We start from the raw sequence: 57,671 nt of genomic DNA on the forward strand, positions 1-57,671 counted from the left end.
CGTGCCGCGAAGTCGTAGGAGTAGTGCACCGCCTGGCCGCCGCTGAAGAACATCGGTCACCCGGCCCGGGTGACCGCCTTCGGCCTCGCTCAGCGTCCGAGGGCGCGGCGGCCGCGGCCCTGGGACAGGACGGGCAGGTTGCGCGAGGGTGCCTGCCCGCGCGTGTCCTCCTCGAGGCGCAGCGCCAGTGCCGGGCAGCGGCGCACCGCGCGCAGTGCCTTCGCCTCCGCGTAGCGCGGCACCTGTGCCTGCGCCACGGTCGGGAAACCGTCCGCGCCCAGTTCGAAGACCTCCGGGAGGATGTCGGCGCACAGACCGTGACCTCGGCACAGCGTCCAGTCGACGTAGATCTTCTGGCGGCTGGAACCGGTCTCCTCGGGCTCTCCGCCGCCCGGGATGCCCGTAGGGGCCCTGCCTCCCTCGAAGAGCGGCAGAACGCCCTCCACGGGCCGTCCGCAGCCGTTTCCGAGGACGTGCGCGGCCAGGTCGTCGGTGAACGCCTTGATGGTCGACTCCAGGAACATCGCGGAGCCGTCGGGGTGCGAACACGCCCCGCGCCGTTTCACGTTCTTCGCGACCTGCTTCAGCGCCTCCAGGGCGGCGGGCCCGCCGCCGCCCAGGATGTCCTCCATGCCGCGCGCGGCGGCGGGCAGTCCGAGGTAGCAGGGGCCGCACTGGCCGGCGCTCTCCTCGGCCAGCCACTGGGCCACCCGCAGCGACTCGCCCAGCGGGCAGGTCTCCTGGCTGATCGGCAGGATCGCGCCCGCGCCCAGCGAACCGCCCACCGCGTCGAGGGAGTTGCGGGAGACGATCGCCTCGTTGACGGTGGCCGCGTCGATCCACTTGCCGTGGTAGCCGCCGGTCAGCACGCCCTGGGGCACCGGCGGGGCGCCGGCCAGCTGCAGGACGTAGCGCAGCGGCACGCCCGTGGGGACCTCGAGCACCATCGGGCGGGCGACCGCGCCGGAGACCGTGAGCATGACGGTGCCCGGCTCGTCGTACAGGCCGGTGTTGCCGTAGCGCTCGGGGCCGATGCGGGCGGCGATGGCCAGCTGCGCGAACGTCTCCGCGTTCGACAGCAGGGTGGGCGCCCCGCCGACGCCGCTCTGCGAGGCGCTGATCTTGCGGCCGGGCGGGATCGCCGGGCCGCCGTCGACCGAGCGGATCAGCGACGCGGCGGCGCCGGTGACCATGCGCACGGGGTTGCGCTGCACCCACGCGCGCAGCGCCGATCTGCGGCTGTTGCTCAGGCCGCGTTCGGCGAGCGCGGCCTCCATGGAACGCTGGGTGGACTCCCGGGTGACCCCGATCACGAGCGTGCGGGCACCGAGGGCCTCGGCGCACAGCAGGGCGCCGTCCAGGATGAGGTGCGGGGCGCGGTTGATGAGCACCGTGTCCTTGCGGCAGGCCGGTTCGTCCTCACTGCCGTTGACGACGACGACCGGCCGCACACCCCGTTTGATGGCCGACTCGGCGACCGAGCGCAGCTTCTTGTGGAAGGGGAAGCCCGCGCCGCCGCGGCCCTTGAGGTTGATGGCCTCGGCGAGTTGGGCGAGTTTCTCACCGCTCAGCGGGTCGAGCGGCCCGTGCACCTTCAGGTGCATGGGCAGATCGAGCCGCTCCACAAGGTCGAAGCCCGACGTGAGCTGCGGAAGTCCGACCACGCGGACTTCGGGTACGTCGGGCAGGGCCTCGTTCACCTATAGCCTCCGGAAGGCGTGTTCCAAGGTTCGCCCGAACCCGGCGTCTCGTACGAGGTGCCGGGGTTTGGTTCTGTGGCGGGACCGCTGTTGAACGTGTCACCCGAGTTGTACGTGCCGTAGAGGTTGTTCGTCTCACCGGTGTCGTACATGTCACTTCCGCCGTATCCACCGGTGCCCGGATTGCCGTAGACCGGGATGGTGTATCCGGTGTCCTGGAGCGGGTCGTACGCCGACGGAGGGGCCTCGCCGACCGGCGGCGGGGACGGGATCGGCCAGCTGCCCGAGGTGCTGGACGGGCCGTCCACGCGCGGCATCGCCTCCGTGGCCTGCAGATCCAGCGGCAGGTCCATGCGTGTGGTCTGGCCGGCCGTGTACGACTGCTGCTGGGGGCCCGGAGTGGACACCGCGCGGTAGGCCGCCGCGAAGCCGGACGCGGGCTCGGGTGCCGGGCTCGCCGGGGTCTGGTACAACGGCGAGGCGGCGGGGGCCGGAGTGCCGGCGGGCGAGGCCTTCGGCTCGCGCCGGCCCTCGAAGCCCTGCAGGCCGGACTCGGCGACCCGGGAGCGGCTCGCCTCCAGGCCCTCGAGCCCCTGCCGCTCCTCGCTGCCGATGAGCGCGACGATCCGGTCGGCGACCTTGCGCTTGAACGGGCGCGGCGCGGCCCGCAGTGCGAGCGCCGCCATGATTCCGACCAGGCACAACTCGTACGAGATCATGAAGAACGGCTTCGCCGGGCGCCCCGCGAACAGACCGTGGATCAGCGCCGCGCACAGGGCCGGGTAGGCCAGCATGTGCATGGCGCGCCAGCGCGCCGCCACCGGGGCCGGGGAGGCGAACTGGTTGCGCAGCGCGCCGGTGACACCCACGAAGATCATGAGCAGGGCGGCCAGCGAGCCGAGGCCGATCAGTCCCCCGCTGCCCGCGACGCCGAGGCTGAAGGGGATCAGCGCGGCGATCAGGACGGTGTGTCCCAGGGCCAGCTTGATCGTGATGTGCACCAGGAGGAACGCGATCGAGGCAACCGCGAGCACCCGGTGGATGGCTTGGGCGACGATCCGCTGACGGGTGTCGAGGATGAGCCGGTCCTGCGTGACCAGACCCCAGATCACCGAGCTGGTGAGGCTGACGAGCGACAGGACGCCCGCACCGAAGTTCAGGAAGTCCTGGAGCCAGCCTCCTCCGTACACCACCACCACGGGTATGAGCAGCAGGACGACAGCCGTCGCCACCCCATAGGCCGACCGGCCCGGTTTGGGGAGTGAGCTGTTACTACGACGAGGGTTCATGGGGGCAACTCCGAGCAGTTTCGGGAAGGCGGTCCCGCTGCCGAACTCTAGGTGGCGCCATACCGATCAGTACGAGGTTTGAGTTATTGCGTTGTTATCAAAGGACAATGCGACCGTGTCGATGTCCCTTAGCGGGTGTTACGCGAAGTAATCCTTGACCTTCGTTCAGTTCTGGTCGGGTTCGTGGCATGTCAACAAGGCATACGGAAGTCCGTCGCTGCTTGCTCAAGGGCTGCGGTACCCTAGCGCCATGCGTGCCGTACGCCTTCTGCTTAGCGGGCCGCGCTGATCAGTACCGACCCCCGGTCGAACCGGGCGGGTCGGCATCGGCGCGGCATCCCCTCCTGTGCGAGGGGTTTTTTCGTTTCTCAAGGACACAGCCGCAGGCAGAGACGATCGATGGAGCTTTGAGGATCATGAGCGAGACGAACCCCGCTGCCCCCGCCGAGGTGGCCGCGCCGCACCGCTACACGGCCGCCCTGGCTGCCGAGATCGAGGCACGCTGGCAGGACTTCTGGGACGTCGACGGCACCTACACGGCGCCGAACCCGAAGGGTGACCTGGCCGGCGACGCCGCGCTGGCCGCCCGGCCCAAGAAGTTCATCATGGACATGTTCCCCTACCCCTCGGGTGCGGGCCTGCACGTCGGCCACCCCCTGGGCTACATCGCCACCGACGTCTACGCCCGGTTCCAGCGCATGACCGGCCACAACGTCCTGCACACCCTGGGCTTCGACGCCTTCGGCCTGCCCGCCGAGCAGTACGCCGTGCAGACCGGCACGCACCCTCGCGTGTCCACCGAAGCCAACATCGAGAACATGAAGGCCCAGCTGCGCCGGCTGGGTCTGGGCCACGACAAGCGCCGCTCGTTCGCCACGATCGACCCGGACTACTACAAGTGGACCCAGTGGATCTTCCTGCAGATCTTCAACTCCTGGTACGACGACGAGGCCCAAAAGGCCCGCCCGATCTCCGAGCTGATCGCCCAGTTCGAGTCCGGTGAGCGCGCCGTACCGGGCGACCACGGGCGCGCGTGGAACCAGCTGACCGCCACCGAGCGCTCCGACGTGCTGGGCGAGTACCGCCTGGCCTACGCCTCCGACGCGCCCGTCAACTGGTGCCCCGGCCTGGGCACCGTGCTGGCGAACGAGGAGGTCACCGCCGACGGCCGCTCCGAGCGCGGCAACTACCCGGTCTTCAAGGCCAAGCTGCGCCAGTGGAACATGCGCATCACCGCCTACGCGGACCGGCTGCTGGAGGACCTGCAGGAGCTGGACTGGCCCGAAGCCATCAAGCTGCAGCAGCGCAACTGGATCGGCCGCAGTGAGGGCGCCCGCGTCGACTTCCCGATCGACGGCGAGCGGATCACGGTCTTCACCACCCGCCCGGACACCCTGTTCGGCGCGACCTACATGGTGCTGGCCCCCGAGCACCCGCTGGTCGACAAGTTCACCCCGGCCGCCTGGCCGGAGGGCACCCACGACGTGTGGACCGGCGGCCACGCCACCCCGGCCGAGGCCGTCGCCGCCTACCGCGCGCAGGCCGCCTCGAAGTCCGACGTCGAGCGGCAGGCCGAGGCCAAGGACAAGACCGGCGTCTTCATCGGCGCGTACGCGACCAACCCGGTCAACGGCGACCGGATCCCGGTCTTCATCGCCGACTACGTCCTGATGGGCTACGGCACCGGCGCGATCATGGCCGTCCCGGCGGGCGACCAGCGCGACTTCGAGTTCGCGCGCGCTTTCGAGCTGCCGATCCACTGCATCGTCGAGCCGACCGACGGCCGGGGCACCGACACCTCGACGTGGGAGGACGCCTTCGGGTCGTACGACGCGAAGATCATCAACTCCGCCAACGACGAGATCTCGCTGGACGGCCTGCCCGTCGCCGAGGCCAAGGCGCGCGTCACCGAGTGGCTGGCGCGCAAGGGCATCGGTGAGGGCACCGTCAACTTCCGCCTGCGCGACTGGCTGTTCAGCCGCCAGCGCTACTGGGGCGAGCCCTTCCCGATCGTCTACGACGAGGACGGCATCGCCCACGCCCTGCCCGAGTCGATGCTGCCGCTGGAGCTGCCGGAGGTCGAGGACTACTCGCCGCGCACCTTCGACCCGGACGACGCCGACACCCAGCCCGAGACGCCGCTGTCGCGCAACGAGGAGTGGGTCAACGTCACCCTGGATCTGGGCGACGGGCCGAAGAGGTACCGGCGCGAGACCAACACCATGCCCAACTGGGCCGGTTCCTGCTGGTACGAGCTGCGCTACCTGGACCCGCACAACAGCGAGAAGCTGGTCGACCCCGAGATCGAGCAGTACTGGATGGGCCCGCGCGAGGGCCGGCCGCACGGCGGTGTCGACCTGTACGTCGGCGGCGCCGAGCACGCCGTGCTGCACCTGCTGTACGCGCGCTTCTGGTCCAAGGTCCTGTACGACCTGGGGCACGTCTCCTCCGCGGAGCCGTTCCACAAGCTGTTCAACCAGGGCATGATCCAGGCCTTCGTCTACCGTGACAGCCGCGGCATCGCCGTTCCGGCCGCCGAGGTGGAGGAGCGCGACGGCGCGTACTACTACGAGGGCGAGCGGGTCACCCGTCTGCTGGGCAAGATGGGCAAGTCCCTGAAGAACGCGGTGACTCCGGACGAGATCGCCGCCGAGTACGGCGCGGACACGCTGCGCCTGTACGAGATGGCGATGGGCCCGCTGGACGTCTCCCGGCCCTGGGACACGCGCGCGGTGGTCGGCCAGTTCCGGCTGCTGCAGCGGCTGTGGCGCAACATCGTCGACGAGAACACCGGCGGGGTCACCGTCACCGACGCCGAGCCCGACGAGGAGACGCTGCGTGCCCTGCACAAGGCGATCGACGGTGTGCGCCAGGACCTGGAGGGCCTGCGCTTCAACACCGCAATTGCCAAGGTCACCGAGCTGAACAACCACCTGACCAAGGCCGGTGGCCCGGTGCCGCGGTCGGTCGCCGAGCCGCTGGTCCTGCTGGTCGCCCCGCTGTCCCCGCACATCGCCGAGGAGCTGTGGCGCAAGCTGGGCCGCACCGACTCGGTCGTCCACCAGGACTTCCCGGTCGCCGACCCGCAGTACGTGGTGGACGAGACCGTGACCTGCGTCGTCCAGATCAAGGGCAAGGTCAAGGCCCGTCTGGAGGTGCCCCCGGCCATCTCCGAGGAGGAGCTGGAGAAGGTGGCGCTGTCCGACGAGAAGGTCGTCGCGGCGCTGGACGGCGCGGGCATCCGCAAGGTGATCGTGCGGGCGCCGAAGCTGGTCAACATCGTTCCGGCCTGAGACGACATCTGAATACCGGAGATCCCGGGGGCCCGGGCGCTGGGGAAACCCGGCGTCGGGGTAGTCCCCTACGGGCAGGTTCGGGGTCTTTCTGGAACTCCGGGCCTGCCCGCTGCGTTTACCGTGGAGAACACAGCGGCTCGTGCCGCATCCGGCGAGGAGGAGCGTCATGGAAGCAGTGATCACCGTGTTCGCCCTGCTCTTCCTGCTCTTCATCGGCCTCGGCGCCTACGCCACGGTCAAGGCGGTCGGCGCCGCCAAGCGCGGAGTGGACCGTACGATCGCGCAGGCCAGACGCACGGTCGAGGACCACACCCTGCGCGCCAAGTCCTTCGCCCAGGTCGGCCCGGCCGGGGAGGTCGCCCAGCTGCGGCTCACGCTGCGCGCCTCGATGCGCGCCACCCAGGAAGCCCTGCACGCCGGTGTGGCCGAGGACGAGTCGCTGAAGGAGTCCCTGGGCCTCTTCGAGCGGCTCAGCGCGCACGGCCGTGGGCTGGACGCGGACCTCAAGCGGCTGGAGTCCGAGCCGGACCGGGCCACGCTCGCCACACGGCTGCCCGAGCTGCGCAGCCGCACCGAGCGCATCACCAAGTCCGCCGACTCCCTGCGCTGGGCCGCCCGCGACCGGGCCCGCCGCTTCTCCGACGACGACCTGGACTCGCTCAGTGCCCAGATCGACGTCGAGGCGGGGGCCCTTCGCCACTGGACGCGGGCCGAGCCCACACCGGCACCCCCGCCGTGGCCCGAGGCCCCGGCAGCCGCCGACGGCCCCGAGGCACAGCAGCAGGCCCGGCAGGAAACACCCGCCTCCCGCACCGCCGATGAGCCGGCGACCCGGGCGATCACCCCGCCGGCGCAGCGCCCTTCCTACCCCTGGCAGAAGAAGCCGCGCCCCGAGAGGACCACATGACCGGTCCGCTTCCGGACCGGCAGACAGGGGCTGGGCTGCCGCGCGAGCGCTACGGCAGGTAACCTCCAGCTCATGTCCCGCCATGTCGCTATCGTCACCGATTCAACGGCCTACCTGCCGCCGCGGACGATGGAGCGTCACGGCATCACAGCGGTGCCCCTGACCGTGGTCCTCGGCGACCAGGCGCTCGAAGAGGGCACCGAGATCTCGACGCGTTCCCTGGCCCAGGCGCTGCAGAAGCGGCGCCCGGTCACGACCTCCCGCCCCAGCCCCCAGATGTTCGCGGAGACCTACCGCAGGGTCGCCGAGTCCGGCGCGAGCGGCATCGTCTCCCTGCACCTGTCCGCCGAGCTGTCCGGCACCTACGACGCGGCGGTCCTCGCGGCGCGTGAGGCACCGGTGCCGGTGCGGGTGGTGGACACCGGGATGGTAGCGATGGCCCTGGGCTTCTGCGCGCTCGCCGCGGCCGAGGCCGCGGAGGCCGGCGGCACGGTGGACGAGGCCGTGACGGCGGCCGAGAAGCGGGCCGCGGGCACCTCCGCCTACTTCTACGTCGACACGCTCGACTATCTGCGCCGCGGCGGACGCATCGGCGCCGCACAGGCACTGCTCGGCTCCGCACTGGCCGTCAAGCCGCTGCTCCAGCTGGACGGCGGCCGCATCGAGCTTCTGGAGAAGGTCCGTACGGCGTCCAAGGCGATCGCCCGGCTCGAGGAGATCGTGGCCGACCGGGCGGGCGGTGCCGAGGTCGACATCGCCGTCCACCATCTCGCCGCCCCCGAGCGGGCCGCAGCCCTCGCCGACCGGCTGCGGGAGCGGGTGCCCGGGCTGGCCGATCTGCATGTCAGCGAGGTCGGGGCGGTGATCGGGGCGCACACCGGGCCCGGGCTGCTGGGAGCGGTCGTCTCGCCGCGCTGACGTACCCGTCTCCCGGGCTGCCGTCACTCGTGTGAGTGGTGCAGTTTTCCACAACTGGGCGGTAATCCCCGGGAATTGACCAAGATCACCGTGAAGCGTTGAGATGTTCCATCCTCGTCGCATGGCACTTCGATCACGTTCACGCACCGCCACCCCGACCAGCGGACCGGGCCGTGGCCCCACCTCCGACGGGCGCATCCGCCGCCCCGCCGACCGTCGCCGCGCCCGTCACCGCGTGCCCGCACCCGCGGAGGAGCTGCGCCGCCGCGCGGAACTCCTCTTCGGCGAACGAGCCGTGCAATGGCGGGAGTCGGGCAACGCACCGCCGGGCGGGCAGCCGCCCGCGCGTACGGCGACGGGGGTGGGGGCGGCCCCCGGGTCGAGGACGGCGACGCGGGTGGTGTCAGGCGTGAGTACGGCAACGGGCGTGGCGCCGGGGGTGAGTACGGCGTTGCCCGAACTCGGTGGGGCCCGCGTGCTGTCCACCGAGCCCGGGGCGGCCGCCGCCCCCGAGGTACAACTGACCGGCTCGGCAGACCGTTCGGAGGCGGCGGAGCCTGTCGTGCCGGGCCTGCGGGAGCGGACCGGGCTCGCTCTGCGGGAGCGGCTGCCGGTGTGGTTGCAGGTGCGGTGCGGGGTCGAGCGGCGGGGAGTGGTCGCGCTGGCCGTGGTGCTCGTGCTGGCCGCCGTGTTCGCCGTCCAGCACTTCTGGTCCGGACGGACGCAGACCGTGAGCGCTCCCCAAGTGGTGCGCGCCGAGGCGCCGTTCGCCAGGAAGGACGAGGGCGCGAAGTCCGGTGGTGTCGTGAGCGCCTCGGCGACGCCGGGCGGGGAGATCGTCGTGGACGTCGGCGGCAAGGTCCGCAGGCCCGGGATCCGGCGGCTTCCGGCGGGCTCGCGGGTGGCCGACGCGCTGCGGGCGGCGGGCGGGGTGCGGCCGGATGCGAGTACCGACGGGCTCAACCGGGCCCGCTTCCTGGTGGACGGTGAGCAGGTCCTGGTCGGCGCGTCCGCGGGGACGGCGGCCGTCCCGTCCGGGCCCGGCGGCGGCGCGGGTTCCGGACCGGCGGGGACGGGACCGGCGGCCCCGGTCTCCCTCAACACGGCGACCGCGGACCAGCTCGACACCCTGCCCGGAGTCGGCCCCGTGCTGGCCCAGCACATCATCGACTACCGGACCCGGCACGGCGGCTTCCGCTCGGTGGACGAGCTGCGCCAGGTCAACGGCATCGGCAACCGCCGCTTCGCCGACCTGCGGACCATGGTGCAGCCATGAGCGGCCCCTCCGAGCAGCAGCCGCCGGCCCCGGCCGACCTCCGCCTGGTGCCCCCGGCACTCGCGGCCTGGGCGACGGCTGCCCTGGTCCTCGATGCGCCGCCGGGCTGGAGCGCCGGCATCGCTCTCGCCTGTCTGCTCGCCGGAGTAGTCCTGCTGTCGGCCCGGAGGTGGGGGAGGCCGGGGCGGCCGTCCGTCCGGTTCGCCCGGGCCCGTGCCCCGGTCGCCGCCGTGCTTCTGTGCGTGGCCGCGGCCGCAGCCTGCGCCGGGCTGCACGGGGCGGATGTGCGGCGTGGGCCGGTGCCCGAGCTGGCGCGGCGGTTCGCGACCGTGACGGCCGAGGTCGAGCTGACCGGCGACCCCTGGCTGAGCAGGCCACGGGTGCGGGGTGATCACGCGGCGCCCGTGGCGGTGCTGGCCCGGGCGGAGGTGCGGCGCGTGGCGGAGGACGACGCGGCCGGGGTGCGGACGCGGACTCCCGTGCTGATGGTCGTCGACACGGACGTGCCCGCGCCACGCGCACCTCCCACGGGGGACGCGACCGGTACGCAGGGCACGCGCGGTGCACGCCCCGGCTGGCTCGGGCTGCTGCCGTCCACCCGGCTGCGGGTGAACGCCCGGCTGGCGCCCGCTCTGGCGGGCGGCGACCGGACAGCGGCCGTGCTGCGGGTGCGGAGCGAGCCCGTGCCGGAGGTCGTCGCGGGGCCGAGCGGGCCGCAGCGGCTGGCGGGCCGGCTCAGGGCCGGGTTGCGGGAGGCGACCGAAGGACTGCCGGCGGATGCCCGGGCGCTGCTTCCCGGGCTGGTCGTCGGCGACACCTCGCGCATCACACCCGAACTGGACGACGCCTTCAAGGAGACGGATCTGGCGCACACGCTCGCCGTCTCGGGCAGCAACCTCACGATCCTGCTCGCGCTGCTCATCGGGCCGCCCGGTCTCGCCCAGCGCGTCGAGCGCCGCGGACTCGCCCCGCGCCTGGGGCTCTCGCTGCGGGCCACCGCCCTGCTCGCGGGAGCGCTCACGATCGGCTTCGTGATCGTGTGCCGGCCCGACCCCAGCGTGCTGCGGGCCGCGGCCTGCGGCGCGGTCGCCCTGCTGGCCCTCGCGACGGGGCGCCGCAGATCCCTGGTCCCGGCGCTGGCCACGGCCGTCCTCCTGCTGGTGCTGTACGACCCCTGGCTGGCCCGCGGCTTCGGCTTCCTGCTCTCCGTGCTGGCCACCGGTGCGCTGCTCGTACTGGCGCCCGGTTGGAGCGAGGCGCTGCAGCGGCGCCGGGTGCCGGCCCGGCTCGCCGAGGGGCTGGCCGCGGCGGCCGCCGCACAGGCCGTGTGCGCGCCGGTCGTGGCGGTGCTGTCGGCCCGGGTGAGCCTGGTGGCGGTGCCCTGCAACCTGCTGGCCGAGGTGGCGGTCGCACCGGCCACCGTGCTGGGGTTCGCCGCGCTCGCCACGGCGCCGGTGGCGATGCCCCTGGCCAAGGTGCTGGCCTGGTGCGCCGGTTGGCCCGCCGGATGGATCGCGGGGGTGGCCCGGACCGGGGCGGCACTGCCCGGCGCGGGAGTGGACTGGCCGGGGAGCTGGCCCGGCGCGCTGCTGCTGGCGACGGTCACCGTGGCGGTCGTCCTGGCCGGCCGGCAACTGCTGCGGCACCCCTGGTGGTGCGGTGCGCTCGGCGCGCTGCTCCTGCTGGTGGTGGTGCGACCGGCGCCGCTGACCCGGGTCATCACGGGCTGGCCGCCGCCGGGCTGGCGGTACGCGATGTGCGACGTCGGGCAGGGCGACGCGACCGTGCTGGCGGCCGGCGAAGGGGCCGGGGTGGTCGTGGACACCGGACCCGACCCCGCGCTGGTCGACCACTGCCTGCGGGAGCTGGGCATCACCCGCATCCCCCTGGTCGTCCTGACCCACTTCCACGCCGACCACGTCGCGGGGCTGCCCGGTGTCCTGCGGGGCCGCTCGGTGGCCGCGATCGAGACCACGGACTTCGAAGAACCGGCGGCGCAGGCCGAGTTCGTGAGAAAGGAGGCGGCCGAACGGCACATCCCGCTCACCCGGGCCGTGGCCGGGGAGGAGCGCCGCAGCGGGCCGCTGGACTGGCGGGTGCTGTGGCCACCCGCCGCCCCGGGCCCGGGGCAGGCCGCGGTACCGGAGCCGGACGGACCGAACGACGCCAGTGTCGCCCTGCTCGTCCGGTCCGGCGGACTGCGGATGCTCCTCCTCGGGGACCTCGAACCCCCCGCCCAGCAGGCCCTGTTGCACTCCCCGGCCGCGGCCCGGCTGGCGGGAGTGGACGTGCTGAAGGTGGCCCACCACGGCTCGGCCTATCAGGACCCGGACCTGATACGGCTGGCGGCCCCGCGGGTGGCGCTCATCTCCTGCGGCGCCGACAACCCCTACGGCCACCCGGCACCGGCGACCGTCGCCGCGCTGCGGGCCGGCGGGGCGGTGGTGCTGCGCACGGACCGGGACGGGGCGCTCGCCGTCGGCGGGGGCGGCGGGACGGACGGGGAGGTGCGGGTGGCGAGAGACTGAGGAGCGGGTGTCCGCCGAGACCGGGCGGACGGACGAGGAGGTGCCGGCGGTGTACCAGGAGCGGTTCGGGATCGGGCAGAGCCGTGTGCCGGCCGGTGCGGAGCCGGAACGACTGATGCGGAAGGGCTGACCTGGCCGTTCGGTGTGTGGCGGGTGCCGGAGAATGGGGCGGTGAGCGATGTGAGACACGTACTGGTGCTGCCCGACCGCGATGCCGCCGAGGAGGCGGTCGAGGCGCTCGGGGAGCGCTTCGAGATCGACGAGGAGCCCCAGCTCGTCCGGGACGCCCTGGCCGGCGAGGACGACGCGGAGGACGCCCAGTGGCTGCTGGTCCTGCACGACGAGGACGGACGCCTGGACCCTGCCGAACTGGACGCCTTCGCGGGGGAGTGGGACGGCTGGCGCGAGGAGCCGTGACCCCGAGGCCGGCTCCGGGTGCGGTCCGGGACCGGTCGGGGTGCGCGGCCGGTTCGTTGTCAGTGCCGCGTGGGATGCTGTAGGCGATGGCCAGGAAGACTGCGAATGACGACCCTCTCGCCCCGGTGACCCTTGCCGTGGGCCAGGAGGACCTCCTGCTCGACCGTGCCGTGCAGGAGGTGGTGGCCGCCGCAAAGGCCGCCGACGCCGACACGGACGTACGGGACCTGACCCCGGACCAGTTGCAGCCCGGCACGCTCGCCGAGCTGACGAGTCCCTCGCTCTTCGCCGAGCGCAAGGTCGTGGTCGTACGCAACGCGCAGGATCTCTCGGCGGACACGATCAAGGACGTGAAGGCGTACCTGGGGGCGCCCGCGGAGGAGATCACCCTCGTGCTGCTGCATGCGGGCGGCGCGAAGGGCAAGGGGCTGCTGGACGCCGCGCGCAAGACCGGGGCGCGGGAGGTGGCCTGTCCGAAGATGACCAAGCCGGCGGACCGGCTCGCGTTCGTGAGGGGGGAGTTCCGGGGGTTCGGGCGGTCGGCCACGCCCGAGGCGTGCCAGGCGCTGGTCGACGCGATCGGCAGTGACCTGCGCGAACTGGCCTCGGCGGTGGCTCAGCTCGTCGCCGACGTCGAGGGGACGATCGACGAGGCCGTCGTCGGGCGGTACTACACCGGGCGGGCCGAGGCGTCCAGCTTCACGGTCGCCGACCGGGCGGTGGAGGGCCGTACGGCGGAGGCGCTGGAGGCGCTGCGGTGGTCGCTGGCCACCGGGGTGGCCCCGGTGATGATCACCAGCGCGCTGGCCCAGGGGGTGCGGGCGATCGGGAAACTGTCGTCGGCGCGCGGCGGCCGGCCCGCCGATCTCGCCCGTGAGCTGGGCATGCCGCCGTGGAAGATCGACCGTGTGCGCCAGCAGATGCGGGGCTGGACGCCGGACGGGGTGGCGGTGGCGCTGCGGGCGGTCGCCGAGGCCGACGCGGGCGTGAAGGGCGGCGGTGACGACCCCGAGTACGCGCTGGAGAAGGCGGTCGTGACGATCGCCCGGGCCGCGCGGTCCCGGGGCCGGGGCTGATCCAGTCGCCCGAGGGCCGGCGGCGAGGAGAATCGTACGTATCAGCCGTACATCGCCGACACACTGGAAGGTGGCGATCGCCATGGCTGAACACCCGCACGCAACCCTCGTCCGAAAGGGCTACGACGCCTTCCTCCGTGTCGACATGGGCACCCTGCGCGGGTTGCTGGCGGCGGACGTGACCCATCACGTGCCCGGCGGCCATCCGCTGTCCGGTGACTTCAAGGGTCAGGACGCGGTCATCGGCATGTACGGCCGGCTCTTCCAGGAGACCGGCGGCAGCCTGCGCGTGGACCTGCGCAGCGTGTTCGTCGACGGCCGGGGCCACGCCGTCGCCCTGCACCATGTCTCCGCGGAGCGCGAGGGCAGGCGCTACCACGAGGACGGATGCCTGGTCCTCCGGATCGTCGGGGACAAGATCACCGACATCGACCAGTGCGTCCCGGACATCGACAAGGACGACACCTTCTGGTCGTGACGCGCTCTGGTCGTGACGCGAGGGCCCGGGGGCGGCCATGCCGAAGGCCCCGCCGCCACCCTGGGGAAGGGAGGGCACCGGGGCCTCGGATCAAGCTGGCGAGCCCGTTCCCGCGTGGCGAACGCAGGCCGCGAACAGGCTCTGGGGTGCCGGACGGGAGCGGATGAGAGAGGGCCCGCTCTGGGTCCTTCCGGCGGTCAGATCAGAAGGGAGTTTCAGCCCTTGAGGGACGCGACCTTGGAAGCAAGCGCCGACTTCTTGTTGGCGGCCTGGTTCTTGTGGATGACGCCCTTCGAGACGGCCTTGTCGAGCGCACGCGCGGCAGCGCGCTGCAGCTCGGTGGCCTTCTCGACGTCACCCGCGGCAGCGGCTTCACGGGCCTTGCGGACCGCGGTCTTCAGGGAGGACTTGACGGCCTTGTTGCGCAGCCGAGCCTTCTCGTTGGTCTTGATCCGCTTGATCTGGGACTTGATGTTCGCCACGAAGGAGCCTTTTCAGGTTCTGGTGCGGGGCCGCTCGGGTCCCGTAACCGGTGATCCAAAAATTTTCTGTCGCGCCTCGCGCTGAGAGGGCATGAGGCACAGCCATCTACAGTACCAGTGGCCCTCCGGGCGGCCCAAAACGGTCCCCGGTCCCCTCGCGTGGGACCATGGAGACTACGTATCGATCCGACCCGAGGCATAAGGCGCCTCAAGAGACAGGACCCTGCGTGCCCGCGACCCCTAACCATGTGCCCGAGCCGAGCCGTACCGCCCCGGCTCTGATCCGCAATTTCTGCATCATCGCGCACATCGACCACGGCAAGTCCACGCTCGCCGACCGGATGCTCCAGCTGACCGGTGTGGTCGAGCAGCGGCAGATGCGTGCTCAGTACCTCGACCGGATGGACATCGAGCGCGAGCGCGGCATCACGATCAAGTCCCAGGCGGTGCGTCTGCCCTGGGCCCCGACCGAGGGCCCCGACCAGGGCACGACGCACATCCTCAACATGATCGACACCCCGGGGCACGTCGACTTCACCTATGAGGTCTCGCGGTCGCTGGCCGCCTGCGAGGGGACCATCCTCCTCGTCGACGCCGCCCAGGGCATCGAGGCGCAGACCCTCGCCAACCTCTACCTGGCGATGGAGAACGACCTCACGATCATCCCCGTGCTGAACAAGATCGACCTGCCGGCCGCGCAGCCGGAGAAGTTCGCCGAGGAGCTGGCGAACCTGGTCGGCTGCGACCCGTCGGACGTGCTGAAGGTCTCCGCCAAGACCGGTCTCGGCGTCGACGCGCTGCTGAACAAGGTCGTCAAGGAGATCCCGGCGCCGGTCGGGGTCGCCGATGCGCCGGCCCGCGCGATGATCTTCGACTCGGTCTACGACTCCTACCGCGGTGTCGTGACCTACGTCCGTGTCATCGACGGCCAGCTCAACAAGCGCGAGCGCATCAGGATGATGTCGACCGGCGCCACCCACGAGCTGCTGGAGATCGGCGTCAGCTCGCCCGAGATGCTCCCGGCGGACGGTCTGGGCGTCGGTGAGGTGGGCTACCTCATCACCGGCGTGAAGGACGTGCGCCAGTCCAAGGTCGGTGACACCGTCACCAGCCAGGCCAAGGGCGCCACCGAGGCGCTCGGCGGCTACAAGGACCCGAAGCCGATGGTCTTCTCGGGTCTGTATCCGCTCGACGGCTCCGACTACCCGGAGCTGCGCGAGGCCCTCGACAAGCTGCAGCTCAACGACGCCGCGCTGGTCTACGAGCCGGAGACCTCCGCGGCCCTCGGCTTCGGCTTCCGGGTCGGCTTCCTCGGCCTGCTGCACCTGGACGTGATCCGGGAGCGGCTGGAGCGCGAGTTCGGCCTCGACCTGATCGCCACCGCGCCCAACGTGGTCTACCGCGTGGTCATGGAGGACCGCAGCGAGCACATCGTCACCAACCCGAGCGAGTTCCCCGAGGGGAAGATCGGCGAGGTGTACGAGCCGGTCGTGCGCGCCACCATCCTGGCGCCCACCGAGTTCATCGGCTCGATCATGGAGCTGTGCCAGACCCGGCGCGGCACCCTGCTCGGCATGGACTACCTCTCCGAGGACCGGGTCGAGATCCGTTACACGCTCCCCCTCGCGGAGATCGTCTTCGACTTCTTCGACCAGCTGAAGTCCAAGACCCGCGGCTACGCGTCCCTCGACTACGAGCCCACCGGCGAGCAGACCTCCAGCCTGGTCAAGGTCGACATCCTGCTGCACGGCGACAAGGTGGACGCCTTCTCGGCGATCACCCACAAGGACGCCGCGTACGCGTACGGGGTGCGGCTCGTCGCCAAGCTGCGCGAGCTCATCCCGCGGCAGGCCTTCGAGGTGCCGATCCAGGCCGCCATCGGCTCCCGGGTCATCGCCCGCGAGACCATCCGAGCCATCCGCAAGGACGTCCTCGCCAAGTGCTACGGCGGTGACATCTCCCGTAAGCGGAAGCTGCTGGAGAAGCAGAAGGAAGGCAAGAAGCGGATGAAGATGGTGGGTTCCGTGGAGGTTCCGCAGGAGGCCTTCATCGCGGTCCTGTCCAGCGATGACAGCGCGGGCTCGGCCAAGGGCAAGAAGTAACCAACGGTAACAGCGGGCTGTGTCCGCAAACCGGGCACAACAGGGGCTCGTCGTGCGAAAGCGCGGCGGGCCCCTACGCGTGCGTAGCGTCGCTCTGCGTGGAAAGTGACAGGCCGATGCCCCTTACGCAGCGGCCGGTCGCCCCTTACTCTGATCCCTGCTCGATAGTTACTCGCGAGTTAAACAAGCCCGAACCCCACCCGTGAGTTGACCCAGCCGCACTTGAGCCAGCCGCACTGTCGCGGGCCCCGGAGGATGTCGTGACCGACACACAGACCCTGATCGAGAACCGTCCGCCGTCCGTCGCGGCCCTCTTCCTGGAGCGCGTGGCGGCCACACCGGACGCCGAGGCCTACCGCTACCCGGTCCCGCCCGCCTCCGGTCAGGGCCCCGACGACTGGAAGTCGCTGAGCTGGGCCGAGGCGGCGCAGCGGGTGTACGCGATCGCGGCCGGCCTCATCGAACTGGGCCTGCAGCCGGAGCAGCGGGTGGCGCTCGCCTCCTCGACCCGCGTCGAGTGGATCCTCGCCGACCTCGGCATCATGTGCGCGGGCGGCGCCACCACGACCGTCTACCCGCAGACCAACGCCGACGAGTCCGCGTTCATCCTCTCCGACTCCGAGAGCCGGGTGCTGATCGCCGAGGACGCGGCCCAGGTCGCCAAGGCGGTGGAGAAGCGCGCCGAGCTGCCCGCGCTGACCAAGGTCGTCGTCATCGACCCGGCCGGCGTAGAGACCGACGACTGGGTGACCACCCTCACCGAGCTGGAGCAGCGCGGCACCGCCTATCTGGAGAAGCACCCCGAGCTGATCAAGGAGCGGGTCGGCGCGCTCACCAAGGACCAGCTCGCCACCCTCATCTACACCTCCGGCACCACCGGCCGCCCCAAGGGCGTGCGCCTGCCGCACGACAACTGGGCGTACATGGCGAAGGCCATCGCCGCGACCGGCCTGATCAGCGGCGAGGACGTGCAGTACCTGTGGCTGCCGCTCGCCCACGTCTTCGGCAAGGTCCTCACCTCCGGCCAGATCGAGGTAGGCCACGTCACCGCCGTCGACGGCCGCGTCGACAAGATCATCGAGAACCTGCCGGTGGTGCAGCCGACGTACATGGCGGCCGTGCCGCGCATCTTCGAGAAGGTCTACAACGGCGTCGCCGCCAAGGCCCGCGAGGGTGGCGGGGCCAAGTACAAGATCTTCCAGTGGGCCGCCGAGGTCGCCCGCGAGTACGCCAAGGTCTCGCAGGACAACTTCCGCCGTACCGGCAGCCACGCCGTGCCGTTCGGCCTCGGCGCCAAGCACAAGGCCGCCGACGCCCTCGTCTACTCCAAGCTGCGGGAGGCCTTCGGCGGCCGGCTGCGCGCCTGTGTCTCGGGCGCCTCCGCGCTTTCCCCCGAGATCGGCTACTTCTTCGCCGGCGCCGGCATCCACATTCTGGAGGGCTACGGCCTCACCGAGACCTCCGCGGCCTCCTTCGTCAACCCGGGCGAGGCCTACCGCACCGGCACCGTCGGCAAGCCGCTGCCCGGCTGCGAGGTGCGCATCGCGGACGACGGCGAGATCCTGCTGCGCGGCCCCGGCATCATGGACGGCTACCACCAGCAGCCCGAGAAGACCGCCGAGGTGCTGGAGAGCGACGGCTGGTTCCACACCGGCGACATCGGCGAGCTGTCGCCCGACGGCTACCTGCGCATCACCGACCGCAAGAAGGACCTCATCAAGACCTCCGGCGGCAAGTACGTCGCCCCGGCCGAGGTCGAGGGCCAGTTCAAGGCGGTGTGCCCGTACGTCTCCAACATCCTGGTGCACGGCGCCGACCGGAACTACTGCACCGCCCTCATCGCCCTCGACGAGATCGCCGTCCTGCAGTGGGCCAAGGAGAACGGCCTGGAGGGCAGGTCGTACGCCGAGATCGTCGCGGCCCCGCAGACGGTCGAGATGGTCGACGGCTACGTCAAGCAGCTCAACGAGGGCCTGCAGCGCTGGCAGACCATCAAGAAGTTCCGGCTGCTGCCGCGCGACCTGGACGTCGAGCACGGCGAGATCACCCCGAGCCTGAAGCTGAAGCGGCCGGTGGTCGAGCGGACGTACAAGGCTCTGATCGACGAGATGTACTCGGGCACCCGCGAGGCGTGAGACAACCGTCCGGCCCCGGAAGGCACTTCGCCTTCCGGGGCCGGCGTGTGCCCGGAACAGGCGGAAAGGGCACGAGTGTCAGACCCGGCCCATAGGATGCACACCATCCCTCCACATGTGGGTTCCGCCAGTTCAGCGAGGTGAGCGTGCCCGTGTCCGCCGCGACGCCCGACGACGTCGTCCGTCACGTCTTCCGCTATCTCGCGGAGGTCGGCGAAAGCCGCACCAGGCCGGTACGCACTCACGACGACGCCCGGCACCAGATGTGGTTCGCCGACCTGCCCGAGCAGTTCGCCTGCTTCCTCACCGAAGCCGTCCCCGGCGACACCCCGTTGTGGCTGCGGGCCGACCGGCCCGTACGGCACGACCCGCCGGCCCCGCCCCTGCCCCTCGCCCACTGGCTGGACGGCCGCGAGCTCCGCGACTCCGAGCGGGAGGAACCGCCCGCACCCCGCGCAGAGGCGGACATCCCGGCCGACGAGGTCTCGGCGGGCGGCAGTTCACGCACCGGACACCTCACGGTCGCCCTCGCCGACCACCCCCGCCGCGACGTCGTGCACGAGCAGTACGCCACCTGGGCGCGCCAGTGGGAGAGGTGGGCGGCGCGCGACCGTGCCACGAAACCGGTCGTCCGTGCCTACGACCGCCTCTACCGCCTGTGCGTGGACGCCTCCGAACTCGGCGAGAGCTTCGAACTCGTCGTCGGCTTCGGCTGTCTGACCTGGTCCGCCCAGAGCGAGCCGATCCGCCGGCACCTCGTCACCTGCCGTGCCGTCATCGCCATCGACCCCGACACCGGGGCCATCACCGTCGGACCCGACCCCGAGTACGGCAGCCCGGTCCTGGAGGAGTCCATGCTCGACGCCGGGCAGAAGGCGCGCGCCGAGATCCGCGCCCTGGTCCGGCAGGAGCTGGAAGCCGCCGGCGACACCACGGACGTGATGCTCGCCGACCAGCTGCACCGCGCGCTCACCACCTGGACCTTCGCCGCCCACGAAGCGGGTAGCTACGACCCCTCACCCGTCCGGCACCGTGCGACGGGAGACCCCGCCGTGCCGGTCGTCAGCTTCGCTCCCGTACTGCTGCTCAGGGAGCGCACCCGGCGCAGCATGCTCGAAGCACTGCGCGGTGTCGCCCTGCGCATCGAACAGGGCGCCGAACCCACCGCGCTGCTCCGCGCCGTCGCCGGAGCCGGCGGCGACCGGCCACTGGGCGACCCCGAGCCCGGCACCCCGGAGGCCAACGGCGCCCGGTCCGAGCTGTACTTCGCCCTGCCCTCCAACGACGAGCAGCGCACCATCGCCGAGCGGCTGCGGGACCGCGACCTGGTCGTGGTGCAGGGACCGCCCGGCACCGGCAAGACCCACACCATCGCCAACCTGGTCACCGACCTGCTCGCCCACGGCAACCGCGTCCTGATCACCAGCCACACGGCCCGCGCCCTGAAGGTCCTGCGGGACAAGCTCCCCGCCAGCATCCGCGAACTGTGCGTCAGCCGCACCGACGACGGAGCCGGACAGCAGGAACTGGAACAGTCGGTCAAGGCCATCCTCGACCGGCAGGGTGACTTCTCCGCGCGCGCCTACCGCCGGCGCATCCAGGAGCACGAGGAGCGCCTCAGGTCCGCGCGCTCCGCACAGGCGCTCGCCCTCAAGTCCCTGCGCGCCCTGCGGGAACAGGAGACCTACCGCCACCCGGCCGGGATCGGCGACTACGAGGGCACCCTGACCCGCATCGCCGAACGCCTCGCCGCCGAGCGCCCGCGCTACGAGTGGCTCGGCGCCGTCCCCGCCGAGACGCCCACGCTCGACCCCCAGGCCCTGACGGACCTGCGTCGCGCTGCCCTCGCCTTCACCGGCCGGCACCGCGCCCTCGCGGCCACGGTCACCGCCGCGCTGCCCGATCCGGGGCGCCTGCCCACCGGACCCGCGTTCGCCGAGGCGGTCGAGACCGTCCGGGAGGCCGAGACCGACCTCGCCGCGCTCCGCCAGGACGGTTCCGCCTCGCGGCTGGACGACGCCGTGTCCACCCTGACCGTCGAGCAGCAGGACCGGCTGGCAGCGGCCCTGGACCAGTTCACGGCGGTCTCCGCCGCGGCGGCCACCCTGCCCGCCGGCTGGGCCGCCGCACTGCACCGCGAGATCAGCGCCGGGCAGGACCTCGGAACCCGCGACCGGCACGCACGCACCGCGGCGGCCCTGACCGCGGTCGAGGCGGCGGCAGCGGCTCTCGGCTCCACCCTGGTCAGCGGCCTGGAGTCGTACGACGTGCCGACGGCGCTGGGGCTGGCCACCTCCCTGCGCGACGGCCTCGCCGCCGGCGAGAAGCTGCGCGGCCCGCTCGGCCTGAAGACCCGGCTGCGCAAGGCGGTCGGCGACTTCCCCGAGACGGCCCGGGTCGAGGGCCGCACCGTCGAGACGGAGGCCGCCGCCCTTGCCGTGGTGCACCGCGTCACCCTGGAACGGCACCTGCGGGACATCGAGCAGGAGTGGGGTGAGGGCGCCGAGGCCTGGCAGAGCGTCAACCGGCGCATGACCCGGCTGCGCCAGGACATCCGTACCCTCACCGCCCTCATCACCCTCGCCGACCTGCGCCAGGACGTGACGCGCGCGGCGGCGCCCTCGACGGGGCTCGCGGGCGTCGACTGGGGAGACGAGGAGCGGGTGCGCACCGTCCGCGCGGCGCTCCGCGCCCGAGCCGCCCGCCGCGCCGCCGACCCCGCCCGCGCGCTCCTCGGCGACGCGCTCGACGTGCTCCGGTCCGCCGCCCACCGGCGGGGTGCGACGGCGCCCGTGGAGCGGGCGCGCGCGGCGGCCGAGGCCCGCGACGCGGCGGCCTACGGTGCCGCGGTCGGCGAGCTGGACGACCTGCGCGAGGCACTGGACCGCAAGAAGGCGTGCGACGACGCCTACCGGGTGGTCGCGGCCGAACTCCCCGACATCGCGGACGTGCTGGAGTCCGCACCGGACGACCCCGCCTGGGACACACGCCTGCCGGAGTTCGAGGCCGCCTGGGCCTGGTCGGCCTGGCACGCCCGGATGACGGACCTGACGGACCCCGAGGCCGAGGCACGGCAGCTGCGCCTGCTCGCCGAGGCGGACGCCGACATCCGCATCGGCCTGGAGCGGCTGGCGGCCGACAAGGCCTGGTTCAACTGCCTGTCCAGGCTCACCGACGACCAGGCCGTGGCCCTCACCTCGTACCAGCAGAACGTCCGCAGGCTCGGCAAGGGCACCGGCAAGTACGCGGCCACCTACCGCCGGCAGGCGCGGGAGAGCCTCCAGGCCAGCCAGGAGGCCGTACCCGCCTGGATCATGCCGCTGCACCAGGTGACCGAGACCGTCCCCATGGACCGCGCCGGCCGCTTCGACGTCGTGATCATCGACGAGGCGAGCCAGTCCGGGCCCGAGGCGCTGCTGCTCGCCTGGCTCGGCGCGAAGGTCGTGGTCGTCGGTGACGACCAGCAGGTCAGCCCGGCCCAGGTCGGCGTCGACCACGACGAGCAGTTCGCCCTCCAACGGCGGCTGCTCGCCGAACTGCCCGCCGCCCGCCGCAACCTGTTCACGCCGACCGCCAGCCTCTTCGACATCGCCTCCGGACTCGCCGGCGGCAGGGGCCGGCTGATGCTCCAGGAGCACTTCCGCTGCATGCCGGAGATCATCGGCTTCTCCAACGAGCTGTGCTACGGCGGCCGGCTCCAGCCCCTGCGGCAGTACGGCGCCGACCGGCTGCCGCCGCTGCGCGCGGTCCACGTGGCCGACGGCTGGGTGGAGGGCGGCGGGCAGAAGCAGGTCAACCGGCCCGAGGCCGAGCGGCTGGTGGACACCGTCGCCCGGTGCATCGCGGACCCCGCCTACGCCGGACGCAGCATGGGTGTGATCACCCTGCTCGGTGCCGGGCAGAAGTTCCTCATCGAGGATCTGCTGGCCGACCGGATCCCGCTCGACGAGCGCCAGCGGCGGCGTCTGCGCGTGGGCAACGCCGAGGAGTTCCAGGGGGACGAGCGCGACGTCGTCTTCATCGGCACGGTCGCCTCGCTCACCGGTCCGGACGGACCGCGCCGCATCGGCCCCTACAGCAGCGCCCTGAACCGGCAGCACCTCAACGTGGCCGCCTCCCGGGCCCGCGACCAGGCGTGGCTCTTCCACAGCGTGACGCTCACGGAGTGGGGCGAGACCGACCTGCGGCGCGCCTACCTGGACTGGTTCTCCCGGCCGGCCGAGGAACAGGACGGCGCGGGGCTCGGCGAGGTCCGTCCGGACGTGCCGCACGAGGCGTTCGACAGCCTCTTCGAGCAGCGGGTGTACCTGGCCCTGCGGGCCCGGGGCCACCGGGTACGGCCCCAGTATCCGGCCGGCCGCTACCGCATCGACCTCGTCGTCGAGGGCGGAACCCGGCGCCTGGCCGTGGAGTGCGACGGCGACGCCTTCCACAACGAGGAGAACGCGGACGCGGACGCGGCGCGCCAGCGTGAACTGGAGCGGGTCGGCTGGACGTTCGTCCGCATCCGCGGCAGCCGCTTCTTCCTCGACCCGGACAAGGCCCTCGAACCCCTGTGGGCCGAGCTGGACCGGCTGGGCATCGAAGGGGCGACGGCCGACGCCGAGAGAAAGCCCCGGCCGGCCGACCAGGCCGCGCCGGTTGCGGCTTCGGCCGCGCCGCCGGCAGCTCCGGCAGCGCCGGCCGCACCTCCGGCCGCAGCTACGGCCGAGCCCCAGCCCCGCACCGTCGTACGGCAGCCCCGCGCATCCGTACCGAAGCCCCGCCCGGCAGATGCGCCAACCACCCCGGCCGCACCGCGAATCACCCCACCCGCACGGCAAGCCGCGCCCGCCGCACCGCAAACCCCTCCCGCCGGCCCCGAGTTGGTCTCCATAGCCCGTCTCCACCGCGACGAGGTCAACGCGGCCCAGCACGCGTTCAGTCTGCGTGCGACCGTGGCCGGTTCCGCTCGCTTTCTCAGCGATACCGGGGTCCCGGGCTTTCCGGGTGCCGATGCCGTGGAAGTCCTGCGCGGTGGGCGGCCCGTCGCACGGATGGCCCATCCCGAGGTGCAGGCGATGATCCGCGCCGCGATCGCGCGCGTCGACGTACCCGTCCTCGGGGACGACGGCCAGGTGGGAGTCGCCCGCTACCACGCGCCCGGCACCCCCGAAGCCGCCCACGGCCGTACGACGGAGCTGCTCCGCGTGGACCGACGGCCGACGGGAGGTGGAACGGCGGCGGACCGGCAGCCCGTGGCCCGGAACGCGCCCAGCCGGACGGCCGCCCAGCACACGCTGCCCGCCCTGCCACGGCAGCCCGTGCGGACCACCGAGCCGGCCGCCTCCGCGCAGGCCGCTCCCACTCGGGCCGCCCCCGCCCCCGAGCGACCGCTGCCGCGCCTGCGCATCGACCGGATCAGCCTGGCCGCCCACCGGCGGGTGCAGCGGGAGCTGGAGCGGGTACAGGACGTGCTCGACCTGCCCTTGCCCGAGGTGGTGGCCGTCGACTCCTCGTCCCGCAAGGCCCAGCTGGCCGCCCACGAGAAGCGGCGCGAGGCGCTGAAGGAACGGCGGAGCTTCCTGCGGGCCCTGCTCGACCAGGTCGTCCCCGACCCGTCCTGCACCGGCGGTGCCGTCGTCGTACCGGGATGCCTGGTCGGCGTCGAGGACCCGGACGAACCTGGGATCACGACGTACGAAATAGCGCTGCTCGCCGGCGACGAGGCGGAGCGGCTCAGCCCCGACTCGGCCCTGGGCAAGGCGCTGCTGTGGCGCGAGGTGGGGGACGAGGTGACCTGGCGGACGGAACGCGGCACGACGCTGCGCGTGCTGATCCGGTACATCGAGGACTGAGCCGAGGCCACGGCAGAACCGAGCCGAGGATGCGCGGATGCTCGAATTCCGCACACTTTCCGACCGCGTTCGAGCACACCCGTAGCACAGTTCTCACGCGCGCCTGTCCACTTCGGTAACTCAGCGCACAGGTGTGGGATCCCTCTGTCACCCTGGCCGCATGGACATGGCGGCCATACCGACACAGCGGGAGAGCGAGAGTGACGACTGTGGGGCACAGGGACTCGCCACCCTGCCCGGTACTCCACTCGCGCCCGGCTCCGCCCGTGCGCTGGTGCGCGCCGCGTTCGCCGAGTGGTCCGGCCGGGGGCTCGTCGATCCGGAGGGGTCCGCACGGCTGGCCGGCGACGCCGTAGCCGTCGTCAGCGAACTCGTCACCAACGCCGTCGTCCACGCGGGCACGGAGGTGGAGGTCGACTGGCGCCTGGAGGATTCCGGCGCGTTCGTGGTGCAGGTGCGCGACCACCACCCGGCGCGCGCGCCGCGCGACCCCGCGCGCGGCGAGGCTCCGTACGACACCCCCGAGCACGGGCGCGGCCTGCGCCTGGTCGCCACCCTCGCCGAGTCCTGGGGTGTCACCTACCGCGCCGGCACCAAGACGGTGTGGGCGCGGCTGTCCGTCGACGGCAAGGGGGACCCGGACGGGCCCGCCCCGGCCCACACCCTGGCGGCCGCCGAGGCCCTCGCCCCGCAGCCGCAGCGCCCCGGAGCCGACCGGGACTGGCTCGGCCGGGGCGCGCTGTCCTTCCTCGCCGAGGCCTCCGACCTGCTCGCCGGGCAGCTGGACGAGAACCTGGTCACGGCCCTCGCCGGCCAGCTGATCGTGCCCCGGCTCGCCGACTGGTGCGCGGTGTGGCTGGAGGACGAGGCGACCGTGCGCGGCGGCGACGGCGGCGCGCCCGCGCGTGTCTGGCACGCCAGCGAGAACCGCATCGATGAGCTGTCCCGCGCCCTGGAGAAGGACCCGCCCTGCCCGCGGGACGGGTTGAGGTCCGGCCCGGAGCCGTACCCCTGGCCCGGCGACGCGCTCGGCCCGCAGGACGCCCACGGCGCGGCGCTGGCGTACCGGCTGATCGCGGGCGGCCGCCCGCTGGGCACGCTGGTCATCGGGCGCTGCGGGCTGCAGCACTTCCCCGACGAGGTCACCGGCCTGGTCGAGGACCTCGGCCGGCGGGTCGCCCTGGCCATCGGCGCCGCCCGCCAGTACGCCCGGCAGGCCACCATCAGCGCCGTCCTGCAGCGCGGCCTGCTGCCCGGCGCGGTCGCCGAGATCCCCGGCGTGAGCAGCGCGCTCGTCTACGAGCCCTGCGACAAGGGCGGCCCCAGCGGGGACTTCTACGACCTGTTCCCGGCGGGCGACGGCCGCTGGTGCTTCGCCGTCGGCGACGTACAGGGCAAGGGCCCCGAGGCGGCGGTCGTGATCGGACTCGCCCGCCCCTGGCTGCGGCTGCTCGCCCGCGAGGGCTACCGGGTCGCCGATGTCCTCGACCGCCTCAACCAGCTCCTCCTGGACGATGCCACCGAAGCCGCCGACGCGGCCGCCCGCGCGCTGGTCGCCGGCGGCGCGCGCCCCGCGGCCCCCGGGGACGGCCCGCAGACCCGCTTCCTGTCCCTCCTGTACGGCGAGCTGACCCCGCACGACGGCGGCGTCCGCTGCACCCTCGCCTCCGCCGGACACCCCCTGCCACTGCTGCTGCGCCCCGACGGCGAGGTGCGCACCGCCGCCCGCCCGCAGACCCTGCTGGGCGTCGTGGAGGACGAGACCTACACCAGCGAGACCATCGAGCTGGGGCCCGGCGACAGCCTGCTGTGCGTCACCGACGGGGTGACCGAGCGCCGCTCCGGCTCCCGCCAGTTCGACGACGGCGACGGGCTCGCGCGGGCCCTGTCCGGCTGTGCGGGTCTGAGCGCCGACTTGATCGCGGAGAGGATACGCCGTCTGGTGCACGACTTCGGCGGCGGTCTGCCGGAGGACGACCTGGCCCTGCTGGTGCTCCAGGCGGAGTGACCGGCGTCGTACGGGACAATGGGGGACATGCCTTCCGCACTCCCCGACGGCGAGCCGGTCCCCGACGACGGCGCGCTGCCCGCCTCCGCGCTCGCCGGCGCCGCCGACCGACCCCTCGGGTTCTACCTGCACGTCCCGTACTGCGCGACCCGCTGCGGCTACTGCGACTTCAACACGTACACCGCGACCGAGCTGCGCGGCACCGGCGGCGTGCTCGCCTCCCGGGACAACTACGCGGACACGCTGATCGACGAGATCCGACTGGCGCGGAAGGTCCTGGGTGACGACCCGCGCCAGGTGCGTACGGTGTTCGTCGGGGGCGGTACTCCGACGCTGCTGGCCGCCGACGATCTCGTACGGATGCTGGGGGCGATCCGGGACGAGTTCGGTCTGGCGCCGGACGCGGAGATCACGACGGAGGCGAACCCGGAGTCGGTCGACCCCGCGTACCTCACGACACTCCGGGAGGGCGGCTTCAACCGGATCTCCTTCGGCATGCAGAGCGCGAAGCAGCACGTGCTGCGCGTGCTCGACCGCACGCACACCCCGGGCCGTCCCGAGGCATGCGTGGCGGAGGCGCGGGCCGCGGGCTTCGAGCACGTCAACCTGGACCTGATCTACGGCACGCCGGGGGAGTCGGACGACGACTGGCGGGCCTCGCTGGAAGCGGCGCTGGGGGCGGGGCCCGACCACATCAGCGCGTACGCGCTGATCGTCGAGGAGGGCACCCAGCTGGCGAGAAGGATCCGCCGGGGCGAGGTCCCGATGACGGACGACGACGTCCACGCCGATCGCTATCTGATCGCCGAGGAGATGCTGTCCGCGGCCGGCTTCGACTGGTACGAGGTCTCCAACTGGGCCACCTCGGAGGCGGCCCGCTGCCTGCACAACGAGCTGTACTGGCGGGGTGCGGACTGGTGGGGCGCCGGGCCGGGGGCGCATTCGCACGCGGGCGGGGTGCGGTGGTGGAACGTCAAGCATCCGGGGGCGTACGCGGCGGCCCTCGCCTCCGGCCGTTCACCGGGGGCGGGGCGGGAACTGCTGTCTGAGGAGGACCGGCGGGTGGAGCGCATCCTGCTGGAGCTAAGGCTGCGGGAGGGGGCGCCGCTGTCCCTGCTGAAGGAAGAGGGGCTCGCGGCGTCCCGGCGGGCCCTGGCGGACGGACTGCTCCAGGAGGGGCCGTACGACGAGGGGCGGGCCGTGCTGACGTTGCGAGGGCGGTTGTTGGCGGATGCGGTGGTGCGGGACTTGGTGGACTGATCACTCCGGCGGGGGAATCGGTGTGCGAGTCGGGTTTGGCTGCCGCGCTGGTTCGTAGGGTGCGGCTGTGAATGATCTCGACATGATCAAGTTCTTCGAGGAGCTGGAACCCCCCGAAGGCATCAGGGCGGAGCTGCTGCGGAGGACCATCGTGATGACGCCGAGTCCGGATCCGGTGCACGCACTGTGCCATGACGGGGCCGATGAACCGATGCCGTTGGAACCTCTCGGCATCGAACTGGACACCAGCGAATTCGCCACGTACGAGAAGGTCAGGCCTCACCGCTACCCGTGACGAAGTCGATCAGCTCCTCCACTCGCCCCAGCAACTCGGGCTCCAGGTCCTTGTAAGACCCCACACGCTGCAGAATCGCCTGCCACACCGCGCCGGTGTTCTCCGACGGCCACCCCAGAGCCCGGCACACCCCCGTCTTCCAGTCCTCCCCGCGCGGCACCCGGGGCCAGCCGGGAATCCCCAGGGACGACGGCTTCACGGCCTCCCAGACGTCGATGTACGGGTGACCGACCACCAGCGCGTGCTCGCTCGTCACCGACTCGGCGATGCGCCACTCCTTCGTGCCCGGGACGAGGTGGTCCACGAGTACGCCCAGGCGGGCATCCGGACCCGGCGCGAACTCGGCCACGATCGCCGGCAGGTCGTCCACGCCCTCCAGGTACTCCACGACCACGCCCTCGACGCGCAGGTCGTCACCCCACACCTTCTCGACCAGTTCGGCGTCGTGCCGGCCCTCGACGTAGATGCGGCCGGCCCGGGCCACGCGCGCGCGTGCGCCGGGGACGGCCACCGAACCGGACGCCGTACGGGTGGGCCGTACCGGACCCGACGCGGGCCGCACCAGGGTGACCACCCTGCCCTCCAGCAGGAAGCCGCGCGGTTCCAGCGGGAACACCCGGTGCTTGCCGAAGCGGTCCTCCAGCGTCACCGTGCCCGCCTCACAGCGGATCACCGCGCCGCAGAAACCGGTGCCGGGCTCCTCGACCACCAGACCGGGCTCCGCCGGGACCTCCGGCACGGGCTCGGGCTTCTTCCACGGCGGGGTCAGGTCCGGCGAGTACGTGCGAGGGCGTGGGCTCGAAGGGCCCTCGTTGGAAGGGCGGTGGTGGGAGACGGGTGGGCGCATTCGGATGACGATAGGAGAAGCCGCCGACCAGCACTCACGACACGCCGAAACGCGCCGCCAGCTCGTCGCGTTGGCGTCGTACGAACGCCGCGTCGACCACCGCTCCGTGACCGGGCACGTACAGCGCGTCCTCGCCGCCGAGGGCGAGCAGCCGGTCGAGGGCGTCGGGCCAGCGGGACGGTACGGCGTCCGGGCCCGCCTGGGGTTCACCGGACTCCTCCACCAGGTCGCCGCAGAAGACGATCTCCGCGGCGCCGGAGACCGAGCCGGGGACGAAGACCGCGAGATCGTGGGCCGTGTGGCCGGGGCCCACGTTGGCCAGCAGCGCCTGCCGGCCGTCGCCGAGGTCCAGCGTCCACTCGCCCGAGACCAGGTGGCGGGGAGGGGCGAGGGCGGCGACGGCCTCGTCCGCGTCCGCGGCCGGCAGGCCGTGCCGGACCGCGTCCCGGCGCAGCTCTTCGCGTTCGTACGCGAACACCGCGTCGATGCCCACCGCCGCGTACGTCCGGGCCCCGGCGAAGGCGGCCGCGCCGAAGACGTGGTCGAAGTGGGGATGGGTGAGCGCGAGATGGGTCACACCGTGCCCCGCCAGCCGCTCCGCCGACGCCCGTAGCCGCTCGCCCTCGGCCGTGCTCGACCCGGCGTCCACCACCAGCGCCGTACCCGCCCCGAGAACCAGGCCCACGGTGCAGTCCCAGCCGGGCAGCCGGCACCGTCCGACCCCGGGCGCCAGCCGCTCCCACCCCAGCTCTTCCCAAGTCACCGTCATACCGCGACGCTAGCGGTATCAACCTGGTACGGCGGGACCGACCTTGCCCAGTGAGTACCCCACGCCCGTACACTGGGCTGGGGAAGGCTGGCACTCGGACACGCAGAGTGCCAGGCGGCCGACCGGAAGAGCCGAGGGGACGACATGCTGGAGGTGCGCGCGAATGCTGAGTGAACGCAGGCTTCAGGTGCTGCGCGCCATCGTCCAGGACTATGTGGGCACCGAGGAGCCGGTGGGCTCGAAAGCGCTCACCGAGCGGCACAACCTCGGCGTCTCACCGGCGACCGTGCGCAACGACATGGCGGCCCTGGAGGACGAGGGGTTCATCGCCCAGCCGCACACCAGTGCCGGGCGTATCCCCACCGACAAGGGCTACCGGCTGTTCGTGGACAAGCTCGCGGGCGTCAAGCCGATGTCCGCGCCCGAGCGCCGGGCGATCCAGAACTTCCTCGAGGGCGCCGTCGACCTCGACGACGTCGTGGCGCGCACGGTACGGCTGCTCGCGCAGCTGACCCGGCAGGTCGCCGTCGTGCAGTACCCGTCCCTGACCCGGTCCACCGTGCGGCACGTGGAGCTGCTCTCGCTCGCCCCCGCGCGGGTGATGCTCGTGCTGATCACGGACACCGGCCGGGTCGAGCAGCGGATGGTCGACTGCCCGGCGCCCTTCGGTGAGGCGTCCCTGGCGGACCTCAGGGCCCGGCTGAACAGCCGGGTCGCGGGCCGCAGGTTCACCGACGTGCCGCGTCTGGTCGAGGACCTGCCCGAGGCCTTCGACGTCGAGGACCGCGGTACGGTCTCCGCCGTGCTCTCCACCCTGCTGGAGACACTGGTCGAGGAGAACGAGGAGCGGCTGATGATCGGCGGCACCGCCAATCTCGCCCGCTTCGGACATGACTTCCCCCTCGTGATCCGGCCCGTCCTGGAGGCCCTTGAGGAGCAGGTCGTGCTCCTCAAGCTCCTCGGCGAGGCGAAGGATTCGGGCATGACCGTGCGCATCGGGCACGAGAACGCCCACGAGGGACTCAACTCCACCTCCGTCGTGTCGGTCGGCTACGGTTCGGGCGGCGAGGCGGTTGCCAAGCTAGGCGTGGTCGGACCGACCCGCATGGACTACCCGGGAACGATGGGAGCGGTACGCGCAGTGGCACGGTACGTCGGACAGATCCTGGCGGAGTCGTAAGTGGCCACGGACTACTACGCCGTTCTCGGCGTGCGCCGCGACGCGTCGCAGGATGAGATCAAGAAGGCGTTCCGTCGGCTCGCGCGCGAGCTGCACCCGGACGTCAACCCGGATCCGAAGACCCAGGAGCGGTTCAAGGAGATCAACGCCGCTTACGAGGTGCTGTCGGACCCGCAGAAGAAGCAGGTCTACGACCTCGGCGGCGACCCGCTCTCCCAGTCGGGCGGCGCCGGTGCGGGCGGCTTCGGGGCAGGTGGCTTCGGCAACTTCTCCGACATCATGGACGCGTTCTTCGGTACGGCGTCGCAGCGCGGCCCGCGCTCGCGCACCCGGCGCGGCCAGGACGCGATGATCCGCATCGAGGTCGAGCTGGACGAGGCGGCCTTCGGGACGACCAAGGACATCCAGGTCGACACCGCGATCGTCTGCAACACCTGTAACGGTGAGGGTGCCGCTCCCGGCACGTCCGCCCAGACGTGTGACATGTGCCGCGGCCGTGGTGAGGTCTCCCAGGTGACCCGGTCCTTCCTGGGCCAGGTCATGACCTCCCGCCCCTGCCCCCAGTGCCAGGGCTTCGGCACGGTCGTGCCGACCCCGTGCCCGGAGTGCGCGGGCGACGGCCGGGTCCGCTCCCGGCGCACGCTCACCGTCAAGATCCCGGCCGGTGTCGACAACGGCACCCGCATCCAGCTGGCCGGCGAGGGCGAGGTCGGCCCCGGTGGCGGTCCGGCCGGTGACCTGTACGTCGAGATCCACGAGCTGCCGCACCAGACCTTCCAGCGGCGCGGCGACGACCTGCACTGCACGGTCACGATCCCGATGACGGCGGCGGCCCTCGGCACCAAGGTGCCGCTGGAGACCCTGGACGGCATGGAGGAGGTCGACATCCGGCCCGGCACCCAGTCCGGCCAGTCGATCCCGCTGCACAACCGGGGCGTCACGCACCTGCGCGGCGGCGGCCGGGGCGACCTGATCGTCCACGTCGAGGTCACGACCCCGACCAAGCTCGACCCCGAGCAGGAGCGACTGCTGCGCGAGCTGGCGAAGCTGCGCGGCGAGGAGCGTCCGCAGGGGCAGTTCCAGCCGGGTCAGCAGGGGCTCTTCTCGCGGTTGAAGGACGCTTTCAATGGGCGCTGACGCCGGCTGATGCGGCGGCCGGGGGTCCGGGGGTTGGCTCCCGGGCAGGCACGGTCAGCCGGGTCAGCAGGGCCTGTTCTCCCGCCTGAAGGACGCTTTCAACGGGCGCTGAGCCATCGTCTGCGGGGTGCTCCAGCACCCCGCATGCCGGTGTCCTATGCCGTGGGAAGCCCGGATTCGGACTTGTTCGAAGGACGTGACAACATGCCGTCATGTCCTCCGCACTGACCGATCTCTTCCCCCACCCGATCGTGCAGGCCCCCATGGCGGGCGGTGTCTCCGTCCCGCAGCTCGCCGCCGCCGTGTCCGAGGCGGGCGGTCTCGGGTTCCTCGCCGCCGGATACAAGACCGCCGACGGCATGTACCAGGAGATCAAGCAGCTGCGGGGGATCACGAGCCGCCCCTTCGGCGTGAACCTCTTCATGCCCCAGCCCGAGTATGCAGAGTCGGGCGCCGTCGAGATCTACGCCCACCAGCTGGCCGGTGAGGCCGCCTGGTACGAGACCGAGCTGGGCGACCCCGACAGCGGCCGGGACGACGGCTACGACGCCAAGCTCGCCGTCCTCCTCGACAACCCGGTGCCGGTGGTCTCCTTCCACTTCGGCGTCCCGAGCCGGGACGTCCTCGACTCCCTGCGCCGTGCCGGCACCTTCACCCTGGTCACCGCCACCACCGCCGAGGAGGCTCTCGCGGTCGAGCGGGCCGGCGCGGACGCGGTGATCGCGCAGGGCGTGGAGGCCGGCGGCCACCAGGGCACCCACCGGGACGTCCCGGAGAACGACGGCTCCGGCATCGGACTGCTCTCGCTGATCGCCCAGATCCGGGAGGCCGTGAGCATCCCGGTCGTCGCCGCCGGCGGCCTCATGCGCGGCAGCCAGATCGCCGCCGTCCTCGCGGCGGGCGCGAGCGCGGCCCAGCTGGGCACGGCGTTCCTCGCCACCCCCGAGTCCGGCGCCAGCGCCCTGCACAAGCAGGCGCTGACCAACCCCCTGTTCGCCCGCACCGAGTTGACCCGCGCCTTCTCCGGCCGCCCGGCGCGCGGCCTGGTCAACCGCTTCCTGCGCGAACACGGCCCGTACGCCCCCGCCGCCTACCCCGAGATCCACCACCTGACCTCACCGCTGCGCAAGGCCGCCGCCAAGGCCGGGGACGCGCAGGGCATGGCGCTGTGGGCGGGCCAGGGCCACCGGATGGCCCGCGAGCTGCCGGCCGGGGAGCTGGTGCAGGTTCTCGTCGGCGAGATGGATGCGGCGAGGACAGCGCTGTCGGACGGAGGTGACGGGCGATGACGGCTCCGGTCTTCGTCGTCGACTCCCTGGAGGGCGTGGGCCCCGGATCGATCATCGACGTGACGGGCCCCGAGGGGCGGCACGCGGTCTCCGTACGGCGGTTGCAGTCCGGTGAGGACGTGGTGATCACCGACGGGAAGGGCCGGGGGGCGGCCGGGGTCGTCCTCAGCGCGTCGGGGAAGGACCACCTGGTCGTCGAGCCCTTCGAGTTCCCGGTGGAACCCGAGCCGAGCCCCCGTATCACCGTCGTCCAGGCTCTCCCCAAGGGCGACCGCGGTGAACTGGCCGTGGAGACGATGACCGAGACCGGCGTCGACGCGATCGTGCCCTGGTCGGCTGCCCGCTGCATCACCCAGTGGAAGGGCGACCGGGGCCTCAAGGCGCTCGCCAAGTGGCGGGCCACCGCGCGCGAGGCCGGCAAGCAGTCCCGTCGCCTGCGCTTCCCGGAGGTGGCGGACGCGGCGACGAGCAAGCAGGTTGCCGCACTTCTCGCCAAAGCCGACTTCGCCGCCGTCCTGCACGAGGACCGCGACTACGGCAGCGAGCCGCTCGCGACCGCCGAACTCCCCGCCACGGGCGAGATCGTGCTGGTCGTCGGGCCCGAAGGCGGTGTCTCCCCCGAAGAGCTGGCACTCTTCGAGGATGTGGGCGCGAAGGCCTACCGGCTCGGGCGCAGCGTGCTGCGCACGTCGACCGCGGGCACCGCGGCCACCGCGCTGCTCATGGGCCGCACCGGCCGCTGGTCCTGACCCGAACCTGGGGGAACACGATGGAACTCGCACAGGTGCGGCTCCTCGTCACCGACTTCGCCGCCTGCTACCACTTCTACGCCGAAGTCCTCGGCCTCAAGCCGCAGTCCGGCGCCGCCGAGGGCCCGTACGAGAAGTTCAGCCCCCACGCCGGCTCCGCCGGGATCGCCCTGCAGGACCGCGCCATGATGGCCGAGATCCTGAACGAACTGGGTGACCCGGCCAACGGCCACCGCTCCCTGGTCGTCCTGCGTGTCGACGACCTCGACGCCTACTGCGAGCAGATCACCTCCCGCGGCGCCACCCTGCTCCACGGCCCGGCCCCCATGACCGACCGCATGCGCGTGGCCCACCTCAAGGACCCCGAGGGCAACCTGGTGGAACTCCAGGAGTGGCTGCTGCTGCGCGGCTGAGATCATCCGATGGTGACCGCTCCGAACTGACGAGTGACCGTATGTGGCCTTCCCCCGTGCGCGGGCCGGTGGCACGCTGCCCTGCATGGGGGTGTTGAGGCGGATTCGGTGTCGGGTGCGGCCCGTGCGTGTGCTGAGTGCGGCCGGGCTCGTCGTGGTGGCTGTGGGGGCGGTCGTGGGGTGCCAGCCGGGGGGTCTCGGTTCGGCCGCGGTGGCGTACACCACCGACACGACCGCCACCGCCGAGCTGAAAAGGCAGCATGTGAAGGTGAGTTGGCTCACCTGCACCGGGAACTACGGCAGCTCGGGCGGCCGCACGCCCGGGAGGGCGCCCTCGCCGACGGAGACCACCGTCGTCTCCGTCGACTGTCAGGGGCAGACCGACGACTTGCGGAAGATCACCGTCGTCGGGGTGGTGACCAAGGCCGTCGACGGCGCCTGTGTGCGCGGGGATCTGACGGCCCGGGTCGAGGGCAAGCAGGTGTTCCACGTCGGCGGGCTCGGCAACTGCAACGCCAAGCCAGGGCCGACGTACGCTCCGCCCGTCACCTACCGGCCCTCCGGCGGGCAGCCGACCGTCACCGTGACCGTGACCCGGACGATCTGGTGCAAGGGCGACCCGACCTGCTGGCCCGCGCAGGGCAAGTGATCGAAACCGGGGGCGCGCGCGGCGGTCGCTGCGTAAAGTGACGGGGTGACTAAGGGCGCTTCGACGGGATCCTCCGGCTACCTCCGATTCCCCCACCTCCACGGCGACTTGGTGACCTTCATCGCCGAGGACGACGTGTGGCTCGCACCCCTGGACGGCGGGCGGGCCTGGCGGGTCAGTGCCGACAACGTGCCGGTGACCCACCCCCGCGTCTCGCCCGACGGTACGACCGTCGCCTGGACCTCCACGCGCAACGGCGCCCCCGAGGTGCACATCGCCCCGGTCGCCGGAGGGCCCGCCAAGCGGCTGACGTACTGGGGGAGTTCGAAGACCCAGGTGCGCGGCTGGACCCCGGACGGCCAGGTCCTCGCGGTCAGCACCCAGGGCCAGGCGAGCCTGCGCCGCAGCTGGGCGCGGGCGATCCCGCTGGACGGCGGACCCGCCACCACGCTGCCCTACGGGCCGGTCGGCGACGTCGTGTACGGCCCGCACACCGTGCTGCTGTCCGCCCCGATGGGCCGCGAGGCCGCCTGGTGGAAGCGCTACCGGGGCGGCACGGCAGGCAAGTTGTGGATCGACCGTGCCGCCGAAGGTGAAGAAGGTACCGGCGAGTTCGTGCGGCTGCACGAGGAGCTGGACGGGAACATCGAGTACCCGCTGTGGGCGGGGGACCGGATCGCGTTCCTGTCCGATCACGAGGGCACCGGAGCCCTCTACTCCTCCCTTGCCGACGGGTCCGACCTGCGGCGTCACACTCCCCTCGACGGCTTCTACGCCCGGCACGCCGCCTCGGACGGCCGCCGGGTCGTCTACTGCAGCGCAGGCGAACTCTGGCTCCTCGACGACCTCGACGGCGCAGAACCGCGCCGCCTGGACGTCCGGCTCGGCGGCGCGCGCGTCGACCTGCAGCCCCACCCGGTGAACGCCTCCCGCTGGTTCGGCCACGCCGCCCCCGACCACACCGCGCGCGGCAGCGCGGTCGCCGTGCGCGGCGCGGTCCACTGGGTCACCCACCGCTCCGGCCCGGCCCGCGCGCTGGCCGCACAGCCCGGCGTACGGGCCCGGCTGCCGCGCACCTTCCGCGCGGACGGCGAGGAATGGGTGGTGTGGGTGACGGACGCCGAGGGCGAGGACGCCCTGGAGTTCGCGCCCGCCACCGGCGTCGCACCCGGCGCCGTCCCGCGCCGGATCGCCGCCGGACAGCTCGGCCGCGTCCTGGAGCTGGCCATGGCCCCCGACGGCAGCCGAGCCGCCGTCGCCTCGCACGACGGCCGGCTGCTGCTGGTCGAACGCGAGACCGGCGAGGTCCGCGAGGTGGACCGCAGCGAGGACGGGGACGTCAGCGGCCTCGCCTTCTCGCCCGACTCCGGCTGGCTCGCCTGGTCCCACCCCGGCCCGCATCCGCTCTGCCAGCTCCGCATCGCCCACACCACGGACCTGTCGGTCACCGAGGCGACCCCGCTGCGCTTCCAGGACTACGCGCCCGCCTTCACCCTGGACGGCAAGCACCTCGCCTTCCTCTCCAGCCGCTCCTTCGACCCGGTCTACGACGAGCACGTCTTCGACCTGGCCTTCGTCGAGGGCGTCCGCCCGTACCTGATCACCCTCGCCGCGACCACGCCGTCCCCGTTCGGGCCGCACCGGCACGGCCGGCCCTTCGGGACCCCGGACAAGGAGGAGACCCCTGACGCCGAGGGCACCCCGGCGACCCGGATCGACCTCGACGGCCTCGCCGACCGCATCGTGCCCTTCCCGGTCGAGGCCGGCCGCTACGCCAACCTGCGGGCCGCCAAGGACGGCGTGCTGTGGCTGCGCTACCCGGTGCGCGGCGTCCTCGGCGCCTCCCGGGCCACTCCCGACGACCCGGACCCCAAGACCGAGCTGGAGCGCTACGACCTCGCCCAGCAGCGCCTGGAGCACCTCGCCGCCGACGCCGACTACTTCGAGGTCAGCGGCGACGGCAAGCGGGTGCTGCTGTGGACCGACACCCGCCTCAAGGTCGTACCGGCCGACCGGCGCGGCTCCGACGACGAGGACAGCGACTCGAACATCACCGTCGACCTGAGCCGGATCCGGCAGACCGTCGACCCGGCCGCCGAATGGCGGCAGATGTACGACGAGACGGGCCGCATCATGCGGGACAACTTCTGGCGGCCGGACATGAGCGGCGTCGACTGGAACGGCGTCCTCGACCGCTACCGCCCCCTCCTCGGCCGCCTCGCCACCCACGACGACCTGGTGGACCTCCTGTGGGAGGTGCAGGGCGAACTCGGCACCTCGCACGCCTACGTCACCCCGCACGGCGGCTTCGGCAACGGCGCCCGGCAGGGCCTGCTCGGCGCCGACATCTCCCGCCACGCGGACGGCAGTTGGCGCATCGACCGCATCCTGCCCGCGGAGACCTCCGACCCGCAGGCCCGCTCCCCGCTCGCCGCGCCCGGTGTCGCCGTGCGCCCCGGGGACGCGATCGTCGCGGTCGCCGGACAGCCGGTCGACCCGGTCACCGGCCCCGGCCCGCTGCTGATCGGTACGGCAGGCAAGCCGGTCGAGCTGACCATCTCGCCCGTCGGCGGGGGCGACCCCCGGCACGCGGTCGTGGTCCCCCTCGCGGACGAGGAGCCCCTGCGCTACCACGCGTGGGTCGCCGACCGCCGCGCCTACGTCCACGAGACGTCCGGTGGCCGCCTCGGCTACCTCCACGTGCCGGACATGCAGGCCCCCGGCTGGGCCCAGATCCACCGCGACCTGCGCGTCGAGGTGGCCCGCGAGGGCCTGGTCGTGGACGTCCGGGAGAACCGCGGCGGCCACACCTCCCAGCTCGTCGTGGAGAAGCTGGCCCGGCGGATCGTCGGCTGGGCGCTGCCGCGCGGCATGCGGCCGTACAGCTACCCGCACGACGCGCCGCGCGGCCCCGTCGTCGCCGTCGCCAACGAGTTCTCCGGCTCCGACGGTGACATCGTCAACGCGGCGATCAAGGCCCTCGGCATCGGCCCCGTCGTCGGCACCCGCACCTGGGGCGGCGTCATCGGCATCGACAGCCGCTACCACCTCGTCGACGACACCCTGATCACCCAGCCGAAGTACGCGTTCTGGCTGGAGGGATACGAGTGGGGCGTGGAGAACCACGGGGTGGACCCCGACGTGGAGGTCCTGCAACGCCCGCAGGACTGGGCGGCGGGGCGGGATCCCCAACTGGACGAAGCAATCAGGCTGGCACTGGAGGCACTGCAGGAGCAGCCCGCGAAAACTCCGCCGGGCTTGCCAACCTAAAGGGGCGCGGGGCTGCATCGACATGCGGCTCCGCCGCGTGGGCGCGACCAGCCCCCACCGAGCCCGCGGCCGAACGACTACCATGCCCCCGTACTGATCACCGGCGAAAGCGAGCGCAGCGCAATGGCGGGAGAACCGCAGGACGACTGCCTGTTCTGCAGGATCGTCGCAGGGCACATCCCGGCGACGATCGTCCGTGAGACGGAGACGACCGTCGCCTTCCGGGACATCAACCCCCAGGCGCCCACGCACGTCCTGGTGATCCCCAGGGTGCACTACAAGAACGCGGCCGAACTCGCCGCCGCGGAACCGGCCGTCGCCGCCGACATACTGCGCGAGGCCCAGGCCGTCGCCGACGAGGACGAGTTGGAGAGCTACCGCGTCGTCTTCAACACCGGCAGCGGCGCCGGTCAGACCGTCTGGCACGCCCACGCGCACATCCTCGGCGGCCGTGGCATGGCCTGGCCCCCTGGATAAGTCGCCATGTCCGTACGTGAATTGGTGGTCCTCGGCACCGCCAGCCAGGTCCCGACCCGGCACCGCAACCACAACGGCTACCTGCTGCGCTGGGACGGCGAGGGCATCCTGTTCGACCCCGGCGAGGGCACACAGCGGCAGATGCTGCGTGCCGGGGTCGCCGCCCACGACCTGAACCGGATCTGCGTCACGCACTTCCACGGCGACCACTCCCTCGGCCTCGCCGGGGTGATCCAGCGGATCAACCTCGACCAGGTTCCGCACGAGGTCACCGCGCACTACCCGCGCTCCGGGCAGCGCTTCTTCGACCGGCTGCGGTACGCGACCGCCTACCGCGAGACCGTCCGCCTCACCGAGGCACCGGTCGCCGCCGACGGCACTCTCGCCGAGACGCCGTCGTACACGCTCGAGGCCCGCAAGCTGTCCCACCCCGTCGAGTCCTACGGCTACCGGCTGATCGAACCCGACGGCCGCCGCATGCTGCCCGACCGGCTCGCCGCGCACGGGATCAAGGGGCCGGACGTCGGCCGGATCCAGCGCGAGGGCCGGCTCGGGGACGTGACCCTGGACGAGGTCAGCGAGGTACGGCGCGGGCAGCGGTTCGCGTTCGTCATGGACACCCGGCTGTGCGACGGGGTGCACGCGCTCGCCGAGGGCGCTGACCTGCTGGTCATCGAGTCCACGTTCCTCGACGAGGACCTCGCACTCGCCGAGGACCACGGTCATCTCACGGCCGGCCAGGCGGCGGCAGTGGCACGGGAAGCGGGGGTACGGCACCTCGTCCTCACCCACTTCAGCCAGCGCTACTCCGAGCCCGACGAGTTCGAGCGGCAGGCACGGGCCGCCGGGTTCGGGGGGGAGCTGACCGTGGCGCACGACCTCCTCCGAGTGCCGGTTCCGAAGCGCGGACAAAGCACGCTTACGATGCTTTGATGCCCCTCCCCAAAGCAGAACTGCACCTCCACGTCGAAGGCACCCTGGAGCCCGAGCTGGCGTTCGAGCTGGCGGCCCGCAACGGCGTCGAGCTGCCCTACGCCGACACCGACGAGCTGCGCAAGGCGTACCAGTTCGAGGACCTCCAGTCCTTCCTGAACCTGTACTACGAGCTGATGGCCGTCCTGCGCACCGAGCAGGACTTCGCCGACCTGGCCGACGCCTACCTCGCCCGGGCCGCCGCGCAGGGCGTGCGGCACGCGGAGATCTTCTTCGATCCGCAGGCCCACCTGGCCCGGGGCGTGACCATGGGCACGGTCGTGGAGGGGCTGTGGCGGGCGCTCGGCCGCAGCGAGGAGAACCACGGCGTCTCCACGAAGCTCATCATGTGCTTCCTGCGCGACGAGTCCGCCGAATCGGCCCTTGAGACCCTGGAGGCGGCCAGGCCCTACCTGGACCGGATCACCGGCGTCGGCCTCGACTCGGCCGAGGTCGGGCACCCGCCGGTGAAGTTCCGGGAGGTGTACGAGGTCGCCGCCGCGCTCGGGCTGCGCCGGGTGGCGCACGCCGGTGAGGAGGGTCCGCCCGCGTACATCACCGAGGCGCTGGACGTCCTCGGCGTCGAGCGGATCGACCACGGCCTGCGCTGCATGGAGGACCCGGAGCTGGTCGAGCGGCTGGTCCGGGAGCGCATCCCGCTGACCCTGTGCCCGCTGTCCAACGTCCGGCTGCGGGCGGTGGACGTCCTCGCGGACCATCCCCTTCCGGCCATGCTCGACGCGGGTCTGCTGTGCACGGTCAACTCCGACGACCCGGCCTACTTCGGCGGGTACGTCGCCGACAACTACCACGCGGTGCGCGACGCCCTCGGGCTGCCCAAGGAGCAGATGCGCGAGCTGGCCCGCAACTCCTTCCTCGCGTCCTTCCTGGAGGACGACGAGGAGCGGCGGGCCCGTTACCTCGCCGAGGTCGAGGCGTACGAGTTCGGGTAGGCGGTGTCGTACGCGGGCTGGGCAGCCACGGCCGGGGTGTCCACCTGGATCTCCACCACGGAGACCGTCCGCCTGCCCGCCCGCAGTGCCACCACCGTCATCGGTACCGCCACCGCCAGCAGCCCGAGGGCCAGCACCTCGCCCATGACCGGGAAGCCGGCCCACGCCGCCAGCATGCTCCCGGCCAGCGGGCCCGCCGCCGCGCCCAGGGACGCCGCCGAGCCGACGAACACCGCCCAGCGGCCGCGCGGGTCGAGGGAGGCGGCGAGACCGATGACGTACGACAGCACGACCGGGTAGACCAGGTTCCAGGCGATCTCGCCGCCGGCGAAGGACGTCAGGTCGGTCGCCGAGGCGCTGAGCGCGATGCAGCCCGCGATGAGCGCCGTACCCACGCCGATCGGGACCGCCCGGCCCAGCCGCGGCCCGAGCGCCCCCGCGCCCACGACCCCGACCAGGCCGGCGCCGAGCGCGACCGCGAACACCGCGCCGACGGTGACCTCGGTGAGGTGCGCCTGGTCGAGGCCGATACGGCCGCTGACGCCCCACAGGGAGTTCTGCGCCAGGGACCAGCAGGGCATGGTGGCGGCCAGCAGCAGACCGGCGCGCAGGTGGGGGAGCCGGCCGCGCTCGACGTGGGTGCGGGCCGGGGCCGTACGACCGGACAGGCGGCCGGTGAGCGGCCAGACCGCGAGGGCGGTCAGCGCGATCGCCGCGAGGGGCTGCCCGTGGCCGGGGCCGAGGTGCGGGATCGTCAGGTAGAGGGCGCCCGCGAGGGCGGAGACACCGAGCAGACCGAACGTGGTGACCCGGTGCGGGTCACGCTGTCCAGCGATGCCACTGGCGGCGACCGCCGTGACGGTACCGGACCCGAACCCGCCGACCAGCGCGCCCGCGACGACGGCCGGTACGACCCCGGTGAGCGCGGCCCCGCCGTAGCCGAGGAAGGCGAGCGCGAGCCCGAGCCGGGCGAGGGTGCGGGCGCCGATCCGCTCGACCCGGGAGGCCAGCAGGAAGCCCGCCGCGGCCGAACTCAGCAGCAGCGCACTGCCGATGGCACCGGCCTGGGTGACGGAGAGCGGAAGCCCGGTGTCGAGCCGGCCGACGGTGGTCGGCAGCAGGTACGGGGCGAGATACCCGGCCGTGAAAAGGGCGACGAGGGGCCAGGGCAGGGAGCGGGGGGCGGACACGGGCGTTCCAGGGCGGACGAGAGCAGCGGCTCGGAAAAGAGGGGGGATGGGCGACGACCGTCGACGGACAGGAACGCGCGAGCAAGTTGTATCAATTACGCGGTTCGGGAAGAAGGTCGGCTGACGTGATCCGGGTCACTTCTGTGTTTGTGATCAGCGGGCCGGGGTACGAGAGCGCCCCCTGTCGGCGAGTTGGCTCGCGCCCCGCCGGATGCGCTATGGTTGATCACGTCGCGGTCGCCGGAACTCCCGGTGCCGGACAGTGCGTTGGTGGTCCAAGGAAAGACGCCCCGCTTCCTGCGGGGAAATGCAGGTGCAAGGCCTGCCCGGCGCTCCAGTAGAGCCCCATCCCGCTGTGTGCGGGATGGGGCTCTTTTGCTGTGCCCTCATTGACTCCCGTGCGTCCATGTATCTAGCCTCTGTTCTCATACGTGGACAACATTCATAAGAGGAGATGGTCAGGTGGGTGGCGACCCGGCTCCGCAGGACGTGGCGCGGCGGTTGCGGGAGGGCATGGCGCACGGCGTGCTGTCCTTCCCGCTCACCGCCTTCCACGACGACGGCTCCCTGGACCCGGACGGTCTGCGCGCCCATGTCGCCGCGCGGCTGGCCGCCGGGCCCGGGGCCCTCTTCCCGGCCTGCGGCACCGGCGAGTTCTTCTCGCTGGACGAGGAGGAATACCGGCAGGTCGTCACCATCGCCGTGGAGGAGGCGGCCATGGGGCTCCCCCCACGCGAGGGTGTTCGAGCGCGGGGGAGGGTGCCGGTGGTGGCCGGGACCGGATACGGCTGGGCGCAGGCCGCCCGGTTCGCGCGGATCGCCGAGGAGGCCGGCGCCGACGCCCTGCTCGTGCTGCCGCACTACCTGGTCGCCGCCCCGCAGGAGGGCCTGGCCGCCCAGCTGGAGCAGCTTGCCGCCCGCACCCGGCTGCCGATCGTCGCCTACCAGCGCGGCCAGGTCGCCTACAGCGTGGCCTCCCTGCGGCGCATCGCGCTCATTCCGAACGTCATCGGCCTCAAGGACGGCCACAGCGACCTCGACCGCCTCCAGCGGCTCACCCTCGCCGCCCCCGGCGACTTCCTGTTCTTCAACGGCGCCGCCACCGCCGAGATCCAGGCCCGGGCCTACGCCACCGTCGGGGTCCCCGCCTACTCCTCCGCCGTGCACGCCTTCGCGCCCGAGATCGCGGGCGCCTTCTTCACCGCGCTGCAGAGCGGCGACCACGGCACGACCGAGAAGCTGCTGCGCGACTTCTACGTCCCCTTCGTCGAACTCCGCGACCGCGCACCCGGATACGCGGTGTCCCTGGTGAAGGCGGCGGCCCGGCTGCGCGGAGAACGCGTCGGCCCCGTCCGCGCCCCGCTCACCGACCCCTCGCCCGCCGACCTCGCCGACCTGAAGGCCCTGCTCACCGCCGGACTCGACCTCGTAGGAGCCTCCCTGTGACCCGTGACCTGACCATCACCGAGGTACGTCTGACGCCGATCCTGGTCGCCGACGCGCCGCTGCTCAACACCCAGGGCGTGCACCAGCCGTACACCCCCCGGCTGATCGTGGAGGTCGTCACGGCCGACGGGATCACCGGGCTCGGCGAGACCTACGGCGACACCAAGTACCTGGAGCCGGCCCGCTCCCTCGCCGAGCACCTCACCGGACGCTCGGTCATGGATGTGAACAGACTGTTCTCTCTGGACCTCGCCGTGGACGAGGACCGGACCAGGGGCGCCGTGGACGCCGGCGGTCTGCGGGGAGTGCAGAGCGCCGACAAACTGCGGCTGTCCGTGCTCTCCGCCTTCGAGGTGGCCTGCCTGGACGCCCAGGGCCGGGCGCTCGGGCTGCCCGTGCACGCACTGCTCGGCGGCAGGGTGCGGGACGCGGTCGAGTACAGCGCCTACCTCTTCTACAAGTGGGCCGGCCATCCGGAGGGTGTCGTGGCCGAGCCGGACGACTGGGGTGCCGCCCTGGACCCGGCCCAAGTCGTCGCCCAGGCACGGAAGTTCAAGGAGCGGTACGGGTTCACCTCCTTCAAGCTCAAGGGCGGTGTCTTCCCGCCCGAGGAGGAGATCGCGGCCGTACGCGCCCTCGCCGAGGCCTTTCCCGGGCATCCGCTGCGGCTCGACCCCAACGGGGCCTGGTCCGTCGAGACCTCGCTGAACGTGGCCAAGGAACTCGGGGACGTCCTGGAGTACCTGGAGGACCCGACCCTGGGCACCCCCGCGATGGCCGAGGTGTCCGCCGGGACGCGCGTCCCGCTCGCCACCAACATGTGCGTGACCACCTTCGGTGAGATCAAGGAGGCGTTCACCAAGGACGCCGTCCAGGTGGTGCTCTCCGACCACCACTACTGGGGCGGACTGCGCAACACCCAGCACCTCGCCGCGATCTGCGACGTCTTCGGCGTCGGGGTGTCCATGCACTCCAACACCCACCTCGGCATCAGCCTCGCCGCCATGACCCAGGTGGCGTCCACCGTGCCGAACCTCCGGCACGCCTGCGACTCCCACTACCCGTGGCAGTCCGAGGACGTCCTCACCGAGCGGCCCGCCTTCACCGACGGCAGGGTCGCGGTGTCCGACGCACCCGGCCTCGGCGTCGAACTGGACCGGGACGAGCTGGCCCGGCTGCACCGGCGGTGGGCCGAGGACGACGGCACGATGCGCGAGCGGGACGACGCGGCGGCGATGCGGGTCGCCGAGCCGCAATGGCGGACGCCGGTGATGCCTCGCTGGTAGCCCCGCCCCGGGTGGGATCTGGTGCACACTGGCCAGATCCGCATCACCTCAGGGAGCACACCGTGACCCCGTCCCACACGATGGCCGGAGAGGAACCGGAGCACCTCACCCGTGCAGCGCCCTGCCGGGCCCAGGTCGACCCGCTGGCGGTCCTGCGCGCACCGGACGATCCGCCCTGGGACGTCTGCCTCACGGGCACGGTCTTCCTCGACATCATCTTCACCGGCCTGGACTCGGCGCCCGTGCGCGGCACCGAGTCCTGGGCCCGGGGGATGGGCTCCAGCCCGGGCGGGATCGCCAACATGGCCGCCGCGCTCGCCCGCCTCGGTCTGCGGACGTCCCTCGCGGCGGCCTTCGGGGACGACCACTACGGCGAGTACTGCTGGGACGCGCTGGAACAGGGCGAGGGCATCGACCTCACCTTCTCGCGGACCGTGCCCGGCTGGCACTCGCCGGTGACCGTCTCCATGGCCTACGAGGGCGAGCGGACCATGGTGTCCCACGGCCACGAGCCGCCGCCGGAGGAGCCGGCGCCGGACTTCCCGCCCCGTGCGCGTGCGGCCGTCGCCTCCCTCACTCCCGGCACGCGCGCCCCCTGGATCGCCCAGGCCGCCCGTGCGGGCACCCGGGTCTTCGCGGACGTCGGCTGGGACGACACCGGGGCCTGGAACCTGGCGGGCCTCGCCGACCTCGAACACTGCGAGGCGTTCCTGCCCAACGCGCTGGAGGCCATGCGGTACACCGGCGTGGACTGCCCGCGGGCGGCGGCGCGGGCGCTGACCGAGTACGTGCCGCTGGCGGTGGTGACGCTCGGGGCGGAGGGGGCGTACGCGGTGGACCGGCGTACGGGGGAGACGGCCGAGGTGCCCGCGATCGCGGTGGAGGCGCTGGATCCGACCGGGGCGGGGGACGTGTTCGTGGCCGGGTTCGTGACCGGCACGCTGGCGGGGTGGCCGCTCGCCGATCGTCTTGCCTTCGCGGGGCTTACCGCGGCTCTGTCCGTGCAGGAGTTCGGGGGCTCGCTGTCGGCGCCGGGGTGGTCGGAGATCGGGGCGTGGTGGCGGAAGGTGCAGTCCCTTCCCGGGCAGGACCGGGTGGCGCTGCAGAGGTTCGCGTTCCTCGACGGGCTGGTGCCGCAGGAGCTGGACCGGGTGTGGCCGTTGCGGCGGGCCGTGCCGACCATCGGGTTCGGCCGGTCCGGCTGACGTACCCGGGGCCCCGCCCCCTGGACCCCGGCCCGTGCCCACCCACCGCCCGACTCGGTCCGTTGCGCAGTGGCCCGCTGAAAAGCCCTACGGCCTTGTCAGTCCACCGTCGTACCCTGGAATCGCGAGGCCGCCCTCAGCTATGCGGCCGTGACGAGGAGGAACCGCAGGCCTACAGCGCCGGCCCATGACTCAGACACCCACAGCTCACACCCCCGCGCAGGAGCAGGCACGAGCGCAGCTCACCGTCCCCGCCCAGCACCCCATGGTGACCGTGCTGGGTTCCGGCGACTCCCTTCTGCGCGTGATCGAGAAGGCCTTCCCGGCAGCCGACATCCATGTCCGGGGCAATGAGATCAGCGCGGTCGGCGACCCTGCGGACGTCGCCCTCATTTCGCGCGTGTTCGACGAGATGATGCTGGTGCTCCGCACCGGACAGCCGATGACGGAGGACGCAGTGGAACGCTCGATCGCCATGCTCAAGGCGAGCGAGGACGGGACGAGCGACGGACCGGAGACCCCGGCCCAGGTACTGACGCAGAACATCCTGTCCTCCCGCGGCCGCACCATCCGCCCCAAGACGCTCAACCAGAAGCGGTACGTCGACGCGATCGACAAGCACACGATCGTCTTCGGCATCGGCCCCGCCGGTACCGGCAAGACCTACCTGGCCATGGCCAAGGCCGTGCAGGCCCTGCAGTCCAAGCAGGTCAACCGGATCATCCTGACCCGTCCCGCGGTCGAGGCCGGCGAGCGCCTCGGCTTCCTGCCGGGCACGCTCTACGAGAAGATCGACCCCTACCTGCGCCCGCTGTACGACGCGCTGCACGACATGCTCGACCCGGACTCGATCCCGCGCCTGATGGCCGCGGGCACGATCGAGGTCGCGCCGCTCGCCTACATGCGCGGCCGTACACTCAACGACGCCTTCATCATTCTCGACGAGGCCCAGAACACGAGCCCCGAACAGATGAAGATGTTCCTCACCCGCCTCGGCTTCGACTCGAAGATCGTGATCACCGGTGACGTGACGCAGGTCGACCTGCCGAACGGCACGAAGAGCGGTCTGCGGCAGGTGAGGGAGATCCTGGAGGGCGTGGAAGACGTCCACTTCTCCATCCTGTCGTCCCACGATGTCGTACGGCACAAGCTGGTGGGCCGTATCGTCGACGCGTACGAGAAGTACGACAGCAAGCACGGCACCGAGAACGGCGCCCACAAGGGCGGCCACGGCAGGCCCGGTGCCAAGGGCTCCAAGGGGAAGTAGACCAGCACGACCATGTCGATCGACGTCAACAACGAGTCCGGCACCGAGGTAGACGAGCAGGCGATCCTCGACATCGCCCGCTACGCGCTCGCGCGGATGCGCATCCACCCGCTCTCCGAGCTCTCGGTGATCGTCGTGGACGCCGACGCCATGGAGCAGTTGCACATCCAGTGGATGGACCTGCCGGGTCCGACCGATGTCATGTCGTTCCCGATGGACGAGCTGCGGCCGCCGTCCAAGGACGACGAAGAGCCGCCGCAGGGCCTGCTCGGTGACATCGTGCTGTGCCCGGAGGTCGCCACCAAGCAGGGTGCGGAAGCGCCGACGCAGCACTCCATGGACGAGGAGCTCCAGTTGCTCACCGTCCACGGAGTGCTGCACCTGCTCGGGTACGACCACGAGGAGCCCGACGAGAAGGCCGAGATGTTCGGGCTCCAGGCCGCCATCGTGGACGGATGGCGGGCCGAGCGGGGGCTGACCGGCCCGTCGCCGGCGCCGACCGTCTCGTAGCCCAAGGGCCGGTCCTCGTATGAGTCCGCAGATCGTGATCGGCGCGATCGCCCTGGTCGTCGTCGCCTGGCTGGCCGCGTGCGCGGAGGCGGGCATCGCGCGCGTCTCCAGCTTCCGCGCCGAGGAGGCCGTGCGCAACGGCCGGCGCGGCAGCGCCAAGCTGGCCCAGGTCGCCGCCGACCCCACCCGCTATCTGAACGTGGCCCTGCTGGTCCGCGTCGCCTGCGAGATGGCGGCCGCGGCCCTGGTGACGTACGCCTGCCTGCAGGAGTTCGCGGCCACCTGGCAGGCCCTGCTGGTCGCCATCGGCGTGATGGTCCTGGTGTCGTACGTGGCCGTCGGCGTCTCCCCGCGCACCATCGGCCGCCAGCACCCGCTGAACACGGCGACGGCGGCGGCGTACGTGCTGCTGCCCCTCGCCCGGATCATGGGTCCGATCCCGTCGCTCCTCATCCTCATCGGCAACGCGCTCACCCCCGGCAAGGGCTTCCGCCGCGGCCCGTTCGCCTCCGAGGCGGAGCTGCGCGCCCTGGTCGACCTCGCCGAGAAGGAGTCGCTGATCGAGGACGAGGAGCGCCGCATGGTGCACTCGGTCTTCGAACTGGGCGACACCCTGGTACGGGAGGTCATGGTCCCGCGCACCGACCTGGTCGTGATCGAGCGCTACAAGACCATCCGGCAGGCCCTCACCCTCGCCCTGCGCTCCGGCTTCTCGCGGATCCCGGTCACCGGTGAGAGCGAGGACGACGTCGTCGGGATCGTGTATCTGAAGGACCTGGTCCGCAAGACGCACATCAGCCGCGACGCCGAGAACGACCTGGTGTCCACGGCCATGCGCCCGGCGGTCTTCGTCCCCGACACCAAGAACGCCGGTGACCTGCTGCGCGAGATGCAGAAGGACCGCAACCACGTCGCCGTCGTCATCGACGAGTACGGCGGCACCGCCGGGATCGTCACCATCGAGGACATCCTCGAGGAGATCGTCGGCGAGATCACCGACGAGTACGACCGTGAGCTCCCGCCCGTGGAGGACCTCGGCGACGACCGCTACCGGGTCACCGCGCGCCTCGACATCACCGACCTCGGCGAGCTGTACGGCCTGGAGGAGTACGACGACGAGGACGTGGAGACGGTCGGCGGACTGCTCGCCAAGGCGCTCGGCCGCGTGCCCATCGCCGGCGCCTCGGCCCAGGTCGAACTGCCCGACGAGCGCAGGCTGCAGCTGACGGCGGAGGCCGCGGCCGGCCGCCGGAACAAGATCGTCACGGTTCTGGTGGAGCCGGCCGGCGGGCGGGCCCGGGAGGAGAAGCCCGAGTGACACCCAAGGAGCTGCGCGCCTTCTGCCTGTCCTTCAACGCGGCGGTGGAGGACTTCCCGTTCAGCCCGGACGTCTCGGTCTTCAAGGTCCTGGGCAAGATGTTCGCGCTGAGCTGGCTGGACGCGCGGCCCCTGACGGTCAACCTCAAGTGCGACCCGGAGGACGCGGTCCGGCTGCGCAGTGAGCACGAGGGGCTGATCATCCCCGGCTACCACATGAACAAACGGCACTGGAACACCGTCACCGTGGACGGCGAACTCCCGGACCGCCTGGTCCGCGAGCTGATCGAGGACTCGTACGACCTCGTCGTCGCGGGCCTGCCGAGGGCGGAGCGGCTGCGCTTGGACCGGCCGTAAATGCGTTTGCCGGGCCCCTCTGACCGCGTGTCAGAATCCGGCATGTCTTCTGTGCGATATCCGCGCCCGCTGCGCCCCGGTGACCGCGTCGGTGTGACCTCCCCCTCCAGTGGGGTGCCCGAGAAGATGCGCGGGCGGCTCGACGTGGCGATACGCGACCTGGAGACGCGCGGGTACGAGGTGGTCGTCGGCCGGTGCATGGACGGCTCGGGACACATCAGCGCCCCCGCCGCCGAACGCGCCGCCGAACTGACCGAGATGCTGACCGACCCGACGATCCGGGCGGTGGTGCCGCCGTGGGGCGGTGAGACGGCGATCGATCTGCTGTCGCTGCTCGACTTCGAGCGGATCGGGCGGGCCGAGCCGACGTGGGTGGTCGGCTGGTCCGACATGTCGACCCTGATCACGCCCCTGACCCTGCTCACCGGGGTCGCGACCGTGCACGGCAACAACCTGATGGACACGCCGTACCGGACGCCCGAGGGCCTGCTGTCCTGGCTCGACATCGTGGCGGCGCCGCAGGGCGAGCCGCTCTCCCAGACCCCGCCCGGCCGCCACCGGTCCGGCGGCTGGGACGACTACGTCCAGTACCCCGGGATCCGTGACCTCACCCTGGACGCCGAGGGCACCTGGACACGGCTCGACGGCACCGGTGAGGTGGACGTCGAAGGCCGGCTGATCGGCGGCTGCATCGAGACCGTCGCCAACCTCGCCGGCACGCCGTACCTGAACAACTCCTCCTTCGCCGGCGACGAGGGGCTGCTCGTCTACGTCGAGGCCTGTGAGGACAACGCGTTCACCATCTGCCGCAACCTGCACGGCATGCGCCTCGCCGGCTTCTTCGACCGCGCGGCCGCCGTCCTCGTGGGCCGCACCCACGCCCCCGACGGCCACACCCTCACCCAGCACGAGGCCGTCCTCGACGCCCTCGGCTCCCTGGGCGTACCGATCGTCGCGGACGTCGAGTGCGGCCACGTGGCGCCCTACCTCCCGCTGGTGAACGGCGCCCGTGCCCGTGTGGTGCACACGGCCGCCCGGAGCGAGATCGTTCAGACCCTGGACTGACCTCGGCGCAGGTCCGGGCCGGTCCGTATGCTCGGGGCATGACCGACAGCAACGCGCTTGACCCCGAGGACCGCAAGATCGTCACCCTGGCCCGTTCCGCCCGGGCCCGCAACGGTGTGCCCGAGGGGGCGGCCGTACGGGACGAGACCGGGCGCACGTACGTCGCCGGGTCGGTGCAGCTCGCCTCGCTGAAGCTGAGCGCCCTGCAGACCGCCGTCGCCATGGCCGTGGCCTCCGGGGCGAAGTCGCTGGAGGCGGCGGCCGTGGTGAGCGAGGCGGAGGGGGTCGGCGCCGAGGACCGGGCCGCTGTGGCCGACCTGGGCGGAGCCGAGACGCCGGTGCTGCTCGCCGGGCCGGACGGGGCCGTGAAGCTGACGGTCCTGGCGGGCACCGCGGAGTAGTCCGGATTTCATCCTTGCCGTCGCCTGCCTCTCGCGCATCAATGGAGCCGTAAGTTCCGACGATCCGTCAGATCCGCACCGCCGCCGCAGTGTGCCCGCATCCACCTGCTCAGGCCTGCTCGTTCGTCGGCGCACCTTCCGACCATCCCCACATGGCATCCCCACAGGGAAGGGAAGCGGATCCTCATGAGAGGCAAGCGCACGGCAACAGGTGCGGCGCTGGTCGCCGGGGCCCTCGCGGTCACCGGACTCGCCTTCGCGCCCACCGCGGCCGCCGTCACTCCCCAGACGGCGACCATCAACGCGAGCTGCGGCATCTTCGGCGGTGGCGCGGCCACGCTCACCGCCACCCAGAGCGGCACCTCGGCCACCATCACCCTCACCTCCACCGCGGTCAAGGCACCGGTCGCGGTGGCGAAGGACTCCATCACCTCCAAGCTCACCCTGGTCAAGGCGGGCGGCGGCACCACGGTCTTCACCGGCACGAAGAACCCGGCCATGGCCGCCGGCGACCCGGTCACCGCCGGGCCGCTCACCGGCACCGTGGCCTCCGGTGACAGCCTGGAGGCGTACGGCGGTTCGCTGCAGATGACGATCTTCGGGGTCAACGTCACCTGTACGGCCACCGGCAAGCAGTCGCCCGGCCCGTTCGTCTTCGACTGAGCGATCTGTTCCGGTTCTTCTCGGATGCCGCAGAAACTGATGATCCGTCAGATTTCTGCGGCATCTCCATTGACTTCTCACGCGAGCTCCACATCAATGCCCCCTGTCGGCGCAGATGAGCCGCTGCGCCCGCAACCCTCAGGAGGGGCCCCATGGGTTCGACACCCCGAAGATCCCGACGGTGGCGCTGGGCGTCACTGTTCGGGGCGACCGCCCTCGCGGTCACCGCGGGCGGCGCGCTGGCCTGTCCGGCCGGTGCCGCCGGTACGAACGTGGACTTCGCCACGCACTGCATCCCGCCCGCCGTCGCGGGCATTCCGCCGATCGACGGCACCACCACCGCGAGCGTGTCGGTGGACAACGCCAGCCCGAAGGTCGGCGACAAGGTCACCGTGACCTACACCGTGGTCACGGCCGCCGCCAGCAACCCCACCGACCTGGCCCTGCCGGCCGACATCATGACCCCGACCGGCAAGGTCACCCTCGGCGGCGCCCAGACCGGTGACGTCACCGTCGCCGGACCGAAGAAGAACCCGCCGGTGCCGGGGAAGGCCGCGTTCCCGTCCTTCTCCATGACCGGGACGTTCACCGTCACCAAGGCCGGCCAGATCACCCTCTCGCCGGGCGACTACAACATCCACACCAGCTACATCCTCGAACTGGACACCCCCTGCACGGTCACCAACCCGCCCGCCCCGGTGTCGCAGACCGTCACGGCGACCGACGGGACCCCGGCCAACACCCGTGCCATCTCGCTGGGTTCGGCCTCCGGTGACCCGGGTGCCAGTGTGACCGTCAACGGCAGCAACTTCACGCCGGGCGCCACCGTCACCCTGGCCGGGCGGGCCGGGGGCACCCAGACCGCGGACACCGCCACCGTGACCGCGGGCGCCCAGGGTTCCTTCAGCGGTTCGCTGGTCGTCAACGACAAGACGACGACCGGGATCGTGGCCTACGAGGGCGGCTCCTGGAACGCGGACAAGGGCGCGGGCCCCGCGGCCTACGTCGTCAACGACAACACGCCCGTCCCGGCCGGCAGTCAGAAGCTGACCACCACCGTCAAGGCGGGCACCCTGTCCATGTCCCAGGCCGGGGACGCCGTCGCGCTGTCGTCGGTCGACTTCGGCAAGGGCGGGGCCTCCAGCGGAGCCCTGCAGACGGTGACCGTCAAGGACTTCCGGGGCGGGCCCGCGGGCTGGTCCCTGACCGGCAAGGTCACCGACTTCACCGGTCCCGGCGCCAAGATCGACGCGAGCAGACTGAGCTGGACCCCCGCCTGTGTGACCAAGGCGAGCAGCCCCAGCACCTGCAAGGCCGGTTCGACGGGTTCGGTGGGCACCTCGGGAGCGACCCTCGCGTCGACCCCGGACGCCACGCTCACCGGCGGCGAGTTCACCGTCGATGCCGGACTCTCCCTGGACGTACCGGCGTTCACGCCTCCGGGCTCGTACTCCGGCGTGCTCACACTGACGCTCACCTGAGCGTGCGGGCGTCCGCACCCGCCCGTCCCCCTGTCTCTCGTCCGTGGGGGTCCGCACCCATGCGCAAGCCGTACGTCCTCCTCCTGAGCCTCGTCTGCCTCGCCCTGGGGGTGTCGACCGCACCGGCCCACGCCGCCGACAACGGCAGCTGGTCCGTCTACCCGGTCGCCTCCGAGGTCGCCGCGCGCCCCTACTTCTACCTCTCGGCCGACCCCGGGCAGACCCTCACCGACAAGGTCGCCGTAGCCAACAAGACCGGCAGGCCGCTCACCTTCCGGCTCTACGCGGCCGACGCCTACAACACCGCCCGCGACGGCGGATTCGCCGTACGGACCCTGAAGGAGCGGATGCGTGGAGTGGGCGCCTGGGCGCGGCCCGCCACGTCACGCGTCACCGTTCCCGGCCACAAGACCGTCACCGTGTCCTTCACCCTGCACGTGCCCCAGGGCGCCGAACCGGGCGACCACCCGGGCGCGATCGTCGCGCTCGACGAGCGGATCGACCCTGGCAGCGGCAAGCTCGCGCTGGGCGTGCAGCGGGCCGTCGGCGCCCGGGTCTATCTCCGGGTCAGCGGGCCCACGCTGCCCGCGATCTCCGTCGAGCAGGTGCACATCAGTCATCACCAGCCGTTCGTCCCCGGCTTCGGTGACAGCACGGCCACCATCGGCTACACCCTGCGCAACACCGGGAACGTCACCCTCGACCCCAAGGTGGAGCTGAGGGCGCGCGGGCTGTTCGGCCGTACGCTGCTCGACCGCGACCTGACCGGGGTGCCGTCCGAGCTGCTGCCGGGGCAGCGGGTGCGGCTCACCGAGACCTGGCGCGGCGCACCGCAGCTCGACTGGGGAGACATCACCCTGACCGCGAGCGCGCAGGACACCCGTCAGTCGGCGAGCGCCTCTTTCCTCGCGCTGCCGTGGCTGCTCGCCGGGCTCGTGTTCGTGGCCGGAGTGGTGACCGGAGTGCTGCTGGTCAGAGCGCGTCGGGGCCGCGCTCGCCGGTCCGCACCCGTACGACGGTCTCCACGGGCACTGCCCACACCTTCCCGTCCCCGATCTTCCCCGTCTGCGCGGCGCTGACGATCGCGTCGATCACGTCCTCGGCGACCGCGTCCTCGACCACGACCTCGATCCGGACCTTCGGCACCAGGTCGACCCGGTACTCGGCCCCCCGGTACACCTCGGTGTGGCCGCGCTGACGGCCGTAGCCGCTCGCCTCGGTCACGGTCAGACCGTGCACACCCAGCTCCTGCAGGGCGGTCTTGACCGCGTCCAGGCGGTACGGCTTGACGATCGCGGTGATGAGCTTCATGCCTGGCTCTTGACCTTCTGGGCGGTGGGGACGACGGAGGAGGAGACCGGGGCGCCATGGCCCAGGACCCCGTGATCGTAAGCCGTCTCGGCGTGCACCGTAAGGTCCAGGCCGGTGTGCTCCTGCTCCTCGCTCGCCCGGAAGCCCATCGCCCGGTCGATCAGCTTGCCGAGGCCGTACGTCACCGCGAAGGCGTACCCCGCGACGACCACGACGGCCAGCAGCTGCTTGCCGAGCGGGGCGAGCCCGCCGCCGTAGAACAGGCCCTCGACGCCGCCGGTCATCGCCTTCTCGGCGAACAGGCCGATCAGGAGTGTGCCGATGACACCGCCGACCAGGTGAACGCCGACGACGTCCAGCGAGTCGTCATAGTTCAGCTTGAACTTCCAGCTCACCGCGTAGGAGCAGACGACACCGGCGGCGAGGCCGACGACGAGGGCGCCGAGCAGGGAGACCGTGCCGCAGGAGGGCGTGATCGCGACCAGGCCGGCCACCGCGCCGGAGGCGGCGCCCAGGGTGGTCGGGTGGCCGTCGCGCCGCTGCTCGACGAAGAGCCAGCCGAGCAGGCCGGTGCAGCCGGCGGCCAGGGTGTTGAGGAAGGCGGCCGCTGCCAGTCCGTTCGCGCCGAGCGCGGAGCCCGCGTTGAAGCCGAACCAGCCGAACCAGAGCAGACCGGCGCCGAGGACCACCATGGGCAGGTTGTGCGGACGCATCGCGTCCTTCTTGAAGCCCAGGCGGGGGCCGAGGACCAGGCACAGGGCGAGGCCGGAGGCGCCGGAGGTGATCTCGACGGGCAGACCGCCCGCGAAGTCCAGGGCGCCGAGCTTGTCCAGGATCCAGCCGCCCGGGCCCCACACCCAGTGGGTGACCGGAACGTATACGAGGAGCGCCCACACCGGGACGAAGACCAGCCAGGCCGAGAACTTCGTACGGTCCGCGACCGCGCCGCTGACCAGCGCCGCCGTGATGATCGCGAAGGTGAGCTGGAAGGTGGCGAAGAGGAGGGTGGGGACCGAGCCGTGGACGCTGTCCGGGCCGAGGCCGCTCATGCCGGCGTGTTCAAGCCCGCCGATCAGCCCGCCGCCGATGTCGTCGCCGAAGGCCAGCGAGTAACCGACCGCCAGCCACACCACCGTCACCAGAGCGATCGAGACGAAGCTCATCATCAGCATGTTGAGGACGCTCTTCGTGCGGACCATGCCGCCGTAGAACAGGGCCAGTCCCGGAGTCATCAGCAGGACGAGGGCGGTGGCTGCCAGCAGCCATGCGGTGTCGCCGGTGTTCACGTGCGCGGCGGCGAGGGTCACGGTCGTCTCCAACGGTGGGCGGGCTCGTCAGAGTCCCCGGTGAGCGTTTCCGGTTGCGTACGGGTGTGTTTCCGTGACGTTTCGTTGCGTGGGGGTTTCCGAAAGCTCACGTGGGGAGGGGGTGCGCCCCAGTGGTACGGCGCGGCTTCGTGGATCAGGGAGAATGGTCGCCATGAGCGTTCGTACCCAGTCATCCGAGCAGCCGGCCGAGATCGCCCACCGCGCCGGCTTCGCCTGCTTCGTGGGCCGTCCCAACGCGGGCAAGTCCACCCTCACGAACGCTCTGGTCGGGCAGAAGGTCGCGATCACCGCGAACCAGCCGCAGACCACGCGGCACACGGTGCGCGGCATCGTGCACCGGCCCGACGCCCAGCTGATCCTGGTGGACACCCCGGGCCTCCACAAGCCGCGCACACTGCTCGGCGAGCGGCTCAACGACGTCGTGCGGACGACGTGGGCGGAGGTCGACGTGATCGGCTTCTGTCTTCCCGCGAACGAGAAGATCGGCCCTGGTGACCGCTTCATCGCCAAGGAGCTGGCCGGGATCCGGAAGACCCCGAAGGTCGCCATCGTCACCAAGACCGATCTGGTCGACTCCAAGACCCTCGCCGAGCAGCTGATCGCCATCGACCAGCTGGGCAAGGACCTGGGCTTCGAGTGGGCGGAGATCGTGCCGGTGTCGGCGGTCGGCGACAAGCAGGTGGGCCTGCTGGCCGACCTGATCGTTCCGCTGCTGCCGGAGGGCCCGGCGCTCTACCCCGAGGGCGACCTCACGGACGAGCCCGAGCAGGTCATGATCGCGGAACTGATCCGCGAGGCGGCCCTGGAGGGCGTCCGTGACGAGCTGCCGCACTCCATCGCCGTCGTCGTGGAGGAGATGCTCCCGCGCGAGGACCGTCCCGCGGACCGTCCCCTCCTGGACATCCACGCCAACGTCTACATCGAGCGCCCCAGCCAGAAGGGCATCATCATCGGCCCCAAGGGCAAGCGCCTGAAGGAGGTCGGCATCAAGTCCCGCAAGCACATCGAGGCTCTGCTGGGCACGCCGGTCTTCCTGGACCTGCACGTGAAGGTGGCCAAGGACTGGCAGCGGGACCCGAAGCAGCTGCGGCGGCTGGGCTTCTGATTTCCTGCCCACCCGCCCGCAACAGCGGGAGCCGAAGCAGTGGGCTGTTGGCGAGGTGCCGGTCAGTGGATCTGGATCGCGTCGGCCAGCCTCGCTGCCGCGTCACTCACGGCGGTCACTGAGCCGGCCGTTGCCGTGATACCGCTCAGGAATCCGAGGATGCGCCCGCCGTCGACCCGTCCACGTCCTAGTTCGGCGGTCAGCTGAGCGGCCTCATCCTCGTCCTGCACCGAAACGGTCGGCACGGCGGCCATGAGTTCCTGCAAAAGAGCTCGGATTTCCGCGGAGTTCGAGTGCACGTTGTTGGTGATGGTGCCGTGAGGTCCGATGTGATGGCCCGTGCCGTGCACCGATCCGATGGTGAAGTTTATTCCCCCGGGGTCCTGCCCTTTCGGAGAGTCAGGCCTCGCTGGGGCCTCGCTCGCGTTCTCCGGATCCGGATCCGGCGCCTGCCGATTTCGCCTGGACATTACTGACCTTTCCCTGAGGGCCGATATGGTGGCCGGTGCCGTCGACGCGATGAATCTGGAACGTGTTGTTGTTGATGATCTGTTCCTTGCGTGCCCTGAACTCCGACGTGTCGACGCCCTGTTTGGTGAGGAAGTCGCCAAGGCAGTCGATTACGCTCCGCTGCATGCGCTGGAGGCAGTCCTGGGCGTCCAGCATTTCGAAATAGTCCGAGATGTAAAGCCGTGACGTCCGTTCCCGGAAGCTCGACTCGGCGCCGAAGTCGTAGGCTCGTTCTCCTAAGGCAGCACTCCGCTCGGCCTCCTCCCTTTCCTTTCTGGCCTCCTCGTTCTTCTGCTCCTCCTCCGATTTCTCGCCGGCCTCCCCTTCCTGCTTCTCCTGTTTCGTCGGCGCTTCCCAGGAGCCGGAGAGGAGGTAACGCCACAGCAGCCGCCGGGTGATCTCCTCGCAGGCGCCGGCGACGGTCTGACCGACCACAGGGTCGAGTTGGGCGTCGAAGAAGTCGTCGAAAGGATCACTCAGCCGCCTGAACCGTACGTCCAGGCCGGGCAGTGCGTGAGTG

Annotated in this window: 48 protein-coding genes (1 of these 48 running past the window's edge); 38 read left to right on the top strand and 10 right to left on the bottom strand. The window is 71.9% G+C overall.

The genetic code is table 11. The features are described 5' to 3' along the window. Positions 1-89: 89 nt before the first annotated feature. Positions 90-1,700: an NADH-ubiquinone oxidoreductase-F iron-sulfur binding region domain-containing protein gene (locus tag ACWC5O_RS37695; RefSeq protein WP_450591234.1), complete on the bottom strand. Its 1,611-nt coding sequence runs from the start codon at positions 1,698-1,700 to the stop codon at positions 90-92. Continuing rightward, on the bottom strand, positions 1,697-2,989 hold the full coding sequence (locus ACWC5O_RS37700) for a cytochrome b/b6 domain-containing protein (protein WP_450591235.1): 1,293 nt from the start codon (positions 2,987-2,989) through the stop codon (positions 1,697-1,699). Before ACWC5O_RS37700 ends, ACWC5O_RS37695 begins: the two co-directional genes overlap by 4 nt. A gap of 416 nt (positions 2,990-3,405) precedes the next feature. Between ACWC5O_RS37700 and leuS the strand changes: the two genes are divergently transcribed. The 9 genes from leuS (at position 3,406) to ACWC5O_RS37745 (ending at position 13,885) form a co-directional block, all read left to right on the top strand. Beyond that, positions 3,406-6,282 carry a leucine--tRNA ligase gene (leuS, locus tag ACWC5O_RS37705; RefSeq protein ID WP_450591237.1) on the top strand — a complete coding sequence of 959 codons (2,877 nt, stop codon included), beginning with the start codon at positions 3,406-3,408 and terminating at the stop codon, positions 6,280-6,282. Between the two features lie 169 nt (positions 6,283-6,451). Next, entirely contained in the window at positions 6,452-7,192 is a 741-nt protein-coding gene (locus ACWC5O_RS37710; protein WP_450591239.1) for a hypothetical protein, read from the top strand. A 72-nt stretch (positions 7,193-7,264) separates the two neighbouring features. Then, positions 7,265-8,110 (top strand): DegV family protein, encoded by an 846-nt coding sequence (locus ACWC5O_RS37715; RefSeq protein WP_450591241.1) that lies wholly within the window; start codon positions 7,265-7,267, stop codon positions 8,108-8,110. A 121-nt stretch (positions 8,111-8,231) separates the two neighbouring features. After that, positions 8,232-9,386: a helix-hairpin-helix domain-containing protein gene (locus tag ACWC5O_RS37720; protein WP_450591242.1), complete on the top strand. Its 1,155-nt coding sequence runs from the start codon at positions 8,232-8,234 to the stop codon at positions 9,384-9,386. Further along, complete coding sequence (locus ACWC5O_RS37725; protein WP_450591244.1) at positions 9,383-11,914, top strand: ComEC/Rec2 family competence protein; 2,532 nt, start codon at positions 9,383-9,385, stop codon at positions 11,912-11,914. The genes ACWC5O_RS37720 and ACWC5O_RS37725 overlap by 4 nt, the downstream gene beginning before the upstream one ends. A gap of 7 nt (positions 11,915-11,921) precedes the next feature. Further along, positions 11,922-12,044 (top strand): hypothetical protein, encoded by a 123-nt coding sequence (locus tag ACWC5O_RS37730; RefSeq protein WP_450591246.1) that lies wholly within the window; start codon positions 11,922-11,924, stop codon positions 12,042-12,044. 41 nt (positions 12,045-12,085) lie between these two features. Further along, on the top strand, positions 12,086-12,331 hold the full coding sequence (locus ACWC5O_RS37735; protein WP_450591247.1) for a hypothetical protein: 246 nt from the start codon (positions 12,086-12,088) through the stop codon (positions 12,329-12,331). A gap of 86 nt (positions 12,332-12,417) precedes the next feature. After that, the gene (gene holA, locus ACWC5O_RS37740; RefSeq protein ID WP_450591249.1) at positions 12,418-13,407 is read left to right on the top strand and encodes a DNA polymerase III subunit delta; all 990 of its coding nucleotides are present in this window, start codon (positions 12,418-12,420) and stop codon (positions 13,405-13,407) included. 82 nt (positions 13,408-13,489) lie between these two features. Beyond that, positions 13,490-13,885 carry a nuclear transport factor 2 family protein gene (locus ACWC5O_RS37745; protein WP_450591250.1) on the top strand — a complete coding sequence of 132 codons (396 nt, stop codon included), beginning with the start codon at positions 13,490-13,492 and terminating at the stop codon, positions 13,883-13,885. Between the two features lie 215 nt (positions 13,886-14,100). Here ACWC5O_RS37745 and rpsT read toward each other — a convergent pair whose 3' ends face one another. After that, positions 14,101-14,367 carry a 30S ribosomal protein S20 gene (rpsT, locus tag ACWC5O_RS37750; protein ID WP_089106790.1) on the bottom strand — a complete coding sequence of 89 codons (267 nt, stop codon included), beginning with the start codon at positions 14,365-14,367 and terminating at the stop codon, positions 14,101-14,103. Positions 14,368-14,594: 227 nt separating this feature from the next. On the opposite strand from rpsT, the gene lepA reads away from it, so the two are divergent. The 6 genes from lepA to ACWC5O_RS37780 all read left to right on the top strand — a co-directional run bounded on the left by lepA (position 14,595) and on the right by ACWC5O_RS37780 (position 28,004). Further along, positions 14,595-16,469, top strand: a complete 1,875-nt coding sequence (lepA, locus tag ACWC5O_RS37755; RefSeq protein WP_450591252.1) for a translation elongation factor 4 — start codon at positions 14,595-14,597, stop codon at positions 16,467-16,469. Positions 16,470-16,729: 260 nt separating this feature from the next. Next, positions 16,730-18,604 (top strand): AMP-dependent synthetase/ligase, encoded by a 1,875-nt coding sequence (locus tag ACWC5O_RS37760; RefSeq protein ID WP_450591254.1) that lies wholly within the window; start codon positions 16,730-16,732, stop codon positions 18,602-18,604. Between the two features lie 146 nt (positions 18,605-18,750). Beyond that, positions 18,751-24,441 carry an AAA domain-containing protein gene (locus ACWC5O_RS37765; protein WP_450591255.1) on the top strand — a complete coding sequence of 1,897 codons (5,691 nt, stop codon included), beginning with the start codon at positions 18,751-18,753 and terminating at the stop codon, positions 24,439-24,441. Between the two features lie 166 nt (positions 24,442-24,607). Beyond that, the gene (locus ACWC5O_RS37770; RefSeq protein WP_450591279.1) at positions 24,608-26,449 is read left to right on the top strand and encodes a SpoIIE family protein phosphatase; all 1,842 of its coding nucleotides are present in this window, start codon (positions 24,608-24,610) and stop codon (positions 26,447-26,449) included. 27 nt (positions 26,450-26,476) lie between these two features. Beyond that, positions 26,477-27,709 (top strand): radical SAM family heme chaperone HemW, encoded by a 1,233-nt coding sequence (gene hemW / locus ACWC5O_RS37775; protein WP_450591257.1) that lies wholly within the window; start codon positions 26,477-26,479, stop codon positions 27,707-27,709. A 67-nt stretch (positions 27,710-27,776) separates the two neighbouring features. Then, complete coding sequence (locus ACWC5O_RS37780; RefSeq protein WP_450591259.1) at positions 27,777-28,004, top strand: hypothetical protein; 228 nt, start codon at positions 27,777-27,779, stop codon at positions 28,002-28,004. On the opposite strand, the gene ACWC5O_RS37785 is transcribed toward ACWC5O_RS37780, so the two are convergent. Further along, positions 27,982-28,851 (bottom strand): DUF3097 domain-containing protein, encoded by an 870-nt coding sequence (locus ACWC5O_RS37785; protein WP_450591261.1) that lies wholly within the window; start codon positions 28,849-28,851, stop codon positions 27,982-27,984. The two genes, ACWC5O_RS37780 and ACWC5O_RS37785, sit on opposite strands and share 23 nt — an antisense overlap. 34 nt (positions 28,852-28,885) lie before the next feature. Next, the gene (locus ACWC5O_RS37790) at positions 28,886-29,620 is read right to left on the bottom strand and encodes an MBL fold metallo-hydrolase (RefSeq protein ID WP_450591263.1); all 735 of its coding nucleotides are present in this window, start codon (positions 29,618-29,620) and stop codon (positions 28,886-28,888) included. A 163-nt stretch (positions 29,621-29,783) separates the two neighbouring features. Here ACWC5O_RS37790 and hrcA point away from each other — a divergent pair, with 163 nt between their 5' ends. From hrcA to ACWC5O_RS37840, 10 genes are all read left to right on the top strand, one after another. Further along, complete coding sequence (hrcA, locus tag ACWC5O_RS37795) at positions 29,784-30,800, top strand: heat-inducible transcriptional repressor HrcA (RefSeq protein ID WP_450591265.1); 1,017 nt, start codon at positions 29,784-29,786, stop codon at positions 30,798-30,800. Continuing rightward, entirely contained in the window at positions 30,801-31,937 is a 1,137-nt protein-coding gene (gene dnaJ / locus ACWC5O_RS37800) for a molecular chaperone DnaJ (RefSeq protein ID WP_450591266.1), read from the top strand. Between the two features lie 212 nt (positions 31,938-32,149). Continuing rightward, the gene (locus ACWC5O_RS37805; protein WP_450591267.1) at positions 32,150-33,226 is read left to right on the top strand and encodes a nitronate monooxygenase; all 1,077 of its coding nucleotides are present in this window, start codon (positions 32,150-32,152) and stop codon (positions 33,224-33,226) included. Continuing rightward, the gene (locus ACWC5O_RS37810) at positions 33,223-33,975 is read left to right on the top strand and encodes a 16S rRNA (uracil(1498)-N(3))-methyltransferase (protein ID WP_450591268.1); all 753 of its coding nucleotides are present in this window, start codon (positions 33,223-33,225) and stop codon (positions 33,973-33,975) included. Before ACWC5O_RS37805 ends, ACWC5O_RS37810 begins: the two co-directional genes overlap by 4 nt. Before the next feature lie 20 nt (positions 33,976-33,995). Next, positions 33,996-34,388: a VOC family protein gene (locus tag ACWC5O_RS37815; RefSeq protein ID WP_450591269.1), complete on the top strand. Its 393-nt coding sequence runs from the start codon at positions 33,996-33,998 to the stop codon at positions 34,386-34,388. An 85-nt stretch (positions 34,389-34,473) separates the two neighbouring features. After that, positions 34,474-35,037 carry a hypothetical protein gene (locus tag ACWC5O_RS37820; protein ID WP_450591270.1) on the top strand — a complete coding sequence of 188 codons (564 nt, stop codon included), beginning with the start codon at positions 34,474-34,476 and terminating at the stop codon, positions 35,035-35,037. 108 nt (positions 35,038-35,145) lie between these two features. Next, entirely contained in the window at positions 35,146-38,307 is a 3,162-nt protein-coding gene (locus ACWC5O_RS37825; RefSeq protein ID WP_450591280.1) for a S41 family peptidase, read from the top strand. 123 nt (positions 38,308-38,430) lie between these two features. Next, complete coding sequence (locus tag ACWC5O_RS37830; RefSeq protein WP_450591271.1) at positions 38,431-38,784, top strand: histidine triad nucleotide-binding protein; 354 nt, start codon at positions 38,431-38,433, stop codon at positions 38,782-38,784. Positions 38,785-38,790: 6 nt separating this feature from the next. After that, entirely contained in the window at positions 38,791-39,717 is a 927-nt protein-coding gene (locus tag ACWC5O_RS37835) for a ribonuclease Z (protein ID WP_450591272.1), read from the top strand. Beyond that, positions 39,717-40,709 (top strand): adenosine deaminase, encoded by a 993-nt coding sequence (locus ACWC5O_RS37840; RefSeq protein WP_450591273.1) that lies wholly within the window; start codon positions 39,717-39,719, stop codon positions 40,707-40,709. Before ACWC5O_RS37835 ends, ACWC5O_RS37840 begins: the two co-directional genes overlap by 1 nt. Here ACWC5O_RS37840 and ACWC5O_RS37845 read toward each other — a convergent pair. Further along, entirely contained in the window at positions 40,673-41,899 is a 1,227-nt protein-coding gene (locus tag ACWC5O_RS37845; protein ID WP_450591275.1) for an MFS transporter, read from the bottom strand. The genes ACWC5O_RS37840 and ACWC5O_RS37845 overlap by 37 nt on opposite strands. A 513-nt stretch (positions 41,900-42,412) precedes the next feature. On the opposite strand from ACWC5O_RS37845, the gene ACWC5O_RS37850 reads away from it, so the two are divergent. The 12 genes from ACWC5O_RS37850 (at position 42,413) to ACWC5O_RS37905 (ending at position 53,976) form a co-directional block, all read left to right on the top strand. Further along, on the top strand, positions 42,413-43,345 hold the full coding sequence (locus tag ACWC5O_RS37850) for a 5-dehydro-4-deoxyglucarate dehydratase (protein WP_450591281.1): 933 nt from the start codon (positions 42,413-42,415) through the stop codon (positions 43,343-43,345). Continuing rightward, positions 43,342-44,631, top strand: a complete 1,290-nt coding sequence (locus ACWC5O_RS37855) for a glucarate dehydratase family protein (protein ID WP_450781175.1) — start codon at positions 43,342-43,344, stop codon at positions 44,629-44,631. Before ACWC5O_RS37850 ends, ACWC5O_RS37855 begins: the two co-directional genes overlap by 4 nt. An 80-nt stretch (positions 44,632-44,711) precedes the next feature. Next, the gene (locus ACWC5O_RS37860; RefSeq protein ID WP_450589886.1) at positions 44,712-45,836 is read left to right on the top strand and encodes a carbohydrate kinase family protein; all 1,125 of its coding nucleotides are present in this window, start codon (positions 44,712-44,714) and stop codon (positions 45,834-45,836) included. A 187-nt stretch (positions 45,837-46,023) separates the two neighbouring features. Continuing rightward, a complete protein-coding gene (locus ACWC5O_RS37865) occupies positions 46,024-47,103 on the top strand; it encodes a PhoH family protein (RefSeq protein ID WP_450589785.1) in 1,080 nt (359 codons plus the stop codon). 12 nt (positions 47,104-47,115) lie between these two features. After that, positions 47,116-47,613 (top strand): rRNA maturation RNase YbeY, encoded by a 498-nt coding sequence (ybeY, locus tag ACWC5O_RS37870; protein ID WP_094221115.1) that lies wholly within the window; start codon positions 47,116-47,118, stop codon positions 47,611-47,613. Between the two features lie 19 nt (positions 47,614-47,632). Beyond that, positions 47,633-48,931, top strand: a complete 1,299-nt coding sequence (locus ACWC5O_RS37875) for a hemolysin family protein (RefSeq protein ID WP_450589786.1) — start codon at positions 47,633-47,635, stop codon at positions 48,929-48,931. After that, entirely contained in the window at positions 48,928-49,287 is a 360-nt protein-coding gene (locus tag ACWC5O_RS37880; protein WP_450589787.1) for an MmcQ/YjbR family DNA-binding protein, read from the top strand. Before ACWC5O_RS37875 ends, ACWC5O_RS37880 begins: the two co-directional genes overlap by 4 nt. A gap of 126 nt (positions 49,288-49,413) precedes the next feature. Then, positions 49,414-50,352: a S66 family peptidase gene (locus tag ACWC5O_RS37885; protein WP_450589887.1), complete on the top strand. Its 939-nt coding sequence runs from the start codon at positions 49,414-49,416 to the stop codon at positions 50,350-50,352. Between the two features lie 38 nt (positions 50,353-50,390). Next, entirely contained in the window at positions 50,391-50,753 is a 363-nt protein-coding gene (locus ACWC5O_RS37890; RefSeq protein WP_450589788.1) for a cytidine deaminase, read from the top strand. A 186-nt stretch (positions 50,754-50,939) separates the two neighbouring features. After that, on the top strand, positions 50,940-51,416 hold the full coding sequence (locus tag ACWC5O_RS37895; protein ID WP_450589789.1) for a hypothetical protein: 477 nt from the start codon (positions 50,940-50,942) through the stop codon (positions 51,414-51,416). A gap of 152 nt (positions 51,417-51,568) precedes the next feature. Beyond that, positions 51,569-52,897 carry a beta-xylosidase gene (locus tag ACWC5O_RS37900; RefSeq protein ID WP_450589790.1) on the top strand — a complete coding sequence of 443 codons (1,329 nt, stop codon included), beginning with the start codon at positions 51,569-51,571 and terminating at the stop codon, positions 52,895-52,897. Positions 52,898-52,956: 59 nt separating this feature from the next. Continuing rightward, positions 52,957-53,976: a WxL protein peptidoglycan domain-containing protein gene (locus ACWC5O_RS37905; protein WP_450589791.1), complete on the top strand. Its 1,020-nt coding sequence runs from the start codon at positions 52,957-52,959 to the stop codon at positions 53,974-53,976. On the opposite strand, the gene ACWC5O_RS37910 is transcribed toward ACWC5O_RS37905, so the two are convergent. Both ACWC5O_RS37910 and ACWC5O_RS37915 read right to left on the bottom strand, forming a co-directional pair. Then, positions 53,870-54,208 carry a P-II family nitrogen regulator gene (locus ACWC5O_RS37910; RefSeq protein WP_450589792.1) on the bottom strand — a complete coding sequence of 113 codons (339 nt, stop codon included), beginning with the start codon at positions 54,206-54,208 and terminating at the stop codon, positions 53,870-53,872. The genes ACWC5O_RS37905 and ACWC5O_RS37910 overlap by 107 nt on opposite strands. Further along, positions 54,205-55,515, bottom strand: a complete 1,311-nt coding sequence (locus ACWC5O_RS37915) for an ammonium transporter (RefSeq protein WP_450589793.1) — start codon at positions 55,513-55,515, stop codon at positions 54,205-54,207. Before ACWC5O_RS37915 ends, ACWC5O_RS37910 begins: the two co-directional genes overlap by 4 nt. 172 nt (positions 55,516-55,687) lie before the next feature. Between ACWC5O_RS37915 and era the strand changes: the two genes are divergently transcribed. Beyond that, complete coding sequence (gene era / locus ACWC5O_RS37920) at positions 55,688-56,641, top strand: GTPase Era (RefSeq protein WP_450589794.1); 954 nt, start codon at positions 55,688-55,690, stop codon at positions 56,639-56,641. Between the two features lie 62 nt (positions 56,642-56,703). Here era and ACWC5O_RS37925 read toward each other — a convergent pair whose 3' ends face one another. Further along, a complete protein-coding gene (locus ACWC5O_RS37925; protein ID WP_450589795.1) occupies positions 56,704-56,991 on the bottom strand; it encodes a hypothetical protein in 288 nt (95 codons plus the stop codon). Positions 56,992-57,040: 49 nt separating this feature from the next. Then, positions 57,041-57,671, bottom strand: partial view of a hypothetical protein gene (locus ACWC5O_RS37930; RefSeq protein ID WP_450589796.1) — the end only. It continues 899 nt past the right edge of the window; 631 of the gene's 1,530 nt are visible here — the last part of the coding sequence; the start codon falls outside the window, past its right edge; the stop codon is at positions 57,041-57,043.

Source organism: Streptomyces sp. NPDC001450 (assembly GCF_053597295.1).

Excerpts from the sequence above, each read along its gene's own strand:
- ACWC5O_RS37700 (WP_450591235.1), bottom strand. The coding sequence starts at position 2,989 with ATGAACCCTCGTCGTAGTAACAGCTCACTCCCCAAACCGGGCCGGTCG.
- leuS (WP_450591237.1), top strand. The coding sequence starts at position 3,406 with ATGAGCGAGACGAACCCCGCTGCCCCCGCCGAGGTGGCCGCGCCGCAC.
- ACWC5O_RS37710 (WP_450591239.1), top strand. The coding sequence starts at position 6,452 with ATGGAAGCAGTGATCACCGTGTTCGCCCTGCTCTTCCTGCTCTTCATC.
- ACWC5O_RS37715 (WP_450591241.1), top strand. The coding sequence starts at position 7,265 with ATGTCCCGCCATGTCGCTATCGTCACCGATTCAACGGCCTACCTGCCG.
- ACWC5O_RS37720 (WP_450591242.1), top strand. The coding sequence starts at position 8,232 with ATGGCACTTCGATCACGTTCACGCACCGCCACCCCGACCAGCGGACCG.
- ACWC5O_RS37725 (WP_450591244.1), top strand. The coding sequence starts at position 9,383 with ATGAGCGGCCCCTCCGAGCAGCAGCCGCCGGCCCCGGCCGACCTCCGC.
- holA (WP_450591249.1), top strand. The coding sequence starts at position 12,418 with ATGGCCAGGAAGACTGCGAATGACGACCCTCTCGCCCCGGTGACCCTT.
- ACWC5O_RS37745 (WP_450591250.1), top strand. The coding sequence starts at position 13,490 with ATGGCTGAACACCCGCACGCAACCCTCGTCCGAAAGGGCTACGACGCC.
- ACWC5O_RS37770 (WP_450591279.1), top strand. The coding sequence starts at position 24,608 with ATGGCGGCCATACCGACACAGCGGGAGAGCGAGAGTGACGACTGTGGG.
- hemW (WP_450591257.1), top strand. The coding sequence starts at position 26,477 with ATGCCTTCCGCACTCCCCGACGGCGAGCCGGTCCCCGACGACGGCGCG.
- ACWC5O_RS37785 (WP_450591261.1), bottom strand. The coding sequence starts at position 28,851 with ATGCGCCCACCCGTCTCCCACCACCGCCCTTCCAACGAGGGCCCTTCG.
- ACWC5O_RS37790 (WP_450591263.1), bottom strand. The coding sequence starts at position 29,620 with ATGACGGTGACTTGGGAAGAGCTGGGGTGGGAGCGGCTGGCGCCCGGG.
- hrcA (WP_450591265.1), top strand. The coding sequence starts at position 29,784 with ATGCTGAGTGAACGCAGGCTTCAGGTGCTGCGCGCCATCGTCCAGGAC.
- ACWC5O_RS37805 (WP_450591267.1), top strand. The coding sequence starts at position 32,150 with ATGTCCTCCGCACTGACCGATCTCTTCCCCCACCCGATCGTGCAGGCC.
- ACWC5O_RS37810 (WP_450591268.1), top strand. The coding sequence starts at position 33,223 with ATGACGGCTCCGGTCTTCGTCGTCGACTCCCTGGAGGGCGTGGGCCCC.
- ACWC5O_RS37815 (WP_450591269.1), top strand. The coding sequence starts at position 33,996 with ATGGAACTCGCACAGGTGCGGCTCCTCGTCACCGACTTCGCCGCCTGC.
- ACWC5O_RS37820 (WP_450591270.1), top strand. The coding sequence starts at position 34,474 with ATGGGGGTGTTGAGGCGGATTCGGTGTCGGGTGCGGCCCGTGCGTGTG.
- ACWC5O_RS37830 (WP_450591271.1), top strand. The coding sequence starts at position 38,431 with ATGGCGGGAGAACCGCAGGACGACTGCCTGTTCTGCAGGATCGTCGCA.
- ACWC5O_RS37835 (WP_450591272.1), top strand. The coding sequence starts at position 38,791 with ATGTCCGTACGTGAATTGGTGGTCCTCGGCACCGCCAGCCAGGTCCCG.
- ACWC5O_RS37840 (WP_450591273.1), top strand. The coding sequence starts at position 39,717 with ATGCCCCTCCCCAAAGCAGAACTGCACCTCCACGTCGAAGGCACCCTG.
- ACWC5O_RS37850 (WP_450591281.1), top strand. The coding sequence starts at position 42,413 with ATGGCGCACGGCGTGCTGTCCTTCCCGCTCACCGCCTTCCACGACGAC.
- ACWC5O_RS37860 (WP_450589886.1), top strand. The coding sequence starts at position 44,712 with ATGGCCGGAGAGGAACCGGAGCACCTCACCCGTGCAGCGCCCTGCCGG.
- ACWC5O_RS37865 (WP_450589785.1), top strand. The coding sequence starts at position 46,024 with ATGACTCAGACACCCACAGCTCACACCCCCGCGCAGGAGCAGGCACGA.
- ybeY (WP_094221115.1), top strand. The coding sequence starts at position 47,116 with ATGTCGATCGACGTCAACAACGAGTCCGGCACCGAGGTAGACGAGCAG.
- ACWC5O_RS37875 (WP_450589786.1), top strand. The coding sequence starts at position 47,633 with ATGAGTCCGCAGATCGTGATCGGCGCGATCGCCCTGGTCGTCGTCGCC.
- ACWC5O_RS37885 (WP_450589887.1), top strand. The coding sequence starts at position 49,414 with ATGCGCGGGCGGCTCGACGTGGCGATACGCGACCTGGAGACGCGCGGG.
- ACWC5O_RS37890 (WP_450589788.1), top strand. The coding sequence starts at position 50,391 with ATGACCGACAGCAACGCGCTTGACCCCGAGGACCGCAAGATCGTCACC.
- ACWC5O_RS37895 (WP_450589789.1), top strand. The coding sequence starts at position 50,940 with ATGAGAGGCAAGCGCACGGCAACAGGTGCGGCGCTGGTCGCCGGGGCC.
- ACWC5O_RS37900 (WP_450589790.1), top strand. The coding sequence starts at position 51,569 with ATGGGTTCGACACCCCGAAGATCCCGACGGTGGCGCTGGGCGTCACTG.
- ACWC5O_RS37905 (WP_450589791.1), top strand. The coding sequence starts at position 52,957 with ATGCGCAAGCCGTACGTCCTCCTCCTGAGCCTCGTCTGCCTCGCCCTG.
- ACWC5O_RS37910 (WP_450589792.1), bottom strand. The coding sequence starts at position 54,208 with ATGAAGCTCATCACCGCGATCGTCAAGCCGTACCGCCTGGACGCGGTC.
- era (WP_450589794.1), top strand. The coding sequence starts at position 55,688 with ATGAGCGTTCGTACCCAGTCATCCGAGCAGCCGGCCGAGATCGCCCAC.